This is a genomic window from Saccharothrix deserti (assembly GCF_009769385.1).
GTDB classification, from domain to species: Bacteria; Actinomycetota; Actinomycetes; order Mycobacteriales; family Pseudonocardiaceae; genus Actinosynnema; species Actinosynnema deserti.
In genome coordinates this window covers 113772-170964 of the sequence record NZ_VKAB01000026.1, presented here as the reverse complement: position 1 = coordinate 170964, position 57193 = coordinate 113772, and the positions used below count along the sequence as shown (strand labels likewise).

At 71.4% G+C, this 57193-nt stretch carries 56 protein-coding genes (2 of these 56 only partly in view); 39 read left to right on the top strand and 17 right to left on the bottom strand.

The genetic code is table 11. The features are described 5' to 3' along the window. The 3 genes in view from FM051_RS35045 to FM051_RS35035 are tightly spaced (at most 46 nt apart) and all read left to right on the top strand, a layout consistent with a single transcriptional unit that may run on beyond the window. Nucleotides 1–259 carry the end of a substrate-binding domain-containing protein gene (locus tag FM051_RS35045; protein WP_158851003.1) on the top strand. Its footprint begins 788 nt before the window's first position, so 259 of the gene's 1047 nt are visible here — the last part of the coding sequence; its start codon lies off the left edge, out of view; its stop codon occupies nt 257–259. A gap of 46 nt (nt 260–305) precedes the next feature. After that, nucleotides 306–1445, top strand: coding sequence for a Gfo/Idh/MocA family protein (locus tag FM051_RS35040; RefSeq protein WP_158851001.1), 1140 nt, complete (start codon nt 306–308; stop codon nt 1443–1445). After that, a complete protein-coding gene (locus FM051_RS35035) occupies nt 1442–2446 on the top strand; it encodes a sugar phosphate isomerase/epimerase family protein (RefSeq protein ID WP_158851000.1) in 1005 nt (334 codons plus the stop codon). Before FM051_RS35040 ends, FM051_RS35035 begins: the two co-directional genes overlap by 4 nt. Before the next feature lie 101 nt (nt 2447–2547). On the opposite strand, the gene FM051_RS35030 is transcribed toward FM051_RS35035, so the two are convergent. After that, entirely contained in the window at nt 2548–3717 is a 1170-nt protein-coding gene (locus tag FM051_RS35030; protein ID WP_158850998.1) for a cytochrome P450, read from the bottom strand. A gap of 62 nt (nt 3718–3779) precedes the next feature. Here FM051_RS35030 and FM051_RS35025 point away from each other — a divergent pair, with 62 nt between their 5' ends. After that, the gene (locus FM051_RS35025; protein ID WP_202919177.1) at nt 3780–5081 is read left to right on the top strand and encodes a CoA transferase; all 1302 of its coding nucleotides are present in this window, start codon (nt 3780–3782) and stop codon (nt 5079–5081) included. A gap of 35 nt (nt 5082–5116) precedes the next feature. Here the strand turns inward: FM051_RS35025 and FM051_RS35020 are convergent, their stop codons facing one another. From FM051_RS35020 to FM051_RS35010, 3 genes are read right to left on the bottom strand one after another with little or no spacing between them, the layout of a single operon-like run. Next, nucleotides 5117–5488, bottom strand: coding sequence for a hypothetical protein (locus FM051_RS35020; protein ID WP_202919176.1), 372 nt, complete (start codon nt 5486–5488; stop codon nt 5117–5119). Between the two features lie 59 nt (nt 5489–5547). Then, a complete protein-coding gene (locus FM051_RS35015; RefSeq protein ID WP_158850996.1) occupies nt 5548–6378 on the bottom strand; it encodes a TIGR03619 family F420-dependent LLM class oxidoreductase in 831 nt (276 codons plus the stop codon). Then, nucleotides 6375–7373, bottom strand: coding sequence for a zinc-dependent alcohol dehydrogenase family protein (locus tag FM051_RS35010; protein WP_158850994.1), 999 nt, complete (start codon nt 7371–7373; stop codon nt 6375–6377). Before FM051_RS35010 ends, FM051_RS35015 begins: the two co-directional genes overlap by 4 nt. A gap of 307 nt (nt 7374–7680) precedes the next feature. On the opposite strand from FM051_RS35010, the gene FM051_RS35005 reads away from it, so the two are divergent. The 7 genes from FM051_RS35005 (at nt 7681) to FM051_RS34975 (ending at nt 15284) form a co-directional block, all read left to right on the top strand. Beyond that, on the top strand, nt 7681–8637 hold the full coding sequence (locus FM051_RS35005; RefSeq protein ID WP_238412879.1) for a U32 family peptidase: 957 nt from the start codon (nt 7681–7683) through the stop codon (nt 8635–8637). After that, nucleotides 8637–9743, top strand: coding sequence for an acyl-CoA dehydrogenase family protein (locus FM051_RS35000; protein ID WP_158850992.1), 1107 nt, complete (start codon nt 8637–8639; stop codon nt 9741–9743). The genes FM051_RS35005 and FM051_RS35000 overlap by 1 nt, the downstream gene beginning before the upstream one ends. An 18-nt stretch (nt 9744–9761) precedes the next feature. Beyond that, a complete protein-coding gene (locus tag FM051_RS34995) occupies nt 9762–10949 on the top strand; it encodes an acyl-CoA dehydrogenase family protein (RefSeq protein ID WP_158850990.1) in 1188 nt (395 codons plus the stop codon). A gap of 3 nt (nt 10950–10952) precedes the next feature. Further along, complete coding sequence (locus tag FM051_RS34990) at nt 10953–12095, top strand: isocitrate/isopropylmalate dehydrogenase family protein (protein ID WP_158850988.1); 1143 nt, start codon at nt 10953–10955, stop codon at nt 12093–12095. Continuing rightward, nucleotides 12092–12937: an amidohydrolase family protein gene (locus FM051_RS34985; protein ID WP_158850986.1), complete on the top strand. Its 846-nt coding sequence runs from the start codon at nt 12092–12094 to the stop codon at nt 12935–12937. The genes FM051_RS34990 and FM051_RS34985 overlap by 4 nt, the downstream gene beginning before the upstream one ends. Nucleotides 12938–13020: 83 nt before the next feature. Further along, nucleotides 13021–14580, top strand: a complete 1560-nt coding sequence (locus FM051_RS34980; RefSeq protein WP_158850984.1) for a serine/threonine-protein kinase — start codon at nt 13021–13023, stop codon at nt 14578–14580. 47 nt (nt 14581–14627) lie between these two features. Then, complete coding sequence (locus tag FM051_RS34975) at nt 14628–15284, top strand: maleylpyruvate isomerase N-terminal domain-containing protein (RefSeq protein ID WP_158850982.1); 657 nt, start codon at nt 14628–14630, stop codon at nt 15282–15284. Nucleotides 15285–15324: 40 nt separating this feature from the next. On the opposite strand, the gene FM051_RS34970 is transcribed toward FM051_RS34975, so the two are convergent. From FM051_RS34970 to FM051_RS34955, 4 genes are all read right to left on the bottom strand, one after another. After that, on the bottom strand, nt 15325–16266 hold the full coding sequence (locus tag FM051_RS34970; protein WP_158850980.1) for a GNAT family N-acetyltransferase: 942 nt from the start codon (nt 16264–16266) through the stop codon (nt 15325–15327). A 117-nt stretch (nt 16267–16383) separates the two neighbouring features. Then, the gene (locus tag FM051_RS34965) at nt 16384–16947 is read right to left on the bottom strand and encodes a dihydrofolate reductase family protein (protein ID WP_158850978.1); all 564 of its coding nucleotides are present in this window, start codon (nt 16945–16947) and stop codon (nt 16384–16386) included. 5 nt (nt 16948–16952) lie between these two features. Next, complete coding sequence (manD, locus tag FM051_RS34960) at nt 16953–18182, bottom strand: D-mannonate dehydratase ManD (RefSeq protein WP_158850976.1); 1230 nt, start codon at nt 18180–18182, stop codon at nt 16953–16955. Beyond that, complete coding sequence (locus FM051_RS34955; RefSeq protein ID WP_158850974.1) at nt 18179–20131, bottom strand: glycoside hydrolase 5 family protein; 1953 nt, start codon at nt 20129–20131, stop codon at nt 18179–18181. Before FM051_RS34955 ends, manD begins: the two co-directional genes overlap by 4 nt. A 68-nt stretch (nt 20132–20199) precedes the next feature. Between FM051_RS34955 and FM051_RS34950 the strand changes: the two genes are divergently transcribed. From FM051_RS34950 to FM051_RS34940, 3 genes are all read left to right on the top strand, one after another. Beyond that, complete coding sequence (locus FM051_RS34950; protein WP_238412878.1) at nt 20200–21246, top strand: LacI family DNA-binding transcriptional regulator; 1047 nt, start codon at nt 20200–20202, stop codon at nt 21244–21246. Nucleotides 21247–21318: 72 nt separating this feature from the next. Beyond that, on the top strand, nt 21319–22194 hold the full coding sequence (locus FM051_RS34945; protein ID WP_158850972.1) for an NAD-dependent protein deacetylase: 876 nt from the start codon (nt 21319–21321) through the stop codon (nt 22192–22194). A gap of 338 nt (nt 22195–22532) precedes the next feature. Continuing rightward, entirely contained in the window at nt 22533–23093 is a 561-nt protein-coding gene (locus tag FM051_RS34940) for a hypothetical protein (protein ID WP_158850970.1), read from the top strand. 126 nt (nt 23094–23219) lie between these two features. Here the strand turns inward: FM051_RS34940 and FM051_RS34935 are convergent, their stop codons facing one another. Further along, the gene (locus FM051_RS34935; RefSeq protein WP_158850968.1) at nt 23220–23843 is read right to left on the bottom strand and encodes an SAM-dependent methyltransferase; all 624 of its coding nucleotides are present in this window, start codon (nt 23841–23843) and stop codon (nt 23220–23222) included. A 133-nt stretch (nt 23844–23976) separates the two neighbouring features. On the opposite strand from FM051_RS34935, the gene FM051_RS34930 reads away from it, so the two are divergent. From FM051_RS34930 to FM051_RS34880, 12 genes are all read left to right on the top strand, one after another. Beyond that, nucleotides 23977–24474, top strand: a complete 498-nt coding sequence (locus FM051_RS34930) for a SigE family RNA polymerase sigma factor (protein ID WP_158850966.1) — start codon at nt 23977–23979, stop codon at nt 24472–24474. Then, entirely contained in the window at nt 24474–25433 is a 960-nt protein-coding gene (locus tag FM051_RS34925; RefSeq protein WP_158850964.1) for a hypothetical protein, read from the top strand. The genes FM051_RS34930 and FM051_RS34925 overlap by 1 nt, the downstream gene beginning before the upstream one ends. Before the next feature lie 440 nt (nt 25434–25873). Next, on the top strand, nt 25874–26713 hold the full coding sequence (locus FM051_RS34920; RefSeq protein WP_158850962.1) for a hypothetical protein: 840 nt from the start codon (nt 25874–25876) through the stop codon (nt 26711–26713). Continuing rightward, a complete protein-coding gene (locus tag FM051_RS34915) occupies nt 26710–27660 on the top strand; it encodes a polysaccharide deacetylase family protein (RefSeq protein ID WP_158850960.1) in 951 nt (316 codons plus the stop codon). The genes FM051_RS34920 and FM051_RS34915 overlap by 4 nt, the downstream gene beginning before the upstream one ends. Next, entirely contained in the window at nt 27657–28829 is a 1173-nt protein-coding gene (locus FM051_RS34910; protein ID WP_158850957.1) for an O-antigen ligase family protein, read from the top strand. The genes FM051_RS34915 and FM051_RS34910 overlap by 4 nt, the downstream gene beginning before the upstream one ends. Then, on the top strand, nt 28810–29898 hold the full coding sequence (locus FM051_RS34905; RefSeq protein ID WP_238412881.1) for a glycosyltransferase: 1089 nt from the start codon (nt 28810–28812) through the stop codon (nt 29896–29898). Before FM051_RS34910 ends, FM051_RS34905 begins: the two co-directional genes overlap by 20 nt. 24 nt (nt 29899–29922) lie before the next feature. Further along, the gene (locus FM051_RS53370) at nt 29923–30054 is read left to right on the top strand and encodes a hypothetical protein (RefSeq protein ID WP_274383830.1); all 132 of its coding nucleotides are present in this window, start codon (nt 29923–29925) and stop codon (nt 30052–30054) included. Then, nucleotides 30051–30932, top strand: coding sequence for a hypothetical protein (locus FM051_RS34900; RefSeq protein WP_158850955.1), 882 nt, complete (start codon nt 30051–30053; stop codon nt 30930–30932). Before FM051_RS53370 ends, FM051_RS34900 begins: the two co-directional genes overlap by 4 nt. Nucleotides 30933–31018: 86 nt before the next feature. Further along, a complete protein-coding gene (locus FM051_RS34895) occupies nt 31019–32233 on the top strand; it encodes a glycosyltransferase 87 family protein (RefSeq protein ID WP_238412877.1) in 1215 nt (404 codons plus the stop codon). Further along, nucleotides 32230–33636, top strand: a complete 1407-nt coding sequence (locus tag FM051_RS34890) for an oligosaccharide flippase family protein (RefSeq protein WP_238412876.1) — start codon at nt 32230–32232, stop codon at nt 33634–33636. Before FM051_RS34895 ends, FM051_RS34890 begins: the two co-directional genes overlap by 4 nt. 11 nt (nt 33637–33647) lie before the next feature. Then, the gene (locus tag FM051_RS34885) at nt 33648–34724 is read left to right on the top strand and encodes a glycosyltransferase (RefSeq protein WP_238412875.1); all 1077 of its coding nucleotides are present in this window, start codon (nt 33648–33650) and stop codon (nt 34722–34724) included. Then, nucleotides 34721–35881, top strand: a complete 1161-nt coding sequence (locus FM051_RS34880) for a glycosyltransferase family 4 protein (RefSeq protein WP_238412874.1) — start codon at nt 34721–34723, stop codon at nt 35879–35881. The genes FM051_RS34885 and FM051_RS34880 overlap by 4 nt, the downstream gene beginning before the upstream one ends. Here FM051_RS34880 and FM051_RS34875 read toward each other — a convergent pair. Next, nucleotides 35856–37502, bottom strand: a complete 1647-nt coding sequence (locus FM051_RS34875; RefSeq protein WP_238412873.1) for a putative glycoside hydrolase family 15 protein — start codon at nt 37500–37502, stop codon at nt 35856–35858. The two genes, FM051_RS34880 and FM051_RS34875, sit on opposite strands and share 26 nt — an antisense overlap. Then, the gene (locus tag FM051_RS34870) at nt 37484–38917 is read right to left on the bottom strand and encodes a sugar transferase (RefSeq protein WP_158850949.1); all 1434 of its coding nucleotides are present in this window, start codon (nt 38915–38917) and stop codon (nt 37484–37486) included. Before FM051_RS34870 ends, FM051_RS34875 begins: the two co-directional genes overlap by 19 nt. Before the next feature lie 331 nt (nt 38918–39248). Between FM051_RS34870 and FM051_RS34865 the strand changes: the two genes are divergently transcribed. Together FM051_RS34865 and FM051_RS34860 are read left to right on the top strand one after the other, a co-directional pair. Then, nucleotides 39249–40064 carry a glycosyltransferase gene (locus FM051_RS34865; protein ID WP_158850941.1) on the top strand — a complete coding sequence of 272 codons (816 nt, stop codon included), beginning with the start codon at nt 39249–39251 and terminating at the stop codon, nt 40062–40064. Further along, the gene (locus FM051_RS34860) at nt 40064–41386 is read left to right on the top strand and encodes an FAD-dependent oxidoreductase (protein WP_158850939.1); all 1323 of its coding nucleotides are present in this window, start codon (nt 40064–40066) and stop codon (nt 41384–41386) included. Before FM051_RS34865 ends, FM051_RS34860 begins: the two co-directional genes overlap by 1 nt. Here FM051_RS34860 and wecB read toward each other — a convergent pair. Next, entirely contained in the window at nt 41304–42530 is a 1227-nt protein-coding gene (wecB, locus tag FM051_RS34855; protein ID WP_158851091.1) for a non-hydrolyzing UDP-N-acetylglucosamine 2-epimerase, read from the bottom strand. The genes FM051_RS34860 and wecB overlap by 83 nt on opposite strands. 217 nt (nt 42531–42747) lie before the next feature. Here wecB and FM051_RS34850 point away from each other — a divergent pair, with 217 nt between their 5' ends. Then, nucleotides 42748–43698, top strand: coding sequence for a lysyl oxidase family protein (locus FM051_RS34850; RefSeq protein ID WP_158850937.1), 951 nt, complete (start codon nt 42748–42750; stop codon nt 43696–43698). Nucleotides 43699–44011: 313 nt separating this feature from the next. Continuing rightward, nucleotides 44012–44866: a serine/threonine-protein kinase gene (locus tag FM051_RS34845; RefSeq protein WP_158850935.1), complete on the top strand. Its 855-nt coding sequence runs from the start codon at nt 44012–44014 to the stop codon at nt 44864–44866. A gap of 63 nt (nt 44867–44929) precedes the next feature. Here FM051_RS34845 and FM051_RS34840 read toward each other — a convergent pair whose 3' ends face one another. Further along, the gene (locus tag FM051_RS34840) at nt 44930–45712 is read right to left on the bottom strand and encodes an alpha/beta fold hydrolase (protein ID WP_158850933.1); all 783 of its coding nucleotides are present in this window, start codon (nt 45710–45712) and stop codon (nt 44930–44932) included. A gap of 95 nt (nt 45713–45807) precedes the next feature. On the opposite strand from FM051_RS34840, the gene FM051_RS34835 reads away from it, so the two are divergent. The 5 genes from FM051_RS34835 (at nt 45808) to FM051_RS34815 (ending at nt 49326) form a co-directional block, all read left to right on the top strand. Further along, nucleotides 45808–47121 (top strand): aminotransferase-like domain-containing protein, encoded by a 1314-nt coding sequence (locus tag FM051_RS34835; RefSeq protein WP_158850932.1) that lies wholly within the window; start codon nt 45808–45810, stop codon nt 47119–47121. Between the two features lie 80 nt (nt 47122–47201). Further along, nucleotides 47202–47633, top strand: coding sequence for an SRPBCC domain-containing protein (locus FM051_RS34830; RefSeq protein ID WP_158850930.1), 432 nt, complete (start codon nt 47202–47204; stop codon nt 47631–47633). Beyond that, complete coding sequence (locus FM051_RS34825; protein ID WP_158850928.1) at nt 47623–47991, top strand: ArsR/SmtB family transcription factor; 369 nt, start codon at nt 47623–47625, stop codon at nt 47989–47991. Before FM051_RS34830 ends, FM051_RS34825 begins: the two co-directional genes overlap by 11 nt. A gap of 66 nt (nt 47992–48057) precedes the next feature. Continuing rightward, nucleotides 48058–48864 carry a DUF899 domain-containing protein gene (locus tag FM051_RS34820; protein WP_158851089.1) on the top strand — a complete coding sequence of 269 codons (807 nt, stop codon included), beginning with the start codon at nt 48058–48060 and terminating at the stop codon, nt 48862–48864. Between the two features lie 54 nt (nt 48865–48918). Next, nucleotides 48919–49326 carry a hypothetical protein gene (locus FM051_RS34815; protein WP_158850926.1) on the top strand — a complete coding sequence of 136 codons (408 nt, stop codon included), beginning with the start codon at nt 48919–48921 and terminating at the stop codon, nt 49324–49326. Here FM051_RS34815 and FM051_RS34810 read toward each other — a convergent pair. The 3 genes from FM051_RS34810 to FM051_RS34800 form a co-directional block, all read right to left on the bottom strand. Next, nucleotides 49323–51836 (bottom strand): ABC transporter substrate-binding protein, encoded by a 2514-nt coding sequence (locus FM051_RS34810; protein ID WP_158850924.1) that lies wholly within the window; start codon nt 51834–51836, stop codon nt 49323–49325. The two genes, FM051_RS34815 and FM051_RS34810, sit on opposite strands and share 4 nt — an antisense overlap. Nucleotides 51837–51926: 90 nt before the next feature. Further along, nucleotides 51927–52472, bottom strand: a complete 546-nt coding sequence (locus FM051_RS34805; protein WP_158850922.1) for a dihydrofolate reductase family protein — start codon at nt 52470–52472, stop codon at nt 51927–51929. A gap of 149 nt (nt 52473–52621) precedes the next feature. After that, entirely contained in the window at nt 52622–52882 is a 261-nt protein-coding gene (locus FM051_RS34800) for a hypothetical protein (protein WP_158850920.1), read from the bottom strand. Nucleotides 52883–53020: 138 nt separating this feature from the next. On the opposite strand from FM051_RS34800, the gene FM051_RS34795 reads away from it, so the two are divergent. Continuing rightward, nucleotides 53021–53650 carry a dienelactone hydrolase family protein gene (locus tag FM051_RS34795; RefSeq protein WP_202919174.1) on the top strand — a complete coding sequence of 210 codons (630 nt, stop codon included), beginning with the start codon at nt 53021–53023 and terminating at the stop codon, nt 53648–53650. Nucleotides 53651–53699: 49 nt separating this feature from the next. Here FM051_RS34795 and FM051_RS52280 read toward each other — a convergent pair whose 3' ends face one another. Beyond that, on the bottom strand, nt 53700–54767 hold the full coding sequence (locus FM051_RS52280) for an alpha/beta hydrolase family protein (protein WP_238412871.1): 1068 nt from the start codon (nt 54765–54767) through the stop codon (nt 53700–53702). A gap of 136 nt (nt 54768–54903) precedes the next feature. Here FM051_RS52280 and FM051_RS52275 point away from each other — a divergent pair, with 136 nt between their 5' ends. From FM051_RS52275 to FM051_RS34780, 3 genes are all read left to right on the top strand, one after another. Then, nucleotides 54904–55362, top strand: coding sequence for a hypothetical protein (locus FM051_RS52275; protein WP_238412870.1), 459 nt, complete (start codon nt 54904–54906; stop codon nt 55360–55362). Between the two features lie 205 nt (nt 55363–55567). Further along, nucleotides 55568–56782 carry a cysteine desulfurase-like protein gene (locus FM051_RS34785; RefSeq protein ID WP_158850916.1) on the top strand — a complete coding sequence of 405 codons (1215 nt, stop codon included), beginning with the start codon at nt 55568–55570 and terminating at the stop codon, nt 56780–56782. Between the two features lie 155 nt (nt 56783–56937). Continuing rightward, a protein-coding gene (locus FM051_RS34780) for a hypothetical protein (RefSeq protein WP_158850914.1) crosses the window boundary here: on the top strand, nt 56938–57193 show its beginning. 509 nt of this gene lie beyond the right edge of the window; only the first 256 of its 765 coding nucleotides appear in the window; the start codon lies at nt 56938–56940; the stop codon falls past the right edge of the window.

Sequence of the window (57193 nt, the reverse complement as noted above, 5' to 3'; positions counted from 1 at the left end):
GGACTTCGTCATGGTCGGCGGCGCGGGCTCGCGCAACATGATGGACCTGATCAAGGCCGACAGCGGCGTGGTCAAGGCGACCGTGCTCTACAGCCCGTCGATGGCGTCCTCGGCGATCGCGCTGGCCAGGCTGCTCGGCCAGACCAAGGGCATCGGCGACATGGCCGAACACGACATCCCCGCGTCCATCACCACCTACTCCGCCGTGGTGACCAAGGAGAACGTCGACCAGTACCTCGACGTCGGGTTCGACTCCTGACCCGGTCCGACCCTTTTGGGTAAGACACTGCTGCGAAAGGCTGCTGATGACGGAAGAGATCGGCGTGGGCATGGTCGGCCACGCGTTCATGGGCGCGGTGCACTCGCACGCCTGGCGCAGCGTCCACCGGTTCTTCGACGTGCCCCTGACGCCCCGGCTGGCCGTTCTCGGCGGACGTGACGCGGTGCGCACCAAGGAAGCGGCGACCAAGTACGGCTGGGCCGCCGCCGAGACCGACTGGCGCGCGCTCGTCGCCCGGGACGACGTCGGCATCGTCGACATCTGCACCCCCGGCGACACGCACGCCGAGATCGCGCTCGCCGCGCTCGCCGCCGGCAAGCACGTGCTGTGCGAGAAACCGCTGGCCAACACGGTGGCCGAGGCCGAGGCGATGGCCGCCGCCGCGGCCGAGGCGGCGACCAGGGGCGTTCGGTCGATGGTCGCGTTCAACTACCGCCGGGTGCCCGCGATCGCGTTGGCCCGCAAGCTGGTCGCGGAAGGCCGGATCGGCGAGATCCGGCACGTGCGCGCGGTGTACCTGCAGGACTGGCTGTCCGACCCCGAGTCGCCGATGACGTGGCGGCTGCGGCGCGAACACGCCGGTTCGGGAGCTTTGGGCGACCTCGGCGCGCACATCGTGGACGCCGCCCAGTACGTCACCGGCGACCTGATCACCGGGGTCAGCGGCACGACGGAAACGTTCGTGCGCTCACGGCCCGACGGCGACGGGCGCGGCGAGGTGACCGTGGACGACGCGGCCGTGTTCCTGGCCCGCTTCTCGTCCGGCGCGCTGGGCACGTTCGAGGCGACCAGGTATGCCTTGGGGCGCAAGAACTCCATGCGGCTGGAGGTCAACGGCACGCGCGGCAGCCTGGCGTTCGACTTCGAGTCGATGAACGAGCTGTCGGTGTTCTCCGAGGACGACGGGTCGGCGGCCGGGTTCCGGCGGCTCCTGGTGACCGAGCCGGACCACCCGTACGTGGGCGCGTGGTGGCCGCCCGGTCACCTGATCGGCTACGAGCACACGTTCACGCACGAGGTGGCGGACTTCCTGACGGCCATCGGCGGCGATGTCGACCCCGCGCCGAGCTTCGCCGACGGCCTGCGGGTGCAGCGGGTGCTGGCGGCGGTGGAGGAGAGTGCCGGGCAGCAGTCGACGTGGACCACGATTGGAGAAACCCGATGAGCCGACCGGTCACGCTGTTCACCGGCCAGTGGGCCGACCTGCCGTTCGAGGAGGTGTGCCGGCTCGCGTCCGGGTGGGGTTACGACGGGTTGGAGATCGCCTGTTCGGGCGACCACTTCGAGGTGGACAAGGCGTTGGCGGACGACGACTACGTGCCCGCCAAGCGCGCGATGCTCAAGCAGTACGGGCTGGAGGTGTTCGCCATCTCCAACCACCTCGTCGGCCAGGCCGTGTGCGACGACCCGATCGACTTCCGCCACCAGGCCATCCTGCCCGCGAGGATCTGGGGTGACGGCTCGCCAGAGGGTGTGCGTGAGCGTGCTGCCGCGGAGATGGCCGACACGGCGCGGGCGGCGGCGCGGCTGGGCGTGGACACCGTCGTCGGCTTCACCGGGTCGTCGATCTGGAAGTACGTGGCGATGTTCCCGCCCGTGTCGCAGGCCGTGATCGACGCCGGGTACGAGGACTTCGCCCGGCGGTGGAACCCGATCCTGGACGTGTTCGACGAGGTCGGGGTGCGGTTCGCGCACGAGGTGCACCCGTCGGAGATCGCGTACGACTACTGGACGACCAAGCGCGCGCTGGACGCGGTCGGCAACCGGCCCGCGTTCGGCCTCAACTGGGACCCGTCGCACTTCATCTGGCAGGACCTCGACCCGGTCGGCTTCATCCTCGACTTCGCCGACCGGATCTACCACGTGGACTGCAAGGACACGAAGAAGCGGTTCGACGGGCGCAACGGGCGGCTCGGCTCCCACCTGGCGTGGGCCGATCCGAGGCGTGGCTGGGACTTCGTGTCGACCGGGCACGGCGACGTGCCGTGGGAGGAGTCGTTCCGGGCGTTGAACGCCATCGGGTACACCGGACCGATCTCGGTGGAGTGGGAAGACGCCGGCATGGACCGGCTGCGCGGGGCCGAGGAGGCCGTCGGGTTCATCCGACGACACCTGTTCGACCCACCGTCCGCCTCGTTCGACGCCGCGTTCAGCACGGGGGAATAGACACGGGGACTGGACACGGGGACTGGACACGGGGACTGGACACGGGGGAATGGAAGGGGAGAACGGCCGCCCGCGGTGGGGTCCGCGGGCGGCCGTTCGGCTCACCAGGTGATCGGCAGTGACCGGAGGCCGTAGATGGGGGCGTCGAACTTGAACTCGACGTCCTCGAACGGCACGGCCAGGCGCAGGGTGGGCAGTTCAGTCACCAGGGCACGGAGGGCGACGTGCATCTCCAAGCGCGCCAACAGGTGCCCGATGCACTGGTGCACCCCGCTGCCGAACGCGAGGTGCGCCTTGGCGTTCCGCCGCAGGTCGAGGCGGTCCGGCTCGGGGAACGCCGCCGGGTCGCGGTTGGCGGCGGACAAAGACGCGATCACGCCCTCGCCCGCACCCAGAACCGTCCCGCCGACCGCCGCCTCACCCGCCACCGCCCGCACCACCCCCTGGTGCACGGGACTGAGGTAGCGCAGCAGCTCCTCCACCGCGTTCTCGACCAGATCGGGCTCGGCGACCAACGCCTCCCACTGCGCCCGGTCCCGTTGCAACGCCAGCACGGACAGCGCGATGGAGTTCGCGGTCGTCTCGTGACCACCGACGAGCAGCAGCACGGTCATCCCGACGGCCTCCTCGTCGGTCAACCCCGGCTCCCGCACCAGGCGGCTGATCAGGTCATCCCGCGGCGACGCACGGCGGGCGCGGATCAGGTCTTCCAAGTACCCGTGCAGCTCGTCCAACGCCGCCTGCACCTGCTCCGCCGACAACGACCGGTTCAGGTGGGCCCGGCTCCGGGTCGAGAAGAACTCCTGGTCCGACACCGGCACGCCGAGCAGCAGGCAGATCACGTCCGACGGCACGGGCAGCGCGAACCCCGTCACCAGATCCGCCGGACGAGGCCCCGAACGCAGAGCCGCCAGGCGTTCCCGCGTGATGCGCTCCACCTCGGGCCGCAAGGCGTTCATCCGCCGGACCGTGAACTCACCGGTCAGCATCCGCCGGTACCGGGTGTGCTCGGGCGGGTCGGTGACCAGGAAACTCCCCGGCGCGGCCTTGCGGTCCACCACCGGCCGCAGCTGCGGGAAACCCGGCGTGCTCGGGTCCGAACTGAACCGGTCGTGGTCCCGCAACACCGCACGCACATCGTCGTACCGCGTCACCAGGTGCGCCTCCTGGCCGTGCCGCAACGACACCGGGCACACCGGCGATCGCGAGCGCAACGACGCGAACTCCGCCGGCGGGTCGAAACCGGGACGACGCGCGATCGGGTAGTCCATGGTGATCGACCTTATAGCCGTAACGCACAGCTGATGGGCGCGAGAAGAAGCACACTGCCCGCATGGACCCGGTGACAGCACACGCCTGGACAGCGCTCGGCGGTCGACCCGACCTGACCGTGGACTACAAGGCGGCAGACGTGTTGAACGCCCGCCTGCCCGTGCGGGACATGGCACGCGCCACGGTCGCGGTGTGCGCGCTCGCGGCGGCGGAACTCGCGGCCCGACGCAACAACACCCCGATACCACCGGTAACCGTGAACGAGGCCGCCGTCGCCACGGCGTTCATCAGCGAACGCCACCTGCGGATCAACGGCCGGACCGGCGCCGCGTTCGCGCCGCTGTCCGGGTTCTGGCGCACCGCCGACGGCTGGGTCCGCACCCACGCCAACTACCCGCACCACCGGGCCCGCCTGCTCGAAGCCCTGGACGTCACCGAAGACCGAACCGCCCTCGAACGCGCGCTGGCCACCCGCCAAGCCGCGGAAGTCCAGGAAACCGTCTACGCCGCGGGCGGCCTGGCCGTCGCGGTGGCGACCGAACCCGATCAGACACGACGCCCACTGGTCGAAACCCGCCCCACGAACGCCGAAAGACGCGCTCTCCCACCGTCATCCCGCCCCGCCGGAGGTGTCCGCGTCCTGGACCTCACCAGGGTGATCGCCGGCCCGGTGGCCACCCGCACCCTCGCGTTCCTGGGCGCCGACGTCCTCCGCGTCGACTCACCGAACCTCCCCGAACACCCCGACGCCTACGCGGACACCGGCATGGGCAAGCGCTCCACCCTCCTCGACCTCACCACCCGCCACGACCGGCAGACGTTCGACGACCTGCTGGACCAGGCCGACGTCGTCGTCACCGGCTACCGACCCGGCGCACTGGACCGCCACGGCCTGGCCCCCGAAGCCCTGCACGACAAACGCCCAGACCTGGTCATCGCCCAGCTCTCCGCCTGGGGCTACACCGGCGACTGGGCCGACCGGCGCGGCTTCGACAGCCTCGTCCAAGCCGCCACCGGCATCGCGGCCGTCGAAAGCGCGGAAAGCACCGACGGCACGCCCGGCGCGCTCCCGGCGCAGGCCCTCGACCACGGCACCGGCTACCTGCTGGCCGCCGCCGTCCTGCGCGCCCTCACCGAACAACGAGGCCGACACCTCAGGCTGTCCCTGGCCGGCACCGCGTCGTGGCTCCTGCACGACATCGAACCCTCACCCGCCCAAGGCGACTACGACCCCGAACCGTGGCTGGTGGAAACCGCATCTCCCTACGGCACCCTCCGCCACGCCCGCCCGCCACTGACCGACGACGGGACGTGGGAACACCCACCGACCCTCTGGGGCACCGACGAACCACGCTGGCGCTGACACCGCCCGCGACACCGGAGAACGGACACCAGTGGTCAGGCCTGACGGGCCGCCCCGGCCAGCCACCGCCACCGGGGCAACTCGGCGACCACCGACGCCGCCGCCAACGCCGTGACGGCGCCCGCCGCGACCGGGTGCCAGGCGATCCACGACGACACGACGGCCGCCACGACCTGCAGCACCACCAGCGCGATCGTCACGTACCCGGGCGCTGGCACCACCACGTGAGGCTTGTCCCCGGGCGTGGCGAACACAGTCGGCAACCCGATCAGCACCACGACGGACAGCACCGACAGCACCCAGGAGACGTCCCACAACGCCCAAGGCGTGGCGACCCAAGCGACCAGTTCGGTGAGGAACCTCAAACCGGACGCCACGCCAGGGCGGTTGGGGGAGCTCGTGATCACGGCCGAACGCTACAACGTCCCCCGGCCCCGGACGAGGCCCCGGACTGGGCTCCACCGGCTCACGTCGACAGGCGGGCGCCCAACGACAGGGCCACCTTGTCCACCAAATCGGTGGTGTCCTCGAGGTCCATCGGGCGGGGCCAGAAGAGGCAGCGGTCCACACCCGCGCGTTCGTACAGGGCGATGTCCTCCAGAGCGCCGCCGAACAGGGTCACCGGGATCGGTTCGTCGGAGCCGGGTTTGCGGGCGGTGCGGCGGAAGTGGGCGATTTCGTCCAGCACGCCCGGCCTGGCCATGGGGATCCACTCGTCGCCGTACGCGATCACGCGCTGCGCCACCGTGGGACCGTTGCCCGCGACCAGGATCGGCATCCGCTCCTGCACGGGCTTCGGCCACGAGGTCACGTGGTCGAACGAGACGAACTTGCCGTGGTAGCTCGCGACGTCCTTCGTCCAGATCTCCTGCATCGCCTCGACCCGTTCCCGCATCACCGCCCAGCGGTCCTCCGGCCGCACGCCGTGGTTGCGCAGCTCCTGGTAGATCCAGCCGGGGCCGACGCCGAACTGCATCCGGCCGTCTGACAGCACGTCCAGCGAAGCCACGGCCTTCGCGGTCACGAACGGATCCCGTTCGGTGACCAGCGCGACCGCCGTGCCGATGGTCAGGGTCGTCGTGGTCTGCGCGGCGGCGGCCAGGGCGACGAACGGGTCCAGGCCGTTCTTGAACTCCGGCGCCAGCCCCGCCACGTCGTAGTACTCCGGCGTCACGGCGGGGATGTGCGTGTGGTCGGGGTAGAACAGGGACTCGAAGCCGCGGGACTCCAGCAGGGCCGCGAAGTCACCCGGCCGGATCGACTCGCGGGTGGGGAAGGCGATGAACCCGAACTTCACGACGCCTCACCGACCGTCACCACGACCTTGCCGACCTGCGCGCCCGACTCCAGGTACTCGTGCGCGGCCACGATGTCGGCCAGGTCGAACGTGCGGTCGACCACCGGCCGCAGCGCGCCCGACGCCAACCCCGCGCCGATGAACCGCTCGGCCCGCCGCAACCGTTCCGGCACGCGCGTGATCTCGAACAACGTGTAGCTGCGCATCACCAAAGCCCGCATACCCTCCGTGCCGGGGAACGGTGTCGGCTCCCCGCTCAACGTACCGTGCACGATCAGCTGACCACCGGTCGCGGTGGCCCGCGCCAGGTCGCGCACACCGGGACCGGCGACCGCGTCGAACACGAAGTCCGCGCCCCGCCCGTCCGTCTCCTCCAGCACCTCCGGCACCAGGTCGGGCGAGTTCACGACGACCCGCACCGCACCGGCGGCCTTGGCCGCGTCCGCCTTGTCCGACGACCGGATCACCGCGATCGGCAGCGCGCCGACCAGCCGGGCCAGTTGGATGGCGGCCAGGCCGACGCTGCTGGTCGCCGCCGTCACCACCACGTGGTCACCGGCCCGCATCCCGCCGATGTCGACCAACGCCCCGTACGGCGTGAGGTACTGCATCCACGCCGCCGCGCTGATCACCGGGTCCACTTCGGCCGGTCGCCGCACGACGGCCGCGACGGGCACCACGACCTCCGTCCCGTACGTGCCGTAGTCGTTCTGCGAGAACGCGGGCACCACGCTCACCGGGTCGCCCACCGCGAACCCGGTCACGTCCGGACCCACCGCCGTGACGACGCCCGCCGCCTCGTAGCCGAGCCCGCACGGCAGCGACCGCGGCTTGTCGATGTAGGTGCCGCGGCGGAAGTTCACCTCCGCCCTGTTCAGCCCTATCGCGGCCACTCGCAACCGCAATTCTGCGGGTCCGGGTTCGGGCAACGGGATATCGTCGAATCGCAGTACTTCCGGACCGCCGAGTTCGTGGAATCGCACTGCGAGCACCATGTGCTCCAGCATCCGCCGTACTCGTGCCGAATGCATTGTGATCTGGGTCTCACGCATTTGGAAGTCAAATACGACTAAAGTTCGCCTGGAACACGGCTGAGGAGCATGCCTCGGCATCGCGACCCGTGTTCGGCGGAGTGGCGTCCATTCGGATCAGGAGTGTGACGCCTGAACGGGTGATGGCGATTTCCCGGCCGATCCTGCTAACTTTCTGCGGCCGGGCTGTTCGGTGCCCGTTGCCGGTCGAATTCGCACAATCCCCGCACAATCACCACACTCCGCCGAAATTCCCATATGGGGAGGTAACGTGACCGCGACGTTGGATTCTGAATTAACCAGGGGTGCGTCCCGCGCCCGAACGTGGCTGCGTGAGCACGGCCTGCCGTACAGCGACGAGATCCCGCTGGAGCCCTCCGGCCGGGAGTTCACCGACGGCGGCCACTACGGCGTCGAGATCCCCGTGGTGAACAGCTTCAAGGTCCTGGAGGCCACGCTCAGCCGGCTCCAGGCCGAAGGCCTGCCCGTCACCCGCTTCAACGAGACGTTGGGCGCGTTCCTGCTGTCCGACGCCGAAGTGGCCGACATGCTGGCCCTGTGCAGGGAAAACGGCGTCGGCATGGTGTTCGCGCTCGGCCCGCGCCCCGAGTACGACCGCAAGGCCGCGTTCTACCGGGGCGGGTTCGGCGCGTCCCAGGGCCGCCGGGTCAACAACAACGACGCCATGGCCCAGTCGGCCGAGGAGGCGCTGCGGCTGACCGAGATGGGCTGCCGCGGCCTCATCGCCTACGACCTGGGCGTGATCCGCATGCTGTCCGAGATGCGCACCGCGGGCGCGCTGCCCGCGGACCTGATGATCAAGGTGTCGTCGCACTGCATCATCTCGAACCCGCTGACCGCGAAAGTGTACGCGGAAAATGGCGCGAACAGCGTCACCACCATCCACGACCTCGGTCTCCCGGTGCTCCAGGACATGCGCAAGGCCGCGCCGGACCTCACCATCGACCTGCCGACCGACGTCTACGGCAGCAAAGGCGGTTTCATTCGGTTCTACGAAGTGCCGGAGCTGGTTCAGATCTGTTCGCCGATGATGCTGAAGATCGGCGCCAGCGCCCAGTCCCACCCGCACGACCCGGTCAGTGAGAACACCATCAACCAACGCGTGCAGCGGGTCGCGCTCGCATTGGAATACTTGCGCAAATCCGGTATCGAGGCGAAGTACATCAGCGACCTGTCGCCGCAGCGTTGCGTGCCGGTTACGGTCTGATGGAGTTCGCCTTCGACGGCGGGCTCGCCGAACTGCGGGAGCGCGGCCTGGACACCGGCCGGACCCTGGTCGCCCCGAGTGCCCCTGCCAGGGACGCGCGGGCCGGCTGGGATCCGGACCTGTTCACCACGCTCGGCGCGGCCGGTGTCCTGGGTGTCGCCCTGCCCACCGAACACGGTGGGCGGGGCGCCACCCCGCTGGAGGCGGTGGCCCTGCTGGAGGGGTTCGGCGAGGGCGGCGACGACGCCGGTCTCGCCCTCTCCGCCACGATCCACGGCGTGCTGTTCGGCGTGCCGATCGCCACCCTCGGCAGCCGGTCCCAGCGGGACCGCCACCTGTCCCACGTGGTGTCCGGTGAACGGGTCGGCGCGGTCGCGTCGTCCGAGACCGGCGACGAGATCGTCGCGTTGCGCACGGCGCACGGCTGGCGGCTCGACGGCGGCAAGCACACCGTCGCCAACGCCCCGGTCGCGCACCACTTCCTGGTCACGGCGATCTCCGGCGACGGCTCGCGCACGGCGTTCCTGCTCGACCGGGACACGCCGGGCCTGGCCGTGCGGCCCGTCGACGAACCGGCGGTGCTGCGCACGTGCCCGGTGGGCGAGCTGGTGCTGACCGGCTGCGAAGTCGGTGACGACGCCGTGCTCGGCAAGCCGGGCCGGGCCACCGAAGAGCTGATCCCGCTGCTCGCCGCCCTCGACCGCACGTGCCTGGCCGCGCCGTGGCTCGGCCTGCTGCGCGGGCTCGGCGGGCGGGCCGTGCGGCTGGCGGCGGAACGGACCGGGTTCGGCGCACCGCTCGCCCGGTCGCAGTCGGTGCGGCTGGCCGTGGTGGACGTGCGGACGAGGACCGAACTGGCCGCCGACCTGCTGTACCGGGCGGCGTGGGAACTCGGTTCGGGCGGCGGCACGCCCCGCCGCGATCCCGCCATGGCCAAGCTCTTCCTCACCGAGGCGCTGCTGTCGGCGACCGGGGTCGCCGCCGGACTCGCCCCGGACGACGTGATCGTCAGGCTGCACCGCGACTCGGTCGCGTTCGCCGCCTCCGCCGGCGGGACCGACGTGCTGCGCGCCGTGATCGCCGAATCGCTGCTGGGCGCGAACTGACAGGGACCGGGACTGAAGATGGACTACTCGCTGGACGACGACGACGCGAAGCTGGTCGCCGACCTGGAAGGCCGGTTCGCCGGCATCGCACGACGGGCCGCCGATGCCGACGCGACCGGCGTGCTGCCGGAGCAGAACTGGCGCGACGTGGTGGACAGCGGCTACCTCCGGGTGTTCCACCCGGAGGCGGTCGGTGGCCTCGGCGTGGACGGCGTCACCCAGGCGCGGGCGATGGAAGCCCTGGCCAGGGCGTGCCCGAGCACGTTCTGGTCGGCCACCATGTCCGCGCTGGTGTGCGTGAAGCTGATCCACACCTACGGCGACCCGGACGTCCACCGGCGGCTGACCGACCCGCTGCTGGCCGGTGACCGGCTGGCGTGCTTCCCGGTGGTGGAACTGGAATCGGGCAGCGACGCGGGCACCTACACCACGACCGTGCGGCGGGCCGGCGACGACTACGTGATCAGCGGTGAGAAGGCGCGCATCACCAACGCCACGAACGCCGACCTCGCCGTCGTGTTCTCCCGCCTCGAAGATCACCCGGACGGGTGGTGCTACGCGTTCGTCGACCTGCGGCAGCCGGGCGTGCGCACGTACCCCATGCCGCACGGCGGGTTGCGCGCGATGCCGTGGGGCGGGCTGGTGTTCGACGAGGTCAAGGTCGAGGCGCGGGACGTGGTGCCGCTGCGGCTGGAGCAGTTCCCCGAAGGCATGGCGTGGGGCTGGCTGTTCATCTCCATCGCGTCGATCGCCATCGCCGAGGCCGCGTTCGACGCCGCACTCGACCGGGCCCGCACCCGGCAGGCGTTCGGCGGGCCGTTGGGCCGGATGGAGGCCGTGCAGGCGCAACTGGCCGACATGCGCACCGAGATCGACGCCGCCCGGCTGCTCGCCTACCGCTGCGCGTGGCACCGCACCGAGGGCAGGCTGGTGCAGGACCTGGTCGGCATGCTCAAACCGTTCGCCACCGAGATGGCCGTGCGCGTCACGCAACGCGCCGTGCAGATCCTCGGCTCGGCCGGGCTCATGCCGGGCAACGCGGTGGAGCGGCTGAGCCGGGACGCGCCGATGAACGTCATCGGCGGCTTCGCGTCGAACCGGCTGCGCGAACTGGTCGCGCAGCAACTGGGGCTGCCCGTCGAGTACGGCGGCAGCAGGCTGGTCGGCACCGGGCTCGACCTGGACCCGACCGGATTGGGGAGCTGACCGGTGGTCTACTCGATCGCGTTGCTGCCCGGTGACGGCGTCGGCGTGGAGGTCGTCGCGCACGCGCGGCGGGTGCTCGACGCCGTGGCCGCGCACCGCGGGCTCGACCTGGCCTACGACGAGATCCCCGGCGGCGCGCGGTACTTCCTGGAACACGGGCGGGACTGGCCGGACGGCGCGGAACAGCGGTGCGCCGCCGCGGACGCCATCCTCCTCGGCGCGATCGGCTGGCCCGCGCCGGACGGCTCCGGCACCGCGCTGCGGCCGGACGGGAAGATGGCGGGCTGGTCGGCGATCGTCGGCAACCGGATCGGGCTCGACCTGTACGCCAACGTGCGGCCGGTGAAGCTGCTGCCCGGCGTGCGGCACCTGATCTCCGGACGGCACCGGCAGGTGTGGGAGCCGGAGGACGTCGACATGGTGTTCTTCCGCGAGAACACCGAGGACCTGTACGCGGGCGTCGGCGGGATGATGAAGGCGGCCGGGACCAGCGAGGTCGCCATCGACACCCGGATCGTCACCCGCCCCGCCAGCGAGCGGATCATCCGCCGCGCGTTCGAGGCGGCGGCGCTGCGCGCCCGGGTCGACGGCGTGCGGCGGGTGACGTGCGTGGTCAAGGACAACGTGCTGCACGGCTGCCGGCTGTTCGTGCGGGTCTTCCACGAGATCGGCGAGGAGTTCCCGGATGTCGAACGCGAGGTCGTGCTGGTCGACGCGTTCACCCAGTGGCTGGTGCGGCGGCCCGAGCACTACGACGTGGTCGTGGCGCCCAACATGTTCGGCGACATCATCACCGAGCTGGCGTCGGCGTTGCAGGGCGGCATGGGCATGTCGGTCGGCTGCAACATCGGCGACCGGCACGGCATGTTCGAACCGATCCACGGCTCCGCGCCCAAGCACGTCGGCCGGGACCGGGTGAACCCGATGGCCACCGTGCTGGCCGCCGCCGAGATGCTGCGGTGGCTCGGCGACCGGCACTCCGACGACGCGTCGACCGCGGCGGCCGAGGACGTCTACTCCGCCGTGCGGACCGTGCTGGGCAAGGGGGAGACGCTGACCTACGACCTGGTCGGTCCCGAACGCGCGGCGTCCGGCTCGGCCGTGACCAGCGCGATCATCGCCGAACTCGTCCCGGACCGACGGTGATCGTCGACGCCCAGGTGCACCTGTGGGCGGCCGACAGCCCGGACCGGCCGTGGCCCGGGGACGGCCGCGGGATGGCGCACCGGGACGTGCCGCCCACCGTCGCCGAGACGCTGGCGGTGCTGGACGACGCCGGTGTGGACCGGGCCGTGCTGGTGCCGCCGTCGTGGGAAGGCGACCGCAACGACGTGGTGCTCGACGCGGCCCGGCGGCACCCCGACCGGTTCGCCGTGATGGGCCGGATCCCGCTCGACCCGGCCGCGCGGACGCTGTCCGGTTGGCGGGAGTCCGGCATGCTCGGCGTCCGCCTCACCCTGCACCGCGAGCCGTGGCGGACGGTGTTCTCCACCGGCGGGCTGGACTGGTTCTGGGCCGCCGCGTCCGCCGTCGAACTGCCGGTCATGGTGTACGGACCCGGCCTGTCCGGTCCACTGAGGACGGTCGCGCGCCGGTACCGGGGCGTGCGGCTGGTGGTGGACCACCTGAACGTGCCGCTGGGCACGACCGGCCCGGACGCGTTCGCGCACCTGCCGGACCTGCTGGCGTTGGCGGACCTGCCGAACGTCGCGGTCAAGGCGACCGCGCTGCCGTGCCACTCGGCGCGGCGCTACCCTTTCACCGACCTGCACGACCCGTTGCGACAAGTGATCGAGGCGTTCGGACCCGACCGCGTGTTCTGGGGCAGCGACTGGACCCGCTTGCCCTGCGCTTACACCGACAACTTGCGCCTGTTCACCGAAGCGGTGCCGTACCTCGGCGGCGCGGAACGGGACCTGGTGCTCGGTGGTGCGCTGCTCACATGGCTGGGCTGGACCCGCGTGGTGAACGGACAAACGACCACCTGAAGTGTTACCACTGAAACGCACGTTCGAGGGGTGACACGATCGGGTACCCGTCGCCGGGCGTGCGCGCGACGTTGGGAGCACGGGTGGAGGACCGCACGATCGCCGGCCGGTACCGGCTGACTGAGAGGATCGGCTCTGGTGGTATGGGGGTGGTGTGGCGGGCGGAGGACCAGCGGTTGCGCCGCATCGTGGCGGTCAAGGAACTGCTGTCCCGCACCGGTTTCGACCAGGAGTCGATCGACCGCGCGGTCCGGGAGGGACGCATCGCGGCACGGTTGCAGCACGCCAATGTGATCGCGCTGTACGACGTCGTCGAGCACGACGGCCACCCGTGGCTGATCATGGAGTACCTGCCGTCCCGCAGCCTGGCCACGGTGATGACCGAACGCGGCCCCCTGCCGCCGGACGAGGTGGCCCGGTACGGCGTGCAGCTGGCGTCCGGACTGGCCGCCGCGCACAAGGCAGGCGTCGTGCACCGGGACGTGAAGCCGGGCAACGTGCTGGTCACCGAGTTCGGCACGGTCAAGGTCACCGACTTCGGCACCTCGCGCGCGGCCGACGAAGCGACCGTCACCGCGTCCGGGATGCTCGTCGGCACACCCGCCTACCTGGCGCCGGAGGTGGCGCGCGGCGGCAAGGGCGAGTTCCCGGCCGACGTGTTCGCGATGGGTTCGACCCTGTACGCGGCGCTGGAGGGCGCGCCGCCGTTCGGCCAGGACGGCAACACCATCGCCCTGCTGCACCGGGTCGCCGACGGCCGGTTCCCGCCACCGCGGAACGCCGGACCGCTGACACCGGTGCTGATGCGCCTGCTCGACTCGAACCCGGAGACCCGGCCGACCATGGCCGAGGCGGCGGAGATGCTGCGGGACGTGCGGTTCGACGGGCACCCGGTCCCGGTTCCGGTGCCCGCACCGACACCGACGCCGACCGCGGTGATGCCCGCGCCGGTCGAGCCTCCGCAGTCCACGCCGGCCCAGTCCACGCCCGCCCAGTCCGCACCGGCCCAGTCCGCACCGGTTCAGCAGCCGCCCACCCCGCCCGCACCCGTCGACCCCGTGCCCGCACCTTCGGAAGAACGGCGAGGTGACCGGAAGGCGCTCGCCGCGCTCGCGATCGTCGCCCTGATCGCCACCGCCGTGGTGGTGTACCTGGTCAACCGGGGCGAGGGCGACAACACCACGACGGCCGGGCCGACCACCGGCAGCGAAGCCTCCACCCAGCCCGCGAACGCCGACCCCGGCACCACCCAGCCCACCGGAACGGTCCCGGCGGAGCAGCCCACGACCACCGCGCAGCCGGAGCCCACGACCCAGACCACCACCCAGCCGCCCGCCGAGATCGGCGCGGACCAGGCGTTGAGCGACTACTACGGCCTCCTGCCGGGCAACACGGAAGCCGCGTACAGCCGGCTCACCGACCGCTTCAAGGCCAACTGGAGCCCGACCTTCGCCGACTACCAGGGGTGGTGGGGCCAGATGAGCGCGGTCAGCGTGAGCAACGTGCAGGCCGTGGGGCCGGACACGGTGTCGGCGACCGTGTCGTACACGTTCAAGTCCGGCGGGACCCAGTCCGAGCAGAACGTGTACACGCTGGTCAAGGTCAACGGGCAGTGGGCGATCGACAGGCAGAACGGGAACTAGGGCGCGCACGCTTGTCCGCCGTTCCGGCACCGCACTACCTTGCCGGTGTGGAGCTGTTCTCACGCTCTTGGACGGCGTTGCGCACGGCGGTCGCCGAGGTCCCGGACGAGGACTTCGCGCGGCCGTCCGGCTGTGCCGGGTGGCTCGTCCGGGACCTGGTGTGCCACCTGGTCATCGACGCCCAGGACGTCCTGATCACCCTCGCGACCCCCACCGAGACCGAACCGACCCGGGACGCGGTCACCTACTGGGAGGTCACCCGGACGCCGCCGACCGGCGACGACCCGCTCGACGCGCTGACCGTCCGGCTGGCCGCCGCGTACGAGGAGCCGCGGCTGCTCAAGTCCCACCTCGACGACATCGGCTCCGCCGCCGGTCGCGCCGCCGAACTCGCCGACCCCGCGGTCCGCATCGGCACGCGCGACCAGGTCCTCACCGCGGGCGACTACCTCACCGCGTACGTCCTGGAATGGACGCTGCACCACCTCGACCTGATCGCGCACCTCCCCGACGCGGCGGAACCGCCCGCCGAAGGCCTCGCCCGGTCGCGCGAGATGCTGGAGAAGATCGCCGGCACCGCGTTCCCCGAGTCCTTCTCCGACAAGGACGCGCTGCTGATCGGCACCGGCCGACGTGCACCGACCGACGCGGAGAAGGCCGAACTGGGCGAACCGGCCGCGAAACTCCCGTTCGTCCTCGGGTGATCAGCCGTGCGCCATCGGGTACTTCGTCACCTGAGGCCGGTCAGGTGAAGTCGCCGCGCCACACGTCGATCACCAGGATCGGCCGCATCCCCACCGACTCGTAGAGGCCGAGCGCGGGCGTCGGGTTGTTCGAGTCGACGTGCAGGATCGTGCCCACCCGCCCGGCACCCGCGTCCACGCTGAACGCGTGCCGCAGCAGGTGCTTCGCCACACCCCGCCCGCGCGCCTCGGCCACCACGCCCAGGTGGCCGACGTACCCGCAGTTCTCGTCGGCGAACTGGTCGGTGCACTCCAGGAACCCGGCCGGCCGCCCGTCCAGCTCGGCCAGCCACATCCCCGACCAGTCGAAGATCGACTTGCGGTCCAGCTTCTCGTGCCACGCCTCGTAGGGCTTCGGCACGAACCCGAACTGCCCGGCGAACGACGCGTTCCACACCTCGTGCACGACCCGCCGCACGTCCTCGTCCACCGCCTGCCGCAGCACCAGCCCCGCCACGGGTGACGGCGGCGGCACGGCACCGGCGTGGTCGATCCGCATCCGGTGGAACGTGGTGGCGACCTGGAACCCGAGCGCACCCACCCGCGCCCGCAGCGACACGTCGTCCCGGTAGACGCACTGGTCGACGGCGACCTTGTCGTGCCCGCCCTCGCGCCCGATCTCGCGTGCCCGGTCCAGCACCCGCGCGAACAGCCAGTCCGTCACGGCCGGGTCCGCCGAGACCACGTCCACGTCGACCTCGTCGCTGCCGCTCTTGCCGTCCGCTGTCGCGTACCCGACCGCCGCGCCCGCCGCGTCGAACACCAGCCACGCGTCGCGCTCCGGGTCGAACTCCGGCCTGGTCAACTCGTCCCGCACGTCGTCGAGCGTGTAGTCGGCGAACCCCACGACCGCCGTCGTGTACGCCTGCACCAGGCCGAGGACCGTCTCGGCGTCGTCCAGCTTTGGTGGCCGGACGGTGTGACCGGTGGGAAGGGCGTCCATGGCGGACATGGTGCGCCGGCCGTCCGGCCCTGTCGATCGCGTTTTCGCCGGGCCAGGGTCTGGTGGGTGGTCGCCCGCACCCGGTCGTCGAACGCCACCAGCCGCCCGCTCGTCGGCTCAGCTTCCAACCCGGTAGCGCAGGAGCACCACGCCGTTGCCGAAGGTCCGGCTGTCGATCAGGTCCAGGTCCGTCCGGTCGTCCGCCGGCCCGAACAACGGTCGCCCTCGTCCGAGCAGGACCGGGTTCACGTACAGGTGGTGCTCGTCGATCAGCCCGAGCCGCCGGAACGTCGAGGCCAGGTCCGCGCTGCCCAACGACAGATCCCCACCGGTCGAAGCCTTCAGCGCCAGCACCTCGTCCGCCACCACCTCGCGCAGGATGGTCGTGTTCCAGTCCGTCGACTCCCACGTCCGCGAGTACACGATCTTCGGCATCTCCCGCCAGATCCGCGCGAACTCGGCCATCGGCCCCGAGATCGCCGGATCGCGGTCGGCGGTCGGCCAGAACTCGGCCATCAGCGCGTGGGTGCGCCGCCCGGCCAGGAACGCGCCCATCCGCGACAACTTGTCGTTGAAGTGCTGGTGCAGCTCGTCGTCGACGAGGTGCCAGTCGATCTCGCGGTCCGGTCCCTCGAAGAAGCCGTCGAGGGACACCGCCGCGATGTGGATGATCTTCCCCATGAACCTCACCAGTCGTGGAGGGTGCCGTCCGCCAACCGGTTCACCGGCAGGTACGCCGGACGGTAGGGGAACCGCTCCGCGGCGTCCAGGTCCAGCTCCACGCCCAACCCCGGCGTGTCGGACGGGTGCAGCAGGCCATCCACGAACGTGTAAGACGTCCGGAACACCTCCAAGGTCGCCGGGGTGTGCCGCATGTACTCCTGGATGCCGAAGTTGTGCACCGCCAGGTCCAGGTGCAACGCGGCGGCCATGCCGACCGGCGAGATGTCCGTCGGCCCGTGCATCCCCGACTTGATCCCGTACACCGCGGCGAAGTCCAGCACCTTCTTCAACCCCGTCACACCACCGGTGTGGGTGACCGCCGAACGCACGTAGTCGATCAACCGCTCGCTCAACAACGTGGTGTAGTCGTGGATCGAGTTGAACACCTCGCCGATCGCCAACGGCGTGGTGGTGTGCTGCCGGATCAGGCGCAACGCCGCCTGGTCCTCACCGGGTGTGGCGTCCTCCAACCAGAACAGGTCGTACGGCTCCAGCGACTTGCCCAACCGGGCCGCCTCGATCGGGGTCATCCGGTGGTGACCGTCGTGCAGCAACGGCAGCTCCGGCCCGAACTCCGCCCGCACCGCCTCGAACACGCTCGGCACGTGCCGCAGGTACGCCCGCGTGTCCCAGCTCTCCTCCACCGGCAGCACACCGGCCCGCGCCGGCTCGTAGTCGTACCGGTCACCACCACCCGCCGCCGACGCCGCCACGCCGTACACGGTGTCCAGCCCCGGAATGCCCGTCTGCACCCGGATCGCCCGGAACCCGAGCTCCAGGTGCAGCCGGATCGAGTCGAACAGCTCCGGCAGGTCACGCCCCGACGCGTGCCCGTACGCCAACGCGCCGACCCGGCACGCACCGCCCAGCAACTGGTACAGCGGCATCCCGGCGACGCGGGCCTTGATGTCCCACAACGCCGTGTCGACGGCGGCGATCGCGGCCATCGTCACCGGACCACGCCGCCAGTACGCGCCCCGGTACAGGTACTGCCAGGTGTCCTCGATGTCGTGCGCGTCCCGCCCGATCAGCAGCGGCACGACGTGCTCCCGCAGGTACGCCTCCACCGCCAGCTCACGGCCGTTGAGCGTCGCATCACCCAGACCGGTGATCCCGTCCTCCGTGGTGATCCGGAGCGTGACGAAGTTCCGCCCCGGACTGGTCACCACGACATCCACCGCGGCGATCTTCACGCGCCCCTCCGCACTTCCGCCACCACAACGCCGAAGGCGTCGAGTTCCACCGCACGCAACGGCTCACCGTCCAACGTCGCCAACACCCCGTCCGCCACTACCGGCTCCACCACGACCGGCGACGCGTGCTGGCTCACGAACCAGGCGAACACCCGCCCGTCCGCGTGCTCCATCAACCCCGTCATCACCAGCGGGTCGTCGACCGACACCCGGGGCGGCACACCGGCCGAAGCCGCCAGCGCCGCGTACAGCCGCCACGTCGGCTCCGGGTTCACCCGAGGCGTCATCGCGGCCATGTGCTCCAACGGGTACGTGCACAACACCACCCACCCGTCACCGACCCGGTGCCGCAGCAACGCGGGCCGACCCCGGCCGTCGACCGCGACCACCTCCGCGCCATCAGGCACCACCGGCAGGAACGCCCGGGAGTTCTCCGTACCGCCGACCCGGAACACCAGTTCCTCGCCCGCGCCGATGCCGCCGAAGTCCCGCACGAACTCCATCCGCAGCTCGTCGTCCTCGATCGGGTCGACCAGCCCGTACCGCAGCTGCTTCACCACGCCGAACGTCTCGTCCAGCTTCGGCCACCACGGACCGCGCTGCGTCCGGTGCTCCCCGACGAAGTACGACGCGTACACCACGGCGCCCGCCGAAGCCCGCTCCACCAACGTCCGCCACGTCGGCGCGGTGAGCTGCTTGACCGACGGCACCAGGTACAGCGCGCAGTCGTCCGGCACACCGTCCAGCTCGCGCACCACACCCACCGGCAGATCCGCCTCCCGCGCCGCGATGTACGCCTGCCGCGAGTTGTTCGCCACGCTCGTCGCGTCCTCGGGCTGCGTGAACGGGTACGGCGCCTCCAGGAACGACGACACCAGCAGCGCGATCCGCGTGTCCGGCCGCCGCAACCGCGCGAAATCGGTGCGCCGCAACACTTCCGTGAACGCGTGCACCTCCCGCAGCTGCTGCTTCGGTCGCCCCTCGTGGTCGGTCAACCCGAAGTGCATTTCGAACGGGTGGTGCCGGTACGGCTCCTGGTCGGCCAACCCGTCGTAATCGGTGTTGTTCCACGGTATCCAGCCGGTCGCGCCCGCGAGCAACGTCGTGTGCAGGATCTGCCGGTAGTAGTGCGCGGCGTTGGCCTCGGACACGTAGTCCGACGTCACGCCGAACTCCTCCATGACCACGGGCTTGCCGCCGATGTCGAGCAACTCGCAGACGAACGCCGCGCCGAGGTGCAGCCGCAGCTGGTCGTCCTCCATCCGGTACACGTGCGGCCCGTGGAAATCGATCAACGGCGCCAGGTCGCGGACTCGGAAACCGTTGTCCAGCCCGGTGATCTCCACACCCCACGCGCCGTCACCGACCGACACCGGCTGCGTCGCGCCCGCCGCCCGGATCTCGCCGATCAACGCCGCCGCCCACGCCGTCACGGCCTCCGCGTCGAGCGTGCCGATACCCCGCGACCGCCAGTCGGCGTAGATCGGGATCTCGTTGCTCAGCAGCCACCCGGCCACCGCCTCGTGGTCCTTCCACCGCGCGGTCAGCTCCCGGACGTACCAGCGCTGCCGGTCCAGGAACGACTCGTCGGTGAAGACATCCCGGCCGTTCCGCCACGCCGGGTCCCAGTTCTGGCCCGACATGTGCCCGACGACGAACGTCGGGACCGTCCGCATCCCCAACGCCCGGTGCCGGTCGAGGAAGTCGTCGAACCTGGTCAGCAGCTTCTCGTCCAGCGAGTCCTCGGTCGGCATGAAGTCCGGCCAGTAGAAGAAGCTGCGGGTCAGGCCGATGCCGTGGTCGCGCATCGTGCGCAGCTCCTCGTCCACCACGGACGGGTCGTAGTTGCGCCACATCAGCGGGCCACCGGTGCGCGACCAGTAGTTGACCCCTACCCAGACCAGTGGTGCGCCGTCGGCGTCGGCGAGCTTGGCGGAGTTGCGCTGCATCGCCCAGGTATATCGTTTTACCAGCCGTGTGTCGAGGTACGACCACCGGTCGGTGTAACGTTTGCGGCGTGGTGGGACGCGGACCGGGCAAGCCGACGATCGCGGACGTGGCGGCCCTGGCCGGGGTGTCGGTGGCGGCGGTGTCGAAGGTCGTCAACGGCAAGGCGGGCATCTCCGCGCCCACCCGCGAACGCGTCCTGACCGCCGCGAGCAAGCTCCAGTGGACCCCGTCCGCCGCCGCGGTCGCCCTGCGCGGCGCGAAGACCCGCGCCATCGGCATGGTCGCCAAGCGCTCACCGGACCTGCTCAGCGCCGACCCGCACTTCACCCTGCTCATCTCCGGCATCGAGAGCGAACTGTCCCCGCTCGGGTACGGCCTGCTGCTGCACATCGTCGGCGAGGAGCCGCGCGCCGAGGAGGCCGCCTACCGCAGGCTGGCCGACGAACGCCGGGTCGACGGTGTCGTGCTCACCGAGAGCCTGATCGGCGACACCCGGTTCGAACTGCTGCGGACCCTCGGCATGAACACCGTGCTGATCGGCACGCCGTGGCGCGACGACCCGGTGCCCGCCGTGCAGGCGACCGGTCTGGACAACGGCATCAGGTCGGCCGTCGAGCACCTGGTGGCGCACGGCCACCGGCGCATCGCCTACGTCTCCGGCCCCGAGGACCGGGTGCACACGCTCCACCGGCGGCGGGTGTTCGAGGAGACGTTGGCGGCGCACGGCCTCGCGCCCAGCCACACCATCGTCTCCGACTTCACCGCGGCCGGTGCGGTCGACGCCGTCGGCAGGCTGCTGGAAGACCGCCGACGCCCCGCCGCCGTCCTGTTCGCCAACGACTCGATGGCCGTGGCCGGCATGAGCGCGGCCCGCCGGCTCGGCGTGGACGTGCCCGGCGACCTGTCCGTGATCGGCCACGACGACCTGCCGCTCGGCGAACTCGTCTACCCGCAGCTCACCACCGTGCGCCAGGACCTCGTCGGCCTCGGCCGGGCGGCGGCCCGCGTGCTGCTCGCGTCGCTGGACGAGATCGAGGACGCGTCGATCGACATCCGCTCGCCCGAACTGGTGATCCGCGAGTCGACCGGACCGCTGACCACACCCCGGCGCTGACCACCCCCGGCGCTGACCACACCGAAACGTTGACCAGCCGGAAGCGCCCACGCTCGACGTAAAGTGGACCGCATGCGCACACGGCCCACGTTGAGCTGGACGGCGACCGGTGCGCCGTTGCCGCGCACGACCAGCCTGGACGAGGTCGTGCGGGTCGTCGCCGAAGGCCGGGTGCTCGTGCTCAGCGGCGCCGGCCTGTCCACGGAATCCGGTATCCCGGACTACCGGGGCGAGTCCGGCAGCCTGCGCAAGCACACCCCGATGACCTACGACGAGTTCGTCGGCAGCGTCGAGGGCAGGCGCCGCTACTGGGCGCGCAGCCACCTCGGCTGGCGGACCATCGCCCGCGCCGCGCCGAACACCGGCCACCACGCGGTGGCGGAACTGCACGCCCGCGGCTACCTCTCCGGCGTGATCACGCAGAACGTCGACGGCCTGCACCAGGCCGCGGGCACATCGGACGTGGTCGACCTGCACGGCAGCCTCGACCGGGTGATCTGCCTGGACTGCCGCGCGGTCAGCCCTCGCGAAGACCTCGACCGCAGGTTCCGCGCCGCCAACCCCGCGTTCGAGGCCACCGCCACCCGGATCAACCCCGACGGCGACGTCGACCTGCCCGATCACGAGGTGCGCTCGTTCCAACTGGTCGAGTGCGCCGACTGCGGCTCGGGCGTGCTGAAACCGGACGTGGTGTTCTTCGGCGAGAACGTGCCCCGACCGCGCGTCGAGCAGTGCTACCGGCTGGTGGACTCCGCCGACGCGCTGCTCGTGCTCGGCTCCTCGCTGACCGTCATGTCCGGCCTGCGGTTCGTCCGGCACGCCGCGACCGCCGGTAAACCCGTCCTCATCGTCAACAAGGGCCAGACCAGGGGCGACGCCCACGCGACCGTCCGCGTCGACCTGCCCCTGGGCGCGGCCCTGACCTCCCTGCTCTCCCGCCTGGCGTAGTCGCCGCGACGGCACCCCGGCGCGGCCGATCGGGGACACGACCAGGTCTCCGCTCGCCCGTTGTCGATGGACCATTCCGGCCGATTGGGCCGAACGGGGCGTTTTCCGTCGGCATAAGAATGACGACGGCCGGGTCCGTTCGGCGTTCCGTCATAGGCTCCACCAGGCGGTCGCGCCTACTTGTCCCGGGGTATTCCCCGAAACCCGGCGTAGCTGTTGGTTTCGCGGTCGCTGCCGAATCCACGGATCGGCGGCGAATGAATCCGCTGTGGCCGTGGCTCGTCACGACCGGTGCCGCCGGCCGGTGAGCCACGCCATTCACAACAAAGGACACATATATGATGAAACACCGCCAATCCGGTCGACACCACCATGCCGCCGCGATCCGGAGAGCGCTGCTCGCGCTGTCGCTCGCGGCACTGCTGGGCGGCCCGGCCGCCGCCACCACGGCGGTGGCCGCGCCGCCGGAGAACGTCGTCGGCGTCTGCAACGTCGATGTCGTCGTCGACGTCAACCCCGGGTTGAGCCTGGTCAAGGAGCACCTCAGGGTCACGTCCAACGGCCCGACCGGCACCGCCGCCTGCACGCTGACGGTGGACGGCGAGCCGGTGGTCGGCACCGGCACCTTCCAGGCCACGGCAAATGCCTACGGCAACTGCGTCGCGACCAGCGGGCAGGGTGAGTTCACCATCCACCTCACCCACACCCCCTCCGGCGCGCCGATGGACCGGCAGATCAGCCGGACGTTCTACGAATCCAGCCAGGGGTTGGCCGCCCTGCTGCACTGGGAGGACGGCCGGGGAGAGCCCGTCGCGGTGCCCCTGGACAACGAGGTGCCCTGCGTCGACCCCATCGAAAAAGTCCTGGTGGATTTCCTGATCGAATTCATCGACAAGTAATACCCGACCGCGCCGCGGAAACCGCGGGTCCGCCGCCGAGGATGTCCCACCACCGGGCAAGACCTCGGCGGCGGCCCACCACGGTCAGGCCACGGCCCACCACGGGCCGTCTCGGCTTGGTCCGGCTCAGGTCCGACGCAGCCGCAGCACGTGGTCCGCGCGCGTGCCGTGCTCACCGTTCGGCCCGGTCATCTCACGCTCGACCGACTCGTCCACCTCAACTACCCACCCCCCATCGAGCTTCAACGACGCCAGCACCTCGGCGTTGGTCGGGAACCGGTACTCCACCGGCGGGTCGTGCCGCTGGAACGACGCCCACTCGGCGTGCCCGACGATCAGCAGCACGCCACCGGGCGCCACCGCCTCGGCCGCCCGCGCCAGGATGCTCTCGCGCTCACCCTCCGGGGCCACCGACGAGTGCAGGAACTGCGCCGAGACCAGGTCGAACACGCCGGTCGGGAACGAGCGCCCCAGGTCGTGCCGCTGCCAGTCGATGCGCGCGGCCAGACCCGCCTCGGTGGCCCGCGCCGCGCCTCTGGCCAACGCGGTGGTGGACACGTCGACCGCGGTGACCACCCAGCCCTGCTCGGCCAGCCACAACGCGTCACCTCCCTCCCCGCACCCGAGGTCCAACGCGGTGCCGGGCGCCAGGTGCGCGACCTCCCGCACCAGCAACTCGTTGGCCTTGCCGGTCCAGACCTGATCGCGGTCCCGGTAGAACGTCTCCCAAAACTCCTCTGTGGTGTCCATGCCCCCGATCCTGCGACCATGCGCGCCCAACCGGCAACAAAAGTTGCTGATCCGGCAACACCGAGGCCCGGGGCAACCCGCCGGGAGACAACTGCGTAGTTGTGGTGACCGCAGACATGGGGGAGGACAACGGGTGAAACGCGACGACGAGTTCTCCCGGTTCTTCGCGAGCCGGTTCGACCCGGCTCGACGCACGGCCTACGCGCTGTGCGGTGACTGGGTGGAGGCGGAGGAGATCGCTCAGCACGCGTTCGTCCGCATCTACGTCCACTGGCCCAAGGTGCGACAGGGAACCGCGGAAGCGTACCTGCGCACCGTGGTGACCAGGCTGTTCCTCGACACACGGCGCAGAGGGAGACAACGCGAGCAGACCGTCGCCTCACCACCGGAGTCCGCGGTCGATGCGGACACGTCGGGCGCCGACGAACGCCAGCCGCTGCTGGCCGCGTTGCAGCACGTCCCGCCCCGGCAGCGGGCCGTGCTGGTGCTGCGGTACGTGCACGACCTGTCGGTCGAGCAGGTGGCGGAGGCGCTGCGGTGCTCGACGGGCACGGTCAAGAGCCAGACCGCCAAGGGCTTGAAGACGCTCCGCGAGGCCTATCGCGGCGCGGTGACCCCGGGGAGTGCGTGATGTGGGAGAACGAGCAGGAGTTGAGCGGCGCGCTGCGGTCCGAAGTAGACGGACCAGCGCCCGTCGCGAGGATGGACGTGGCGGACGTGCTGCGGCGTGGCCGCCGCCGGTTGCTGGTGCGCCGGGCAGGCGCGGCGGCGGGCGTGCTGGCGGTCGTCGGCGTGGTCGGGTTCGGCACGGTGGCGTTGAGCGGCCTCGCCGGACCCGACCACTCGCCACCCGCCGACGGCACGACCAACGCGCCACTCGTCACCACGTCACCCGCGACCGTCGGCCCCGAGTGGACGACCGTGAACCAGCCGCCACGCACCCCCTACGGCACGTTCACCCCCGCGTGGACCGCACCACCGCCCGCCGGCCGCGAGATCCTGGCGATCCCGGAGTGCGATCAGAGCACCGTCGGCCAGCACACGACCTGGCTGAACCCCCGCCCACCCGCACCGGTGCTGAACGCCTGGGTGCTCGCCGTGGGCCAGGTCGCGTCACCGGCCACGGTGAGCGAGCTCCACGCGCAAACGTTCCCGGCGAACAAGCAGAAGCACCCCGACTCGGTCGACGGCCACACCCAGTGGATCGACGTCACCGACGAGCACGGCACCGGCAGCGTCGACCTGAGGGCCGGCCACACCACCCTCGCCCCACTCGCGGCGGCCGACGAGGAGGCGTTCGCCGAGGGCAACTGCGCCCCGCCACGACGCCTGGTCCGGTCGGACGGCACCGTGCTCCAGTACTACACGGTGCGGGCGAACGAGCCGTTCCAGTCATTGAGCCAGGTGCTCCGCGTCTACACACCGACGGGTGACATCTACGCGATCAGCCTGCTGAACTTCGGCAGCCCCGACTTCACCGTCCAGGAAGATCAACGAGGCTTCGAACGCACCGGCGCGGGACGCGAGACCCTGCCGTTGACCGAGGAACAGCTGACCAGGATCGGCCTCGCGGTAGCCGACGCCACCTGACCCGCAGATCCGCCCGGCGCTACGCCTGCCCGACGCAACACCCGCCCTGCCCTGTCCCACCCTGTCCTGCCCTGCAACGCCCCGCCCAGTGCAACACCCGTCCGGTACAACTGCCCGCCCTGCCCTGTTCGCCCCGCGCCGCCCACCCGTGCCGCGCCTGCCCGCACCGACCGAGCCTGGTCCCGGCCGAAGCCGGCGGTGATAACAGCCGCCGACTTCGGCCGACCAAGCCGAGCGGGTCACCGGGCCGGCCGCTCCGGCACGGGGAATGTCGACCGTCCGAAGCGGAAATGCCGTTGCGTAGTCGGGAAGTTAACTCGATCGTGTAACCGCCTATCGCTCGAACGTGTCGAAGGTTTCCGGGTTCTACGCTGCCCTTCCGATATCGGGATCACACCGACCGCGTACCGCGCGCCGGGTGTCTCCATGGGAAGAGTCGCGTGACTGGTTACCTCGAGCTCGCCGCCTCCGCGGTGCTGTACGCGTTGGGCATCGTCGCCCAGTCGGTCGCCTCCCGGCGCGCCGACGAAGGCGGCGGCGGGCTCGGGTTGCTCGCCCGACTCCTCCGCGACCGGCTCTACCTGCTGGGCTTCGCCGGACAGGTCGGCGGCTTCGCGCTGGCGTTCCTCGCCCGCGCCGAACTCCCGCTCTACCTCGTCCAGGCCGGGTCCTCGTGCGCGGTCGGGTTGGCCACCCTCTTCGGCATCGCCGTGCTCGGCTGGCGGGTCCGCGCGGTCGAGATCGTCGTGCTCGTCGTGATGGCGACCGGACTGGTGCTGCTGGCCGCGGCGGCGACACCGTCGGCCGCCCACGACGTGCCGCCGGGCCTCGGCATCGTCCTCTTCGGACTCCCGCTGGCCGCGCTCGTCTTGATCCAACGCCGGCTGGTCCAACGCCGGATCGCCGGCGTCGTGCCACTGGCCGCGTCGGCGGGCCTGGCGTTCGCCGTGGTCGCCATGACCAGCCGCACGCTCGCCGACGAACCGCTCCTCACCCTCCCGCTGTACCCGTTGGCGTGGTTGATGATCGTCGCCGCCCTCGTCGGCCAGTCCTACCTCGCCCTCGCACTGCGCCGCGGCTCGGCCACCTCGACCGTCGCCACCATGGACGCCACCACCGTCGTGCTCACGTCCGTCATCGGCATCGCCGCCCTAGGCGACCGGATCACCCCCGGCCGCGAGTGGTGGGTGGTGCTCGGCGTGGGCCTGGTCGTGACCGGCGTGCTCCTGCTCGGCTACTCCGGCCGGCTCGCGAAATCCCCCGCACAGGTGGCCCGATGAACACCGCCAGCGTCTCGCTCGACCTGGACAACCTCTGGGCCTACCTCAAAACCCACGGCGACCCCGAGTGGGAACGCCGCCCCAGCTTCCTGCCCACCGCCGTGCCACGCCTGCTGGACGCCTTCGGCACGCACGGCCTCACCACGACCGTCTTCGTCGTCGGCGCGGACGTCGAACGCGAGGACGGCGCGCAGGCCGTCGCCGCCATCACCGGAGCAGGGCACGAGGTCGCCAACCACTCCTACGGCCACGAACCCTGGCTGCACCGCTACTCCCGCGACCGGCTCGAAGCCGAACTCGCCCGCACCGAGGACGCGATCGTCGCCGCCGGCGCCCCACGCCCGACCGGCTTCCGCGGCCCCGGCTACAGCGTCACCCACGACCTCCTCGAGCTGCTCGCCGAACGCGGCTACCGCTACGACGCCAGCACCCTGCCCACCTGGATCGGCCCGCTCGCCCGCGCCTACCACAACCGCACCGCCCCGACCGGCGGCGAACGCGACCTGTTCGGCGGCTTCTCCCGCGTCCGCGCACCCAACGCCGCCTACCGCTGGCGCGTCGGCACGGGCCTGGTCGAACTGCCGGTCACCACCATGCCGCTGCTGCGCGTCCCGATCCACGGCTCCTACCTGCTCCAACTGCACCAGGTATCACCCCGCCTCGCCCGTGGCTACTTCACCACCGCGTTGCGGCTGTGCCGGGCGCGCGGCGTGCAGCCGTCGTTGCTGCTGCACCCCACGGACGTGCTCGGCGCGGCCGAGGCACCCGGCATGGAGTTCTTCCCCGGCATGGCGGTCCCCGGCGCGCGGAAGGTCGAGTTCCTGGGCTGGGTGCTCGGCGCCCTGCGCGGCCACTTCGACGTCGTCGGCACCGGCGCGCACGTCGACCGGCTCGAAGCGGGCCTGCGCGAGCACGACACCGGACTGCTGGCGCGGTGCGGCGGATGACCTGGCTGTTGCGGGCCTTCACGTGCGCGACGGTGTTCGCCGCACCGCTCGAGGGCTACCTCCTCCAGGCACACGGCCAACTGGCCAAACTCCCGCCCGCGCTGCTCGCCGTCACCTGGGTCGCGGTCCGGGTGCGTCAACGCCGAGCGCCCGAACCGCACCCGGTGCACGCGGTCCTCGCGATGTTCGCCATCGTGCTGCTCGCGTCGTCGGCGTTGCACGCGGGCGGCGCCTTCACCATGCAGTACCTGGTCCGCTGGCTACCGTTCCTGCTGGTCACGGTGATCCTGGTGGACGTCGCCGCACGCGAGGTGCCGATCCGCGCGGTCCTCGCGGCGACCGTCGCGGGCGCCGTGGTGGCCGCCGTCGGCGCGCTGTACAGCCTGCTCGCGGCGGGCGAGACGCGCGCGACCGGCCCGCTGGAGGACCCGAACGACCTCGCCTACGTCCTCGTCGCGGCCATCCCGCTGCTCGTGGCCCTCCGCCGAACCGGACGCGTCACCCTCGCCCTCGCCGCCACCACCCTCGTCGCGGGCGCGGCGGCGACGTTCTCCCGAGGCGGCGCGCTCGCCCTCACCGCCGCCGTGGCCTGGCTGCTCGCCCGCCGCGCGCTGCCGCTCAAGGCGGTGGCGGGCGCGGCGGTGGCACTCACCGTGCTCGGCGTCTCGGGAGTCCTGTTCGCCGGACCCGAGCTCGACCGGGCGTTGCGGGAGAAGACCCACATCGCCGGGACCAACGTGGACACCCGCGAACTGCGCTCGCAGGCCGCCGCCCGCGTGGTCGCCGACAACCCCGGCCTCGGCGTCGGGCCGGGCGGGTTCCGCGAGGCGTACCCCGCCGCCTCGCACAACGCCGAGATCGACGAGCAGAGCCCGGTGGCGCACAACATGTACCTGGAGGTGGCCGCCGAACTCGGCCTGACCGGGTTCGCGCTGTTCGCCGCACTCCTCGTGCTCACCGCGGTCACCAGCGAACGCGTGCGGCGCACCACCACCGACCCGCTGCCGGTGGTCGCCGTGCAGGCGTCCCTGATCGCGGTCGTGGTCGCCTCCGCCTTCCTGTCCCAGCAGTACTACCTGCCGTTGTGGTCGCTGGTCGCGGTCGTGGCCGCGGCCGACCTGCGCCTGAGGAGGACGAGCAACGTTGCGTGTGCTCCACGTGATCAGTGAGATGGGGACCGGCGGCGCCGAAGCGCTGGTCGCCGGGATGGCCCGGTCGGGCGAGCAGTTCGGCTGGCACTCCGCCGTCGCCAGCGGCGGCGGACACCGGGCCGAGGCGTTGCGCGCGCTCGGCGTGCCGACGTTCACCGTGCCGGTGGCCCAGCGCAAGGCCACCGGCGTGCTGCGCGCGACGACCGCCACCAAGGCCGCGATCCGCAGCTTCCGGCCGGAGGTCGTGCTGGCGCACAACGTGTCGGCCAGCCTCGTCGCGCGGCTCGCCGTGCTGCCCCGCCGCCTGCCGCTGCTGACCGTGTTCCACGGCGTGGCCGAAGCCGACTACACCGGCGCGGCCCGCATACTCAAACGCACCTCGCGCACGGTCGTCGCGGTCGCCGACGCGACGGCCGACCGGCTGCGCGCAGCGGGCGTCCCCGACCCGGTGGTGATACCCAACGCGGTGTTCCCGCAACCCGAACGGGTGGATCGGAACGCGGTCCGCGCCGTGCACGGCGTCGCCCCGGACGTGCCCGTCGCGCTGTGCCCGGCCCGCCTGGAACCCCAGAAACGACACGACGTGCTGCTGGACGCGTGGGCCAGGCTGGACGGCGAGGCGGTGCTGTGGCTGGCCGGCGACGGCAGCCGCCGGGACGCGCTGCGCCGGCGTGCCGCCGACCTCGGCATCCAGGACCGGGTCCGGTTCCTCGGCAACCGCTGCGACGTGCCCGACCTCCTCGCCGCCGCCGACGTCACCGTGCTGACCAGCGACTGGGAGGGCATGCCGATCGCGGTGCTGGAGTCACTGGCCGCCGGCCGCCCGGTCGTGGCGACCGATGTGGACGGTGTGCGCGAGGCGCTGGCCGGTGGCGGCGGCGTCACGGTGCCCCGCCGAGACCCGGCCGCGACGGCGGAAGCGTTGCGGTCACTGCTGTTCGACACCCGGGCACGAGCCGAACTCGGCGAGGCGGGGCGCGCGTCGGTCCAACGCGAACACGACCCGCGCCTGCTGATGCGGTCCTACGACGAACTCCTGCGCACCTTGCTGTCGACCGGTGGATCACCGAAGTCGGCGGCGGTGTGAAACCTCAAGCGCAAGAAGCTGCTCGTGGCGATGGATGCGATCGATCCGAACGAGATGGCCGACCTGGTCAACGCCGCCTGCACGGCACAAGTCATCCCCGGCACCAACTCCTCCGGGAAACGGGCCGTGATCAAGGAATGGGAAGCGGCATCATGAAGCGTCCGCTGCTGGTCAGTCTCGGCGTCGCGTTGCTGGTCGCCCTGGCCGTGCTGCTCACCGTCGAGTTGGGCGGCGAGGAGTACGAGAGCCGCGTCGGCTTGCTCGCGGTGGCGACCGACCCACCCCCCGACGGCCAGGCACCCGGCGTGCGAGCGCAGTACGGCGAGGTCGTCGCCCTCGCACTGCCCGCGCTGGTCGAGGTGTCGCGCAGCCCGTCCGTGCTGCGCACCCCCGCCGACGAGCTGGGCACCACGATCGAAGACCTGGCCCGGCGTGTGTCGGTGGAGCTGGTGCCCGCCTCGGGCCTGGCCCGGCTGTCGGTGCGCGCGGCGACCGCCGACGAGGCCGCGCAGGCGGCGATGCGGATCGCACAGGCCGTGGTGGACGCCAACCTGCTCGCACCCGCCGCCCGGCTCCGCCTGCTCGACCGACCCGAGACCACGCGGATCGCACCCGACCGGCCGTTGGCGTTCGGCCTGGCCCTGGTCGCGGCCGTGGTCGCGGGCCTGGCCGCCTACGCGGTCGGCCACCTGCGCCGGACCCGCCTCGGTGACCAGGTGCGCGCGGCTCTGACCGCCGGCGGTGTGCGGCACCCGGTCGCGGTGCTGCCCGACGACGATCCCGGCTTGGCACAGCGGTTGACGGTGCTGTGCGAGGCGTCGGCACGGCCGGCGCGCGTCGTGGCCGTGGTTCCCGAGTTGACCGAACGCGCCGAGGCGCTGGCGGCCGGGTTGCCGGACAAGACCGGTGAGCCCGGCGACGGTGACGCGGTGATCGTGCTCGTTCCGGCTGGCAGCAGGCGGCACGACGAGTTGGCGACCGTGGTCGGCGCGCTGCCGGCCGCGGCGACCGTGGTGGCGGTGGTGTTGTGTTGAGGGCTGGTACGTTCCGCGAAAAGGTCGGATCGTATATGAGATACGATCGGGCCTCCGGAAAAACACAACGACCCCTCGTTGCCCTGGTGGCGTTGGTGGGGGTCGTGGGCGCGTGGCGTGCGTTGCGGCCTTCGTGGGAGGTGCCGCTCCCGACCCCGGCCAACCTGCCCGAGGAGCGGATGCAGGACTTCCGGGACGCGCTGTACTTCCCGATCCGCGAGTTCCTGGCCGGCGGCAACCCGTACCACCCGGCAGCGATGTTCGAGCACTGGCCGGTGCGGCAGAACTTCAACCTCTACCAGCCGTACCACCTGCTGCTGCACGCGCCGTTCGCGCTGCCGGGGTACCGGGTGGGCGCGGTGGCGTTCGCGTTGGCGTCGTTGTTGCTGCTGGTCGCGCTGGCGGTGTTGGCGGCGGGTCGGTTGCGGCAGCACGTGCCGTTGGTGCTCGGCACGGCGGTGATCGCGACCCTGCTGGTGTTCAGCCAGGTGGGGAAGGCGCAGCTGTACGTCGGGCAGGTGAACCCGCTGATCGCGGTCGGGGCGGCGGGTGCGTTGCTGGCGCGGCGGGACTCGCCGAAGTGGGCGGCGGTCGCGTTGGCGTTGGCGTGGCTCAAGCCGCAGTTCGGTCTACCGCTGGCGTTGCTGCTGTTCGTGCGCGGGTCGCGGCGGGTGGCGTTGACCGGGACGGCGATTGCGGCGGTGGCGAGTCTGGTCGTCCTGGTGCCGTTGATCGTGCGCGGTGGTGGGGTCGGACCGTTCCTGGACGTGATCGCGGCGAACCTGGCGCACGCAAGTCAGACGTCGTACGGCGCGGTGGATTCCATGACGGCGCAGCGGATCGACCTCGCGGCCGTGCTCTACCGCGTCACGGGTTGGCTGCCGGGCGGCGCGGAACTGTTGGCGCTGGTCGGCGTGCTGGTGGTGAGCGGGGTGCTCGTGCGGCGGCTGGACCGGATGGGCCAGCCGGCCGCGGCGGACCTGCTGACGTGCCTGGCGGTGGTGGTGGCCATCGTGCACCAGCCGGGTGACGTGCTGATCGCCGTGCCGTCGATGGTGGCGGTGGGTGTCGTGTGGTGGCCGCGTCGGCGTGAACGGGACTGGCGGCTCGTCGGGTTGTCGGTGGTGCTGCTCCTGGTTCCCTTCGCGCACTTGCACTTCGTCAGCCTGGCGATCCGGGCGGTGTCGAGTGCGCGGGTCGATGTGACGGTCGACGGTGTGGCGGTCGCGGCGGCGTGGCTGCTGGCGGTGGGTTTCGCGGCCACTCGCCGTTGCTCGGGCGTCGGCACGGTGCGGGCGTGACACCCGTCGGTCAGCGGGCCGTGCGGGGTTCGCTGTGGCTGTTCCTGGTCAACCTGGTCGGCAAGGGCAGCCAGATGGCCGTCACGCTGGTGCTGGCCGCCTTCCTCACCGAGGAAGGGCTGGGGCTGGTGGCGCTGGCGGTGGCGCTGGTGAACATCGGCCAGGTCGTGCAGTCGATGGGCGTGTACGACGTGGTCAGCCGGACGGACCGGGATCCGCGTCGGGTGGCGGGGACGTTGCTCACGCTCAGTGCGGGCGCGGGGTTGGTGCTGGCCTTGGGGTTGGTGCTCGCGGCCGATGGGATCGCTCGGGCGCTGGACGCCCCTTCGGTCGCGTCGCTGGTGCGGTTGGCGGCGGTGAGCCTGCCGTTCTCGGCGGTGGCCGGCGTGCAGATGGGGTTGCTGCACCGGGAGTTGGACTTCCGCCGCCGGCTGTTGCCCGACGCGGGTGGGGCGGTGCTCGGTGCGGCGGTGACGATCGTGCTCGCGGTGGGTGGGGCCGGGCCGTACTCGCTGGTGATCGGGCTGTTGTGCACGGCGGTGGCGCAACCCGTGCTCGGTGTGGTGGCCGGGGTGCGGGTGCGGCCGGTGTGGGACGCGGGCGCGGCGGGCGAGGCGTTGCGGTGGATCGCGGTGGTCGGGCCGGGTGCGGTGGTGGCCGTGCTGCTGATCAACGTCGACTACCTGGCGATCGCGCGGGTGCACGGGCCGGAGGCGGTCGGTGTGTACTCGTTGGCGTACCGGATCGCCTGGGTGCCGTACATCCTGGTCGCGGTGGTGCTCGGTGGTGTGGTGCTCCCGTTGTGCGCCAAGTTGATCCGGGATGGGCAGGGGCTGTCCGAAGTGGTCGGACGGTTCACGTCGGCGGTGCTGGTGGTGACCGGTGGCCTGTACGCGGTGACGGCGGCGTTGGCCGATCGGGTGGTGGTGTTCGGCGCGCGGTGGGCGGGGGCGGCGGTGCCGCTGGCGCTGTTGTGCTTGTACGGCTTGGGGATCAGCCTGCTGCACCTGTGGTACCAGGTGCTCAAGGCGGCCGGGCACGCCCGCCGTTACCTGGCGTTGGAGGCGACGCACCTGGCGTTGCTGGTGGGCGGGCTGGTGGTGTTCACCCGGCACGGGGTGGTGGCGGTCGCGTTGGTGCAGGTCGTGGCCGTGTGGCTGGTGGTGCCGTGCACGTGGCGCGCGTTGGCCCGGCGGGGGATCGGGCCGCCGTTGAGGTCGCTGGTCAAGGGGGTTGGCGGGGTGGTCTTGGCGGCGGGGTGTTGTGCGGTGGTGGCGTTCGTGGTCGGTGACGTGTTCGGGCCGCCCGGTTCGGTGGTGGGCGCTTTGGGTGAAGGTGGCGTGTTGGCGGTGGTGTGCGGCGTGGTCGTGCTGGCGGCGAACCGGGAGGCGTTGCGGCGGTGAAGGTCGTGCACGTGAGCCAGCCCGTGGCGGCGGGTGTGGCGGGTGTGGTGCTGGAGTTGGTCGAGGCGCAACGGGATCTCGGGTGGTCGGTGACCCTGGTGTGCCCGCCGGGTCCGCTCGCCGAGCGGGCGCTCGGTCTGGGTGTCGAGGTGCGTGACTGGCCTGCTCGTCGGCATCCCGGGGTGGGGACGGTGGTGGAGGCTCTTCGGCTTCGGCGGATTCTGCGGGAACTCGCGCCGGATGTCGTGCACCTGCACAGCTCCAAGGCCGGGTTGGTCGGACGGGTGGTGCTGCGTGGGCGGCGGCTGACCTTGTTCCAGCCTCACATGTGGTCGTTCCAGAGCGCTGCCGGTGTGGTGGGGCGTGCGTCTCGGGCGTGGGAGCGGTTAGGGGCTCGGTGGACGCACCTGTTGGTGTGCGTGAGCGACGATGAACTGGCCGTGGGGCGGGCCGCCGGTGTCGATGGGCCCGCGGAGGTGGTGTGCAACGGGGTGGACATCGACCGGTTCCGGCCGGGCGACCGGGTCGCGGCGCGGTGGCGGCTGGGGTTGCCGGAGAAGGCGCCCACGGCGGTGTGCGTCGGCCGGCTCGCGCCGTTCAAGGGACAGGACCAGCTGCTCGCGGCGTGGCCCGAGGTGCGGGCGAAGGTGCCGGACGCCCGGCTGGTGCTGGTCGGCGACGGACCGATGCGCGAGCGGTGGCAGGCGGCGTGCGACGACGAGTCCGTGCGGTGGTGGGGGCATGACGATTCGGTCTCCGACTTCTACGCCGCCGCCGATGTGGTCGTGCTGCCGTCGCGGGCCGAGGGGATGGCGTTGGTGCCGTTGGAGGCGATGGCGTGCGGGCGGTCCGTGGTGGCGTTCGACGTCGGCGGGGTGCGGCAGAGCGTGGGTGAGGCCGGTGCGGTGCTGCCGGTCGGTGACGTCGGGGCGCTGGTGGAGGCCGTCGCGTTGCGGCTCGCGGATCCGGCGTTGGCCGATCGGGAGGGCGCGCACGGGCGGCGGCGGGTGGAGTTGCTGTTCGACCGGCGGCAGGTGGCCGATCAGATCGCGATGCTGGTGGACAAGCTCGTGGTGGGTGTTCGGTGAGCGGATTCGCGGGAGAGGTGCGGCGTCTGCGGGTCGCGTACCTGTTGACCCAGGACAGCGGGGGACCGGTGGACGTGACCGTGCGCTTGGCGCAGGCCTTGCTCGCGTCCGGTGAGGTGGACGTGCGGGTGTTCGGGCCGGTGCCTCGGCGGGGTGCGGAGGCGTTGGACGGGCACCACGAGCTGGTGGAGGTCGGTGACAAGGCCGACGTGCGGGCCGGGTGGCGGGCGCGGGCGGCGTTGCGGGCTTGGCGGCCGGACGTGGTGCACGCGCAGGACCGGCGGGCCGGGCTGGTCAGCGCCGGTCTGCGGTGGCGGCACAAGGTGGTCCAGACGTACCACGGTGTGCCCGATGATGTGGGGGAGGCGTGGTTCCGGGGGGTTCCGCGGGCTGCTCGGCCTTCCGCCTACACGCGGACCGTGCTGGCGGCTGATGCCGTGGTGGCGCGGGCTGTGCACCGGACGGTGGTGCCGGCGCGGGCGATGGGCCGGTTCCTGTCGACTCGGCTGCGGGTGCCGGGAGCTCGGTTGGTGCACATCGACAACTGCGTGGAGCCCGCGCACGTGCAGCTGCCTGTTGGGCCGGTGCGGCGGCTGGTGTTCGTCGGTCTGCTGGTGGAGCGCAAGGGGTTGGCGACGTTGCTGGCGGCGTTGGCGTTGCCGGGGGTGATGCCGGCGGACGCCACGTTGACCGTGATCGGTGACGGTCCGGAGCGGGTGAGGTCGGAAGAGCTGGCCCGTGCGTTGGGCGGGCGGGTGGAGTTCCTGGGGTTCCGGACCGATGTGCCGGATCTGCTGCGGCACCACGACGCGCTCGTGCTGCCGTCCACGATGGAGCAGCAGCCGTTGGTGGTGGCCGAGGCGATGGCGGCGGGCAAGCCCGTGGTGGCCACGGACACCGGTGGGGTTGCCGACATGCTGGGGTGTGGTTCTCCGGGCGGCGGTCTTTCAGGCTGGGGTGATGTGGGTCCGCTGGCCGCGCCCGGTGATGTCGACCAGTTGGCGGCGCGGCTGCGGGCGTTGTTCGCCGACCCCGACCCCGCCCGCACGGGCCGTCTGCTCGCTGAACGGGCACGGGAGCTGTTCGCGCCGGACGTGTGCGCGCGGCGCCACCTCGCGCTCTACCGCGAACTCATGGGCTGGGAGCCGGCGGCGTAGTGGTCGCCGTGGTGGTCGGGGGCTGAGTGGTCGGGGGCCCGGTGGTCGGGGGCCCGGTGGTCGGCGGTTGGGTGGTCGGCGGTCGGGTCGTCGGCGGCTGGGTTGTGGGCGGTTCGGTTGCGGGTGGCTGGGTCGTGGTGGGTTGGGTGGTGGTCGGCTCGGTTGTCGTGGTCAGGTCGGGTGTGGTGGTCGGGCCGGGTGTCGTGGTCGTCTGCCCGGTGGTGGTCGGGATTACTGCGGGTGGGGTCGTGGTGGTCGTCGTGCCCGTGGTCGTGGTGGGGGTTGTCGTTGGGGCGGTCGTGGTGGTGGTGGTAGTGGTGGTGGGTGGTGTTGTCGTGGTGGTTCCGGTGGGCTTGACCAGGATCACGGCGTCGCCCGCGGCCAGGTCGATCGTGGCCGGTGCGGCGGCGCCGCCGTCGACGTTGACCAAGTCCGGTGGTAGGGTCACCCGCGCGGTCTTGCCGGTCGGGTTCACCGCCACGTACCCGCCGGTGAACCGGCGGTCCCACGCGCCGGACGGCAGCTGGTTCGCCGTTTCGGTCGCCTCGCCCAGGTCGGCGTCCTGGTAGCGCGACCAGTCCGGGTTGCGGTAGTCCTTGGTGGTCGCGCCGGACCAGCACGTGTGAGGGCTGGCCAGGAGTGCCGCGGTGGCGTAGCCGACGCGTTCCTCCCTTGCCCCCTTGGTGTGGGTGATCAGCAGGAGCCAGGACTCGCCGAGCGCGGCCTGTGACCGCAGTTCCTTCCACTCGTTGCCCTTGAAGGTGAGCAGTTCACCCGTGCCGGTGTCGCGGAGGCCGAAGTTCTCCTCCATCGCGCCGTCGTACCGGGAGTGCGCGGACCACCGGCCGGGGGTCAGGTGCGACTCGGACACGTTCGGGATGAGGATCTTCCCCGCCTGGCGCAGGGCGTCGCCGGCCGTGGTGAGGAACGTGTCCATGCCCTCGCGGATGATCCGGTCGGACTCGGCCGCGTCCGCCGCGCCCTTGAGTACGGCCGTGGAGTAGTACTTGAGGGAGCTGAAGTCGTTGTCCGCGAGCACGCCGTCCCAGCCCTCGCGCACGACCTCGGCGGTGACCGCCTCGCTCCACGCCTTCTGGTAGGCCGGGTCCCAGACGGTCATCTGCCAGTGCTTCGGGTAGGGCTTCCACTCGATGCGCTTGCCCTCGGTGTCCAGGGCGAACCAGTGCGGGCTCTCGCGCTGTGCCTTGAAGTACCCGATGCCGGTGGGCAGCAGCGGCGCGTCGGTCTCGCCGTCGACCGCGCCCGGGTAGTTGCGCGCGCTGGAGAAGTCCTTGTAGGCCAGCACCTTGATCTTCGGGTTGAGCTGCTTGAGCTGGCGCAGGGAGGCCGTCTCGGTCGCGTTGAGCACCACCAGGCTGTAGTGCTGCGCGGCGAACGCGATCTCGTTCGTGGTGGGTGGTTCGCCGATGCCGTACCACCAGCCGCAAGGCGCGAGCGGTCTCGGCATCGGGGCGAGCGGGTCCGGGGGCACCGACCGGCCTGACGCGGCGTCCAGGGTGCACCCGGCGCTCGGCAGCAGCAGCGCGGCCGCGCACACCAGGCCGAGCACGTGGCTGCCGAACTCGCGGATGGGGCGTCGGTTCAGCGGTTCCTTCGGCACATCAGCTCACCCACCGTCTGCAACAGGATTTTGACGTCCAGCCACAACGACCAGTTGGCTATGTAGTAGTTGTCGTACCGGGACCTGTCGACAATCGAGGTGTCACCCCGCAGGCCGTGCACCTGCGCGAGTCCGGTCAGTCCCGTGGGAACTCGGTGCCGGGCCCAGTACAGCTCGTGGATAGCCGAGAATTCGCGCACGAAACCCGGCCGTTCCGGGCGTGGTCCGACGATGGACATGTCACCCCGGAGGATGTTCCACAACTGCGGCAGTTCGTCCAGGGAACTGTTGCGGAGGAATCGTCCGACTGGTCCGACCCGGCGATCCCCGGCCACCGACCAGGTGACTTGGGAATCGTCTTCGCCGCACATTCTCACGCTGCGCAGTTTGTAGAGCACGAATGGCTGATCGTCCATCCCGACCCGGACCTGGCGGAAGATCACCGGACGGCCGCTCTCCAGCAGCACGGCCAGCGCGCACAGCGCGATCACCGGCGAGAGCACGACCAGCGCGACGGCGGCCAGCAGCACGTCCATGGCGCGCTTGACCCACCAGGTCGGTCGGCTGGTCGGGGCGGTGCCCAGCCGCATCAGCGGGTAGCTGCGGAGCCGTTCGATATCGGGTCCGTCCTGGTAGAGCTCGAACATCCGGGGCACGACCAGGGTGGTGCAGCCCAGTCGGTGCGCGGTGATGGCCGAGTCGACCACCGACGACTCGCGGGCGTGGGAGAACGCCAGCACGACCGTGCCGACGCCCAACCGGGTGATCGCGTCGGCGAGGTCCTCGTCCATCAGGTCGACCGGCAGGGCGGCGCGGTCCAGCGCGGACTGCAGGTCCTGCGAGGGCTGGGGGTCGACGAACCCGACCGGGCGCAAGCCGAACTCGGGGTGCGCGAGCATCGCGCCGGCCAGGTCGACCCCGACCTTCCCGGCGCCGACCACGATCGTGCGGTCGCAGCGGTGGAACCGGCGGCGGGCCCAGCGGCCGAAGGCGAACACGACGACCCGGGCCGGTTCGCTCAGCGCGGCGAAGGCGAGCACCGACCACTGGGCGGCCCTGGTGGCGTCAGGTGGTGCGCTGCCGATCAGCGCGACCAGTGTGACCAGCGCGAACGCCACGGCGGTCGCGCCAGCGGAGCGCGGCAGGTCGTGGAACCAGGACAGCCACAGCCGCCGCCGGTAGAGCCGGTACGCGCCTCGCACGCCCAGCAGCGCCGCCGCGACCGCCACCGTCCACCACCCGCCCGGCGAGAACCGCGTGGCCACCGCGACCACCGTGGTCACGTCGACCGCGACCAGCAGCACCGCCACCGCGTTCACCCGCCGGAGCAGGTCCGCCCACGACGTCTCCCGCGGTCTCGGGTGCCGCCACCGCGACACCAGGGGCGAGGTGGTCGCCGAACCCACCCCGTTCATCTCGGACCGCCCTTGCCGGGGCCCGAGCGCGTCCCGTCCACGCCACACCACATTCGGACGACGTCCTTCCCACCATGAACTCGATATCGGTCACCCGTTCGAGATCATCCGAACGGGAATCTCTACTCACTGGGTGTTCGCCAAGTGTGATCTTCGGCGTTAATTCACTCGTTCGGTGAACACTGTTCCTCTTTCTGGTGATCATCGGGTCCGTTCTCCGCCTGAATTCGCCCGGTCGTGCGACGAGATACCGCGGGGTGGTCGAATCTAGTCGCGGTACGGAGGCGAATAATTGTGGACCGCCATCCGCCATCCAGTGAAATGGGGCCCTTTGACCGTCGATGAAGGCGACGTGCGCACCGCGTCGGAAGAGGGCGGACCGGCCCTTTCCGGCGGCAAGCGCACCCACGTCGTGCTACCCGCCTACAACGAGGCCGCCTCGCTGCCGCCGCTGCTGAGCCGGCTCGCGGAGGTCGCGCTCACCGGACGGCTCACCGCCTGGGTCGTGGACGACGGGTCGTCCGACGGCACCGCCGAGGTCGCCGCCACCGGCGTGCCGGGGCTGGAGGTCCGGCTGGTCAGCCACCCGGTGAACCTCGGCCTCGGCCAGGCCGTCCAATCCGGACTGCGGGCCGTGCTCGCCGAGGCCGGTGAGGGGGACGTCGTCGTCGTGATGGACGCCGACGACACCCACGACCCGACCCTGATCCGCGTGCTGGAACGGGAGATCGCGGCGGGCGCGGACGTGGTGATCTGCTCCCGGTTCGTGGCCGGCGGCGACGACGCGACCGCGCCCGCGCTGCGCCGGCTGCTGTCGCGCGGTGCGGCGGTGCTGTTCCGCCGGGTGCTGCGGGTCGACGGCGTCCGCGACTTCACCAGCGGCTTCCGCGCCTACCGGGTCAGCCTGCTGGCCCGTGCCGAGAGCCACTGGGGCGAGCGGTTGATCGAGGAACGCGGTTTCGCGTGCATGGTCGAGCTGCTGCTCAAGCTGCGGCACTGCCGGCCGGTGGTCACCGAGGTGCCGCTGACCTTGCGCTACGACCGCAAGCAGGGGCCGAGCAAGATCAGGATCGCGCGCACCGTCGGGCAGTACCTGAAGCTGTTGGTCCGCGACCGGCTGTCGCCCGCCCCGTACCGGGTGCTGTGATGCGACGTGTGCCGGACGGGCGGGTGGACCACGGGCACGTGGTGGTGGTCGGCGGCGGGATCTGCGGGCTGGCCACGGCCCACCGGCTGGTGCGCGCGGGCGCGCGGGTGACGTTGCTGGAGGGCAGCGACCAGCTCGGCGGGCTGGGCACGTTCTTCCCGTGGCGCGACCGCTGGGTCGAGCGCTTCTACCACTGCGTGATGCCGACCGACGACCACCTGCTCGGCCTGCTGGGCGAACTGGGGCTGCGCGAGTCGATCGCGTGGCGCCGCACCCGGATGGGCATGGTGGTGGACGGCCGGAGCTTCCCGTTCAACACGGCGCTGGACCTGCTCAGGTTCACCCCGTTGGGTGTGCTCGACCGGCTGCGGTTCGGCGCGGTGTCGGTGCTGCTGCGGCGGTTGGGGCAGGGCAAGGACCTGGACGGCACGCGCACCGAGGACTGGTTGCGCGGGCTGTACGGCGACCGGGTGTGGGAGCTGCTGCTGGCGCCGCTGTTCGGGGCGAAGTTCGGGGCCCGCTTCGGCGACGTGCCCGCGCTGTACCTGTGGCAGCGGCTGGGGCGTGAGGGGGCCGTGTCGGTGCGCGGCTACCCGGAGGGCGGCTACCGGGCCGTCATCGACGCGCTGAGGGGGTCGATCGAGGCGGGTGGCGGGGTGGTGCGGCTCGACGCCCCGGTGCGGCGGATCGGGGTCGCCGACGGCGTGCGGATCCGGCTGGACGGCGACGAGGTGGTGTCGGCGGATCGCGCGGTGTCGACGCTGCCGCTGCCGTTGCTCCGGCAGCTCGCGGACGACGACCTGGCCGCCCGGCTGCCCGACGTGCGGTTGCCGTACCAGGGTGTGGTGAACGCGCTGTTCTTCCTGCGGCGGCCGTTGTCCGGGCACTACTGGACGCCCGTGGTGCGGTCGGGCACGGAGTTCGACGGGCTGATCCAGATGACGCCGTTGGCGGGTGTGGAGCCGTACGGCGGGCGGCATCTCGTCTACGCGATGCGGTACACCGATCGGGAGTCCGCGTTGTTCCAGGAGGACGACGCCTCGGTCGCGGCGCGGTGGACTTCGCAGTTGCTGGCGCTGCACCCGTCGTTGAGCCGTGCCGACGTGGAGGACGTGCGGGTGTTCAAGGCGCCGTTCGTGGAGCCGGTGTACCCGCTCGGGTACCTGGCGCGGCGCCCGCCCGTGGTGGTCGCCGGCACGCCGTTGCTGCTGGCGACCACCGCGCACGTCTACCCGGAAGTCACGAGCTGGAACTCGAGTGTGGGACTCGCGCGGCGGGTCGTCGCGACGCTGGCGGGGGCACCGCAAACCGTTCCGGGCTGAGCCGGTCCCCCGACTGTGGGTGGACCGGCTGGGTGTGGACCGGCTGGGTGTGGGCCGACTGGGTGTGGACCGACTGGCCGCGGACCAGTTGCCGGAGTGCGGCGGCGATCCGGGCCGACGGCGAGCCGGTGCCGTACGGCGACGGGATGTGCTCCAGGCGTTCCCGGTGGCCGGCGACGTCGTCCAGCCACCGCAGCACTTCAGTGCTCATCTTCGGACCGGGCGGGACGAGGGTGCCGAACGTGCCCTCGATCTCCGGGCGCTCGGTGCTGCGGCGCACCACGACCACCGGCCGTTTGAGGACGCTGACCTCCTCCTGGATGCCGCCGGAGTCGGAGACGACCACGGCGGCGCACCGGGCCAGGGCCAGGAACGCCGGGTAGGCCTGGGGTTCGACCACCTTGAGGGGGCGAAGCAGGGCGGTCAGCCCGAAGCTCTCCACGCGCTTGGCGGTGCGCGGGTGCAGCGGGAGGAGCACCGGCAGCGGCAGCCGGTTCAGCTCGCGGAGGATCGTCTCCAGGTTGACCGGGTCGTCCACGTTCTCCGGCCGGTGAATGGTGGCGAGCACGTAGCCGTCGCGTTCGAGTTCGTGGCCGTCCAGGACGACGGACTCCTCGTCACGTCCGGGGAGGGCGGTGACGAGTGCTTCCACGACCGTGTTGCCGGTGATCGCGATCCGTTCCTCCGGGACGCTCTCGGCGAGCAGGTTCGTGCGGTTGAGCGGGGTCGGTGCGCAGCACAGGTCGGCGAGGTGGTCGATGGCCACCCGGTTGTGCTCCTCCGGCATCGCCCGGTCGAAGCTGCGCAGGCCCGCTTCGACGTGCACCAGCGGCACGTCGTTCGCGTTGGCGGCCAACGCCCCGGCGAGCGCGGACGTCGTGTCGCCCTGCACGATCACCGCCCGCGTCGGCTGCTGGGCCAGCACCTCGTCCACCGCCGTGATGGCCGCGCCCAGCTGTGCGCCGCGCCGTCCAGCGCCGACACCCAGCTCGTGGAACCGGCCCGGACAGCCGATGTCCTGCCGGATCCGTTGGTACATCGCGGTGTCGTAGTGCTGTCCGGTGTAGACGACGGTCGCGTTCGTCCCGATCATGCGGATCAGCGGAGCCAGCTTGATCAGCTCCGGCCTGGTGCCGCACACCATCGTGACGGCGCCGAGAGCTCCCTCGTCGATCGAAACCACCTCCAGTCGCGGATGACGCGCTCCTGGGCGCGATCGCGGAGAAGGTTAGAGTCCCGGCGGCCGTTTTCCCTTGCGCCTCAGTCGATCGAGTGAAGTTGACTGGCGCTGGACCTGAGATGGGGGTTACGTCAGTAAGTTTGCGTGTGGATCACTTTGACAATCGGACGGACTGAGGACAATGGTTCGAAGGTACGCGGCCCTGTTCGCCACGACGGTGCTCGTGGCGATGTCGGTGGGGCCGTCGCACGCGCAGGCCATGGGGACGGTGCTGTTGCCCGATCTGCGGCAGGCGGCTGTGGGATGCGCGGGTGATTACTCCGGCAACCCGTCGTGGTGCGTCGACTGGGACGTGTGCCTGGTCGTCGATCCGTCCGGGGCGAACGGCGAGTGCGTGAAGAGGGGGCCGGCCGGTGCGGTCCGGCTGAGGTTCACCACATCGGCGGAGAACATCGGCGACGGGCCGTTGCTGATCTACGGCCGGCGGGAGCACCTCGGCCAGCACGGGATGTCGGCGCGGCAGGCGCTCCAGTCCGCTGTGGACGGTTCGATCCCCGCGTCGTACGAGCAGGCGCAGCACCCGATCCCGGCGACGATGTACTACGAGCCCGCCGCGACGCACGAGCACTGGCACCTGCTCGGCTTCGAGCACTTCCAACTTCGCACCCCGTCGGGTGACACGCTGGTCACCGACCGGAAGACCGGCTTCTGCCTGGGTGACCGCTACGAGACGGGCGATCGCCTGCCGAACCGGCCGGGCAAGGGGGACAGCCCGGAGGAGGAGTTGGCGGACGTGCTGGCGGGGAACCAGTGCGGCCACCACGTGCCGGAGGCGTTGACCGTGATGCAGGGGATCTCGGTCGGGCACGGGGACGCCTACCTGCACACGGTGGACTTCCAGTGGCTGGACATCACCACGGTGCCGTCGGGGGTGTACGACGTGGTGAACGTGGTCAACGGCGACCGGACGTTGATGGAGAAGTCGTACACCAACAACGCGTCGTCCATGGCGATCTCGGTGCGGTGGCCGGGCGGCGCCACCGAACCGCCCGCGCAGATCATCGACCCGCCGCAGGTGAAGCTGCTGCGGAACTGCCCGGGGCGGGAACGCTGCGCCGCCAACTTCCCCTGACTCGGGGCCGCTGACTCGGGGCCGCTGACACCGGGCCGCGCTTCGGGGGTGCGCTTCGGGGGTGCCGCGGCTGGGATCGTGCGGTGATCGACGTCCCGCCCGCCGTGCTCGATGGCGCCGAGGTCGTCGCGGGCGCGGTGGGGAGGCGGAGTGCGGGGTGCGGGGTGCGGGGTGCGGCTCTGATGTTCGTGGCTCTTGATCGGCGGCGGTGGTCGGCCGGTGGTCGGGGGCGGATCGTGTCGGCGGTTTGATCCAGCTCTTCTGGGGGAATTCGGTGGCGTCCGGACCGACCGGTGACTCGAAGGGCGGGGCCATGTCGCTGTCCGTTGAGAACCGTGTGCTGGCGGGTCGCTACCAACTGGTGGGGAAGCTCGGTGAAGGCGGTATGGCCGAGGTCCACCGGGGGTGGGACGTGCTGCTCCGGCGGTTCGTCGCGGTCAAGCTGTTCGAGTTGCGGGGTGACGCGGTCGGTGGGAGCCGGTTCGACAACGAGGTCCGCACGTTGGCCCGGCTGTCGCATCCCGGACTCGTCTCCGTCTACGACGCCGGCACGTGCGGTGGGACGTCGTTCGTGGTGTTACAGCTGGTCGAAGGCAGGACGCTCGGTGATCGGCTGGTGCACGGCGCGTTGTCGTCCGCGCAGGTCCGGGCCCTTGGCCACCGGCTCGCCGACACCCTCGCCCACGTCCACGAACAGGGTGTCGTGCACCGGGACGTGAAGCCGTCGAACATCCTCCTCGACCGGACCGACACCGCGTACCTCGCCGATTTCGGCCTGGCCCGGTCGCTCGGCTCGACCAGGCTCACCAAGACCAAGCAGATCGTCGGCACCGCCGCCTACCTGGCCCCGGAGCAGGTGCGCGGCGAGGACGTCGGACCGGCCGCGGATGTGTACGCGCTCGGCTTGGTCCTGCTGGAGTGCCTGACGGGGTACCGCGAGTACCAGGGCAATCGGGTCGACGCCGCCGTCGCCCGGCTGGACCGGCCGCCCGGGATCCCGCGTGATCTGCCCGCCGACCTGGGACGGCTGCTGACGTTGATGACCTCGCTGTCCGCTCGGCGCCGGCCGTCGGCCGCGCGGTGTGCCGACATGTTGCGCTCCGGGCCGATCTCAGGGGTGTTGCCTGACGGGCTGCTCTGCGGTGGTCGGGCGCAGCCCGCGGAGTAGGGCGACGGCTGCCGGAGCGGCGTTCTCCGGTTGTGGGCGGGCGGCCGGGTGGGTCGGGGCACGTCACAGGGTGTCGAGGAAGCGTTCCACCGCGCCCGTGAACTCCTCCGGCCGTTCGAGGTTCGGCAGGTGGGCCGCGCCGGGGATCACGGCGAGCGTCGAACCGGGGATGGTCGAGTGCATCCGCCGGGCCACGTCGACCGGCGTGTACTCGTCGTCCTCGCCGACCACGACCAGCGCGGGCACGGTGGTGCGGGACAGGGAGTCGAGGTAGTCGGGGCGTTCCGCGCGTCCGCGCAGGGCCGCGGCGGCGCCTTCCGGTGACGTGCCGCGCATCATCCGCAGCACGTGAGCGGCTACGGCGGGGAGGGCCTGGACGTTGCGCGGGGCGATCATCTTGTCCAGCACCTCGTCGGCGTAAGGGCCCATGCCTTCGCGGAGCGCGCGTTCCGCCGCCGCGTGGCGGGCTTCGCGGCCGGCTGGTGTCTCGGCCTCGGGGAAGGTGTCCGCGAGGATCAGGGCGTGGACGCGCTCGGGGTGCGTGCGGTGCAATTCCATGACGATCTGGCCGCCCATCGACAGGCCGCACAGCACTGCCCGGTCCAGGTCGAGGCGGTCCAGCAGGCCGATCAGGTCGTCGGCGAACACGTTCAGCGGCGTCTTGCCGGGCACGACCGTTGTCTCACCGTATCCGCGCAGGTCCGGGGCGATCGTCCGGTACCGCGAGCTGAGCTGTTCGACCTGTGGCCGCCACATCGAGCGGTCGAACGGGTGGCCGTGCACGAGCAGGACGGGCAGCCCGGCGCCCTTGTCGTCGTAGGCGATGTCGATGTCGTTCACGCGCATGCGTCCCCCTGGAGCCGTTGACGTCCGAAGCGTAGGAACGCCACGATCGTCGGTGCAATGAAAACAATGCTCTCGGTGCAATGTGGGGTGCTCGCGTGCCGGACTACCGGGTGATCGCAGACCGGCTCGCCGCGGACATCGCGGCCGGGCGGCTCAAGCCGGGTGACCGCCTGCCGCCGCAGCGGCGGTTCGCCCGCAGGAACGGCATCGCCGGGTCGACGGCGGCGCGTGTCTACGGCGAGCTGGTCCGGCGTGGTCTCGCGGTGGGGGAGGTCGGGCGCGGGACGTTCGTGCGTGCCGCGCGTCCACCGGTCGAGCCCGCGTTGGCCGAACCGGGTGGGGCGCGGGTGGACCTGGAGCTGAACTTCTGCGTGCTGCCCGATCAGCCGGAGCTGCTGGCGCCGGGGCTCGAACGGGTCGTCCGCGAAGGGCTGGGTGAGGCGCTCACGCCGATCGGTGTCCGCGGCACGGCCGAGGCGCGTGCCGCTGCCGCGCGGACGTTGGCGCGGGGCGGGTGGGCGCCGGACCCGCGGCGGATCCTGTTCACCGGCAACGGCAGGCAGGCGATCGCGGCGGCCGTGTCGGCGTTGGTGCCGGTCGGCGGGCGGCTCGGTGTGGAGGCCGTCACCTACCCGGTGGTGAAGGCCATCGCGACCAGGCTGGGTATCACGCTCGTGCCGTTGCCGGTGGACGACGCGGGCGTGGTGCCACAGGCGGTCCGGGCCACCGACGTGCGCGTGGTCTACCTCCAGCCGACGCTGCACAACCCGCTCGGCACCACCATGCCCGAGCGGCGGCGGGCCGAACTCGCCGACACCGTGCGGGAACTGGACGTGCAGGTGATCGAGGACGGCATCTACGCGTTCCTGGGTCCCGACCTGCCGCCGCTCGCGCCGGAGCGCACGACCGTGGTGGACAGCCTGTCCAAGCGTCTCGCGCCGGGTCTGACGGTCGGGTTCGCCGTGCCGCCCGAGCACCTGGTCGACCGGGTGGCCGCCGCCGCGCGGTCAGGTGGTTGGGCGGCGGGCCACTTCGCGATCGCGGCGGCCACCGGCTGGATCACCGACGGCACCGTGGAGTCCATAGTGGACCGCAAGCGGGCGTTGGCGTCGGCACGGCAGCAGCTCGTCCGAGAGCGGCTGGCGGGGTTCGACATCCGTGCCGATCCGGGTTCCTACCACTGCTGGTGGCGGTTGCCGGAACGGTGGCGGGCGGAGACGTTCGTGGCCGCCGCCGGGCGTCGGGGCATCGCCATCACGCCCGCCGCGGCGTTCGCGGTCGTACCCGGCCACGCGCCGAACGCCGTCCGCCTCGCCCTCGCCTCCGCGTCCACGCCGACGCTGGCCGCCGCGTTGGACGTGCTCGCCGCCCTCGCCGCCGGCAGTCCGGAGGACGAGTCCGTCGACTGACCGTCGAACCGTCCCGTTGACGCAACCGAACGGTTGCCATAGTGTGGCAACCGTTCGGTTGCTACTCGTTGGAGGTCGTTATGGGTTTTCCCGATCGCATCGAGCGGACCATGGAGGTCGCTCACCCGCCGGCCAAGGTGTGGGCCGCGCTCACCACGGCCGAGGGGCTGGGCACCTGGTTCGGCAACGAGGCGACGGTCGACCTGCGTCCGGGCGGCGCGGTCCGGATGAAGTGGACCGACGGACCCACGGTCGACATGCGGGTGGAACGGGTGGAGGAGCCGACGGTGTTCGGGTTCAGCTGGCCCATCTTCGGGCTGCCCGAGGACGATCCGCGCCGCACCTATGTCGAGTTCACGCTCGAACCGGTCGGTGAGGGCACCCGGCTGACGGTGGTCGAGAACGGTTTCGCCCAACTGCCGGACGACTACTACCGCAAGGCCTACGACGCGAACACCCGGGGTTGGACGAGTGAGCTGGGCGAACTGGTCGCCTACCTCGATGCCGCCTGACGTCGAGGCGATCGCCGAACAGGTCTTCACCGCGCTGGCCGACCCGAGCCGGCGCGCCATCCTGGCCGCGCTGGCCTCGGGGGGTCCGGCGACGGCCACGGACCTGGCGGATCGCCTGCCGATCACTCGGCAGGCGATCGCCAAACACCTCGCCCTGCTGGCCGAGGCCGGTCTGGTGACGGCCGAACCGGGGGAACGGCGTCGGGTGCGGTACCGGCTGCGCTCCGCACCCATGCAGGTGGCGCAGCAGTTCCTGGCCGCGCTGGCCCGTGACTGGGACGGCCCGCTCGCGTCGTTGAAGGACCACCTCGACCGGACCGCGGGCGGGTCCGCGACAACCCCACCCGACGAAACCTGACGGGCACGACGATCGGCTCCGCGCGTGAGCGTGGACCTGAACTGGAAGGTGGACATGGAAACCACGATGAAGACACCCCCGATCGTCACGGCGGAGGAGTGGGAGGCAGCGCGTGAGCGGCTGCTCGTGAAGGAGAAGGAGATGACCCGCGCCCGGGACGCGCTGGCCGCCGAGCGCAGGCGGATGCCGTGGCTGGAGGTGGAGAAGGAGTACGCGTTCGACGGACCGAGGGGCCGGGTGAGCCTGCTCGACCTGTTCGAGGGCCGTCGTCAGCTGATCGTCTACCGCGCCTTCTTCGAGCCCGGCGTGTTCGGCTGGCCGGAGCACGCGTGCCGGGGCTGTTCGATGGTGGCCGACCAGGTCGCGCACCTCGCCCACCTGAACGCCCGCGACACCACCCTCGCCTTCGCCTCGCGCGCGCCGCTGGCGGATATCGAGAGGGTGAAGGCGCGGATGGGGTGGACGATGCCCTGGTACAGCATGACCGACGGGTTCGACGCCGATTTCGGTGTGGACGAGTGGCACGGCACGAACGCGTTCATCCGCGACGGCGACCGCGTGTTCCGCACCTACTTCATCAACAACCGCGGTGACGAGGTGATGGGCGGCACCTGGAGCTACCTCGACATGACCGCGCTCGGGCGGCAGGAGGAGTGGGAGGACTCGCCGGAGGGGTATCCGCAGACCCGGCCGTACGAGTGGTGGGACTGGCACGACGAGTACGCCGACGCCGAACCGGCGGAGGGGTGGCTGGCGAAGGTGGAGGCGTCGGGCGTCCGTGCCAAGGAGAACGCACGACCGCTGCCCGCCTCCTCGGAGGGCGGCGACACCGTGCGCTCGTCCGAGCCGGCAGGGTCCTGCTGTTCTCGCTGAACGGGTCCGGACAAGTGGATCACGGTGTGATCGGCTCCGCGCGATGATGTCCGGATGAGCGACACCTACTCGCCCGTCCCGGAGCTGAACCTGCTCAAGCAACTGGAAGACCGCATCGGCGGGGAGAACATCTCGACCGGGTTCGACCTCGCGGAGTTCGGCCGCACCGTCGGTATCGACACGTGGTCGAAGGACCCGGAGTTCCTCGACAGCTTCCTCTCCTTCGCCACCGCCAACGCCGGCGGGTCGGTCTACGCGCTCTGGCGGATCGACGACCGCGCGAACCTGGCGGACCTGCCCGTCGTGGTGTTCGGGGACGAAGGCGGGATCGGCCTTGTCGCACGCGACCTGCGGGAACTGTTCCAGCAGCTCGCGTGCGACAAGGCGCTGTACGTGGGGGACTACGACGCCGGGTTCCACGACAAGGCGGGCTCAGAGGACAACGAGAGCGGTGACTCCTAGGCGAACAGCACGAGGTACGTCGCCAGGACCCCGAGCAGGTAGACCGGGTAGCCGATGCGGGCCGCCCTGGACAGTCGCCGTTCCGCGTCGTCGCGTTGGAGCGTGGCCATTCGCTTGCGCAGCATGGCGATCAGCACGCAGCCGACGGCGAGCAGGATGAACGCGTAGTAGCCCCACTCCAGCGCCACCGTGTAGCTGACCGACGGCAACTGCGAGGTCACGTTGTTCAGCAGCACGGCCGTGCTGAGGATCGCGGTGATGCCCATGGACACCGGCGCGGTGCCGTCGGAGGCCTTGAAGAACAGCGACAGGTACGTGACGCAGATCAGCAGCACCAACGGCAGCAGGTTCTTCAGCAGGAACGGCAGCGTGTCGCGGACGATCTCCACCTCGCCCGTGTACTGGCTGTAGTAGATGCCTTCGGCGGTGCCGGCCGCCGACCCGTCGCCGAGGGCGTCGCTGCTGCCGACGGTCCGCTGGAAGAACCGGGCCGAGGTGGTCAGCCAGTTGGGGATGGCGTTGATGGTGGCGTCGCCGTCCGCGCCGCTGCGCAGGTGGTGTTCGGACGGCTGGTCCAGGATCTCCTTGTCCGTCACGTACACGACCTGGTCGGCGGTCTCGGTGCGGTTCTGGAGCACCACCCTGAGGTGCTGGCGGTCGAACGGGAAGCTGCGGAACTCGAAGCCGCTCTTGAACCGGTCGGCCACCCGGTACAGCCGGTAGGTGCCGTCCGGGCCGGTGACGTCGCGCAGCGGTTCGCCGAGCTCGAGGTCGGGCTTGACGGCGTTGACGAACTGGACGTCCGCGGCGGTGTGCGGGCCGGTGTACTTGAGCCACAGGAAGAAGTCCACGAAGTAGGTGCCGTCCCGGGTGTCCAGGTCGCGGACCTCGTTCAGGTTGATGCCGGTGGCCACCACCTGGCGGCGGGTCAGGTACCGGTCGCCGATCGCGATCACGCTGCCGTCCGCCAGCGCGGCGTTCAGCGCCTGCTCCGACGGCGGTTCGTAGATCGTCAGCTGGACGGGCGCCGAGACCAGTCGGGAGCCGTCGCTGGTCACGAACGACACCGGCATCTGGGCGGAGCCGTTGGCGGAGAAGTACAGCGGGCCGAGGAGCGCCGGGAACGCGTTCTTCTTGTCCTTCAACGCCGCGAGTCCGTCGCGCAGGCGTTTGCGGTCGTCGGCGCGGTTCGCCGGGGCGAGGCCGATGCCGTTGGCGGTGATCACGTGCAGGCCGACGTTGAGCGCCTGCCGGGCGGTCGCGGCGTGCCAGCGCGGGCGTTCCCCGTACCGCTGCTGGTAGTTCTCGGCCCAGGTCAGCGCGGGGCCGGACAGCGAGTCATCCGCCATCGGGGTCGCCAGGTGCAGGTCGCGCGTCGCATCGCCCAGGGCGTCGTGGAACGAGGTGGTGCCCAGGGTGGCGGTGCCCAGGATCGGCGCGTCGACCCCCGCGCCGCGCAGACCCTTCACCAGGGGGACGCCGTTGCGCTCCTCGGTGGCGAGCAGGATCGGCGTGCCGGGGGTGAGGGCCTTCACCTGGTCGACCGCGGCTCGCGGGTCGTCGGCGACGGGTAGCGCGGCGACGACCTGGCCGAAGCGGCTGAACGAGTCGGTGAACGCGGCCTGTGCGGAGCGGCCGGACTCGGTGTCGTCGTAGACCACCGCCACCTTGTCGGCGCCGAGCACCCGGGAGGCGTAGACGGCGAGGAAGTCACCCTGGGTGCGGTCGCCGAACATGCTGCGGAAGTACCACTCGCTGCCGTCGGTGATGCCGGCTCCGCTGGCGGAAGGGGTGACGGCGGGTATGCCGGCCGCCCGGTAGATCGGGGCGGCGGCGAGGGAGGTCACCGTGACGCCGTGGCCGATGACGTACAGCGCCTTGTCGTCGCGGACGATCTCCTCGGCGATCCGCTTCGCCCGGTCGGGCTGGTCGGCGTCGTCGTAGACGAGGAGTTCCACCGGGTGGCCGTTGACGCCGCCGTCCGCGTTGAGGTTGTCCAGGCGCATCCGCACGCCGCGTTCGAGGTGGGCGGCGGCGGCCGGGTCGCGTCCGGTCATGCCCGCGACCAGGGCGACGTGCACGGGCTCGTTGCCCGCGGTGCCGGTCGCGGTCCACACGCCGATGGTGGTCAGCGCGACGAGCGTCACGGCGCCGATCGCGATCAGGGCCTTGGGTGAGCGGCGGCGTCTGGCGGGTGGCGCCACGGGCTGCGGGCGGGGCGGCTCGACCACGTCGCGCGCCTCGTGGGGCGCGGTCGGCTGGACGCCGCGCAGTGCGCGTCGGGCCCGGTCGGTGGCCGGGTCGGCTTTGATCGCGTACGCCTTGTCCAGGCAGAACAGGCGCTCGGCGTCGTCGGTGACCAGTTCGGCGAGCCAGCGCCAGGCCGGTTCGTACTCGGCGTCCTGGGCAAGCGCCACGCCCAGCAGTTCGCGAGCCGCGTGCGGGTCTCTGGTGCGCAGGCCGATCGCCCGATGAGTGAGCGTGACGGCGGTGTCGGGCTTTTCAGGCACGGGCGGAGGCTAGGAACACCACGTGGTGCCCGATGGAGAATCCCCTGACCGGGGCGCGATCACCCGATCGGGATTCTGGCTCCGTTTTTGTCAGGCGGTGGGCGCGTAGGCGAGGTCGAGGACGCCGTTGGAGAGGGCGCGGGAGTGGGACAGGGTCAGCTTCACCCTGTTGCCGCTGTCGGTGAACAGTCGCTTGCCGCCGCCGGCGACGATCGGGTGCTGGAACAGGCGCAGTTCGTCCAGGAGGTTGTGGTGCAGCAGCCACTGGACGAGCGTCGGGCTGCCGTTCACGAGGATGTTCTTGCCCGGCTGCGATTTGAGCGCGTGCAGCTCCTTGGCGACGTCACCCTTGATGACGGTCGAGTTCCGCCAGTCGGGGGAGTCGTCCAGCGTGGTCGACGCGACCAGCTTGGGGGTGTTGTTCATCCAGTCCGCGAGCGGGTCGTCCTCGATCGTGCGCTGTGGCCACGAGGCGGCGAACACCTCGTAGGTGCGGCGACCGAGGAGCAGGGTGTCCGCCGCGTCCGCTTCCGCGCCGATGGTCTCGCCGAGCTCGTCGTTGTACATCACCCACTTCTCCGGTGACTCCACGACTCCGTCCAGCGTGATGAACAACCAGGCGACGATCTTCCTCATGGCATCTCCAGGCGTGTGTGGCGGGGGCGCGGCGAGTCCGCCGGGATCAATGGCGCGCGAACGGCCGAGGAGCTGTCCACTGTGTCGGGTCGGTCGCGGTCGGGTCGGTCGGTCTGTGTCGGGTTGGGTTGGGGCGGGTCGGTCGCGGGTCAGCCGCGGTCTTCTTCGGTCTCGATGTGCATGGCTTGCTCTTCCGGGCTCGCCGGGTAGGTCGACCCGGCTTCGTCGGCGATGGCGGTCGGCTCGTGGTGCGCGAAGTCGCCGCCGCCGTCGGGTGCGGTGAACTGGGGTGCGGCCGCGTCGGCGTCGCGTCGCAGGGCGCGGTCCCGGCCGGTGTCCCGCCGCCTTTCCAACCCCTCTTGCTGCTCGGACAGGGATCGCTGGTCGGGCTGCGGTCGTTCGTCAGCCATGGTGACTCCTCCCGTGCTGGTCGGAACGGGTGACACCGAATGGGTTACCCGGCGTGCGGTGGGTATCCGCGTCGGACGCGGGCCGTTTGCCGGGGTGCCTGCCGGTGAACCCCGGAAGACATGACGAGGAGCGGCACGATGGCGGTGTCGGTCGACGCCTGGGGTGTCGACTTGGCCGCGGACCTCGGGGTGCCGGACGAACCCGCCGGTGTGGTGGTGTTCGCGCACGGTTCGGGCAGTTCCCGGCACAGCGGGCGCAACCGCTCCGTGGCCGAATCGCTGCGCCGGGACGGGTTCGCCACGCTGTTGATGGACTTGTTGACGGAGCGTGAGGAGCGGGAGGACCGCGTCACCGGTCACCTGCGGTTCGACATCGAGTTGTTGGCGGAACGGGTGGCGGCGTCGGTGGAGTGGACGTCGCGGTACCCGGCGACGCGCGGGCTGCCGATCGGGCTGTTCGGCGCGAGCACGGGTGCGGCGGCGGCACTGGTCGCGGCGGCTGGGACGTACCTGGTCAAGGCGGTGGTGTCGCGCGGCGGACGGCCGGATCTGGCGGGGAGCGCGCTGGCGCGGGTGCGTGCGCCGACGTTGCTGATCGTGGGTGGTCGGGACGAGCAGGTGCTGGAGTTGAACCGGGCGGCGGCGGAGCGGTTGGCGACGGTTCACCGGATCGAGGTGGTCGAGGGGGCGACGCACCTGTTCGAGGAGCCGGGGGCGTTGGATGAGGTCGCCCGGCTGGCGGGTGCGTGGTTCCGGGAACACCTGTGAGTTGGGGGAGCGTGTTGTCGGGACGCTGATCCAGACCGTCCATAGTGGACTACGGTGTGGTGGGCCAACGGTCGAACCAGGCACGGGTGCGGCGCAGGACGTCGGTCTGGTGCGCGCGTTCGCGGATCGAGTGGTTTTCGCGCGGGTAGACGACGTACTCGTGCTCGACGTCGAACCGGCGCAGCGCGCGGTGCAGGGCTTCGGCTTGTGAGACCGGCACGTTGGTGTCGTCCTCGCCGTGCAGGAGCAGTACGGGGGTGCGGATGCGGGAGGCGTGCGAGATCGGGCTGATCCGGTCGTGCGGGTGCGGGCCGACGCCCTCCCAGGCCGCGCTGCCGGCGAGGGCCGCCTCGAACGCGCCGCCCTCGCCGGTCGCGGCGAGCATGCCCCAGTCGCTGATCCCGGCGCCCACCAACGCGGCCCGGAAGCGGTCGGTCCGGGTGACGGCCCACGCCGCCATGAACCCGCCGTGACTCCAGCCGCCGATGCCGAGCCGGTCGGGGTCGGCCACGCCGTCGACGACCAGCAGGTCGATGCCGGTCACCACGTCGTCCCACTCGTCGAGGCCGACTTTGCCGGCGACGGTCGCGGCGAACTCGTGGCCGTGCCCCTGTCCGCCGCGCGGGTTGGGCAGGAACACCGCGTAGCCGGCGGTGGCGAGCCATTGGCCGGAGGGGTGCCAGGCGAGTGTCAACCGGTCGGCGTGCCGGTCGTACGGGCCGCCGTGGATGACGGTGACCAGCGGGAACGGGCCGTCGGTGCGGGTTCGGCCCGGTGGCAGGAGCAGCAGGCCGTCCAGTGGTAGGCCGTCGTGCGCGCGGTAGGCGAGGCGTTCTTGCGGGCCCCAGCGGATGGCGTCGAGTTCGGGCCTGGTGCGGGTGAGTCGGTGCAGTGGCCCGACGGGTGGGCCGGCGTGGACGTCGGCGGGGGTGTAGGTGGTGCTGACCAGGGTCGTGATCGTGTCCCGGGTCGCGGTCAGGGAGTCTGCCGGGCCGGTCAGGCGGGACAGCTCGCGGAAGCCGGCCGGGGTGAGGGCGTGGGCCGGGGTGAGGGCGTGGACGGTGGTGTCCAGGCCGTCGGCGAACAACGCGATCACGCCGGTGCCCGCAATGATCACCCGATTGTGTTCCCGGGTCCGGTACGGGGAGGTCGAAAACCGCACGTCCGCCGACCAAGGCCGGTGGGGTCGTGCCCAGGTAGACCAACCGCCATCCGTGATCATCACGCCACCACACCGGGGAAGACGCCTCGACGTGTGCGGGACCCAGGCCGTGCGCCACGCCGTCGTCGTGCACCACGTGCAGCGCGGGGCGGAGGAGACCCGGGTCCAGGGCCGGCGTCTCCCAGGTCAGCACGGCCAGCGGGCCGCCGTCCGGGCGTTGGGCCAGCTCGACCACGTGTCGATCGCCCAGGCCGGGCGGGGTTTTCAGCTCACCGGTGGTCAGGTCCAGGAGGTGGAGTCGGGCCGGGTCGGCGCGTTCGCCCCACACCCACGCGTCGTCGCGTTCGGCCGCGCGTCGGGCGTCCTCCTCGGTCGGCTCGTCGTGCGCGATCACGGCGACCCGACCGGCCAGCGGCAGGTGGTCGACGACGGTTCCGCGCCAGGTGGTCAGCTGCTCGACCACGCCGTCGTCCAGGCGGACGCGGCGCAACTGCGGGTGGCCGCGCTGCGCCGCGTCCGACAGGTAGTAGACGGCGGTCGAGTCCGGTGACCAGCCACAGTTCGCTCACCGGGTGTTTCCCGGCTCGGCCTATCGGGGCGAGCGTGAAGGCGACCCACCGGCCGTCCGGTGACAACACGGGACCTCGCGGCACGCGGCCGTCTACCACCATCTCCGCGGTTAACTCGATCATGACCGCCAGGTTGGTGACCCGGATCACCGGGGTCCGATGTGGACTCGCCGTCAGAGTGGTGCCATGACTTACGACGTCGAGTCCGTCCGCGCCCAGTTCCCCTCGCTCGCCACCGGGACCGCCCACTTCGACGGGCCTGGCGGGTCGCAGGTGCCCGCGGTGGTCGCGGATGCGGTGCGGGGCGCGATGATCTCGTCGCTGGCCAACCGCGGCACGGTGACCGCCGCCGAACGTGCGGCCGACGCGATCGTGTCGGACGCCCGGCGGGCGATGGCCGATCTGCTCGGCGCGTCGCCTGAGGGCGTGGTGTTCGGGCGGAGCATGACGCAGCTGACCTACGACTTCGCCCGCACGTTGGCGCGCACCTGGCAGCCCGGTGACGAGGTCGTGGTGACCCGGTTGGACCACGACGCCAACGTGCGGCCGTGGGTGCAGGCGGCCGAGGCGGTGGGCGCTGTGGTGCGGTGGGTGGGGTTCGACCCGGCGACCGGTGAGCTGACGGCGGCGGACGTGGCCGAGGTGTTGTCGGCGCGGACGCGGTTGGTGGCTGTCACGGCGGCGTCCAACCTGATCGGAACACGTCCCGAGTTGGCGGAGATCGCCGAGTTGGTGCACGCGCGGGGTGCGCTGTTCTACGTGGACGGCGTCCACCTCACCGCGCACCAACCCGTCGACGTGGAGGCGTTCGGGGCGGACTTCTTCGCGTGCTCGCCGTACAAGTTCTTCGGGCCGCACTGCGGCGTGGTGGCCGGGCGGCCGGAGGTGTTGGCGGACCTGCGGCCGGACAAGCTGCTGCCGTCGCCGGACGCGGTGCCCGAGCGGTTCGAGTTGGGGACGCTGCCGTACGAGGTGTTGGCCGGCTGCACGGCCGCGGTGGACTTCATCGCCGGGCTGGCGCCTTCGGCGGGCGACAAGGGTGAGCGTCGGGCGCGGATCGTGTCGTCGCTGGTGGCGGTGGGAGAGCACGAAGACCGGTTGCGGGAGAGGGTCGAGGCGGGGCTGGAGGGGCTGCCCGGTGTGGTCGTGCGGTCGCGTGCCCGGCTGCGCACGCCGACGGTGCTGGTGACGTTCACCGACCACGCGGCGGCGGAGGCGTACCGGTTCCTGGCCGGGTTGGACGTGAACGCGCCGGCCGGGGCGTTCTACGCGATCGAGACGTCCCGGTGGCTCGGGCTCGGTGACACCGGCGGGCTGCGGATCGGGCTCGCCCCCTACTCGACCGAGGCCGAAGTGGACCGGTTGCTCGACGGGCTGGGTCGGTTCGTGCGTTCGGTCTAGCGCTAAACCGGTTGAGACGTGGATGTGTGGGCCGAACGGAGCAATGTCGGCGGGGCGCTGAACAGCCCTCGGTCACTGCTCGTACTTCCTCAACGAGAACGGGTCACCCCCGCCGCGCAGGTGCACTCGCCTCTCCCCACACAGGAAGGTGGTTCATGAGGCACACACGTCCCCAGCTCGGTAAGAAACGCGCGGTGGTCGTCGGTGCGGTCGGCATAGCGGCGATGGTCGTGACGGCGGCCGTCGCGCTCGCCACCGCAGGCCCAGACCAGGCGGAGCAGGCCATCGTCTGCCCGTCGCCGGTCGGCGCGCTGACCGCGGTGCCGGAGGCGGCGCAGGCCGAAGTCGACCGCGAACTGGCGAACCTGGACAAGCAGCTCAAAGAGGCCAACGAGCGGTTGGTCAAATCGG

What these genes read in the sequence shown, in the direction of transcription:
- FM051_RS35040 (WP_158851001.1), top strand. Translation starts at nt 306, where the DNA reads ATGACGGAAGAGATCGGCGTGGGCATGGTCGGCCACGCGTTCATGGGC.
- FM051_RS35035 (WP_158851000.1), top strand. Translation starts at nt 1,442, where the DNA reads ATGAGCCGACCGGTCACGCTGTTCACCGGCCAGTGGGCCGACCTGCCG.
- FM051_RS35030 (WP_158850998.1), bottom strand. Translation starts at nt 3,717, where the DNA reads ATGGACTACCCGATCGCGCGTCGTCCCGGTTTCGACCCGCCGGCGGAG.
- FM051_RS35025 (WP_202919177.1), top strand. Translation starts at nt 3,780, where the DNA reads ATGGACCCGGTGACAGCACACGCCTGGACAGCGCTCGGCGGTCGACCC.
- FM051_RS35010 (WP_158850994.1), bottom strand. Translation starts at nt 7,373, where the DNA reads ATGGTGCTCGCAGTGCGATTCCACGAACTCGGCGGTCCGGAAGTACTG.
- FM051_RS35000 (WP_158850992.1), top strand. Translation starts at nt 8,637, where the DNA reads ATGGAGTTCGCCTTCGACGGCGGGCTCGCCGAACTGCGGGAGCGCGGC.
- FM051_RS34995 (WP_158850990.1), top strand. Translation starts at nt 9,762, where the DNA reads ATGGACTACTCGCTGGACGACGACGACGCGAAGCTGGTCGCCGACCTG.
- FM051_RS34970 (WP_158850980.1), bottom strand. Translation starts at nt 16,266, where the DNA reads ATGGACGCCCTTCCCACCGGTCACACCGTCCGGCCACCAAAGCTGGAC.
- FM051_RS34965 (WP_158850978.1), bottom strand. Translation starts at nt 16,947, where the DNA reads ATGGGGAAGATCATCCACATCGCGGCGGTGTCCCTCGACGGCTTCTTC.
- FM051_RS34955 (WP_158850974.1), bottom strand. Translation starts at nt 20,131, where the DNA reads ATGCAGCGCAACTCCGCCAAGCTCGCCGACGCCGACGGCGCACCACTG.
- FM051_RS34945 (WP_158850972.1), top strand. Translation starts at nt 21,319, where the DNA reads ATGCGCACACGGCCCACGTTGAGCTGGACGGCGACCGGTGCGCCGTTG.
- FM051_RS34940 (WP_158850970.1), top strand. Translation starts at nt 22,533, where the DNA reads ATGATGAAACACCGCCAATCCGGTCGACACCACCATGCCGCCGCGATC.
- FM051_RS34935 (WP_158850968.1), bottom strand. Translation starts at nt 23,843, where the DNA reads ATGGACACCACAGAGGAGTTTTGGGAGACGTTCTACCGGGACCGCGAT.
- FM051_RS34925 (WP_158850964.1), top strand. Translation starts at nt 24,474, where the DNA reads ATGTGGGAGAACGAGCAGGAGTTGAGCGGCGCGCTGCGGTCCGAAGTA.
- FM051_RS34915 (WP_158850960.1), top strand. Translation starts at nt 26,710, where the DNA reads ATGAACACCGCCAGCGTCTCGCTCGACCTGGACAACCTCTGGGCCTAC.
- FM051_RS34910 (WP_158850957.1), top strand. Translation starts at nt 27,657, where the DNA reads ATGACCTGGCTGTTGCGGGCCTTCACGTGCGCGACGGTGTTCGCCGCA.
- FM051_RS34900 (WP_158850955.1), top strand. Translation starts at nt 30,051, where the DNA reads ATGAAGCGTCCGCTGCTGGTCAGTCTCGGCGTCGCGTTGCTGGTCGCC.
- FM051_RS34870 (WP_158850949.1), bottom strand. Translation starts at nt 38,917, where the DNA reads ATGAACGGGGTGGGTTCGGCGACCACCTCGCCCCTGGTGTCGCGGTGG.
- FM051_RS34860 (WP_158850939.1), top strand. Translation starts at nt 40,064, where the DNA reads ATGCGACGTGTGCCGGACGGGCGGGTGGACCACGGGCACGTGGTGGTG.
- wecB (WP_158851091.1), bottom strand. Translation starts at nt 42,530, where the DNA reads ATGGTGTGCGGCACCAGGCCGGAGCTGATCAAGCTGGCTCCGCTGATC.
- FM051_RS34850 (WP_158850937.1), top strand. Translation starts at nt 42,748, where the DNA reads ATGGTTCGAAGGTACGCGGCCCTGTTCGCCACGACGGTGCTCGTGGCG.
- FM051_RS34845 (WP_158850935.1), top strand. Translation starts at nt 44,012, where the DNA reads ATGTCGCTGTCCGTTGAGAACCGTGTGCTGGCGGGTCGCTACCAACTG.
- FM051_RS34840 (WP_158850933.1), bottom strand. Translation starts at nt 45,712, where the DNA reads ATGCGCGTGAACGACATCGACATCGCCTACGACGACAAGGGCGCCGGG.
- FM051_RS34830 (WP_158850930.1), top strand. Translation starts at nt 47,202, where the DNA reads ATGGGTTTTCCCGATCGCATCGAGCGGACCATGGAGGTCGCTCACCCG.
- FM051_RS34825 (WP_158850928.1), top strand. Translation starts at nt 47,623, where the DNA reads ATGCCGCCTGACGTCGAGGCGATCGCCGAACAGGTCTTCACCGCGCTG.
- FM051_RS34820 (WP_158851089.1), top strand. Translation starts at nt 48,058, where the DNA reads ATGAAGACACCCCCGATCGTCACGGCGGAGGAGTGGGAGGCAGCGCGT.
- FM051_RS34815 (WP_158850926.1), top strand. Translation starts at nt 48,919, where the DNA reads ATGAGCGACACCTACTCGCCCGTCCCGGAGCTGAACCTGCTCAAGCAA.
- FM051_RS34805 (WP_158850922.1), bottom strand. Translation starts at nt 52,472, where the DNA reads ATGAGGAAGATCGTCGCCTGGTTGTTCATCACGCTGGACGGAGTCGTG.
- FM051_RS34800 (WP_158850920.1), bottom strand. Translation starts at nt 52,882, where the DNA reads ATGGCTGACGAACGACCGCAGCCCGACCAGCGATCCCTGTCCGAGCAG.
- FM051_RS34795 (WP_202919174.1), top strand. Translation starts at nt 53,021, where the DNA reads ATGGCGGTGTCGGTCGACGCCTGGGGTGTCGACTTGGCCGCGGACCTC.
- FM051_RS34785 (WP_158850916.1), top strand. Translation starts at nt 55,568, where the DNA reads ATGACTTACGACGTCGAGTCCGTCCGCGCCCAGTTCCCCTCGCTCGCC.